General features: G+C 67.2%; 36 protein-coding genes. 28 read left to right on the top strand and 8 right to left on the bottom strand.

Annotated elements, in window-relative coordinates:
• The first annotated feature begins 212 nt into the window (after positions 1-212).
• Positions 213-1,094, top strand: coding sequence for a translation elongation factor Ts (gene tsf / locus ACOZHM_RS16235; RefSeq protein ID WP_421570346.1), 882 nt, complete (start codon positions 213-215; stop codon positions 1,092-1,094).
• A gap of 470 nt (positions 1,095-1,564) precedes the next feature.
• On the opposite strand, the gene ACOZHM_RS16230 is transcribed toward tsf, so the two are convergent.
• Positions 1,565-2,260 (bottom strand): AIM24 family protein, encoded by a 696-nt coding sequence (locus ACOZHM_RS16230; RefSeq protein ID WP_421570345.1) that lies wholly within the window; start codon positions 2,258-2,260, stop codon positions 1,565-1,567.
• Positions 2,261-2,534: 274 nt separating this feature from the next.
• On the opposite strand from ACOZHM_RS16230, the gene ACOZHM_RS16225 reads away from it, so the two are divergent.
• The 15 genes from ACOZHM_RS16225 (at position 2,535) to ACOZHM_RS16155 (ending at position 22,118) form a co-directional block, all read left to right on the top strand.
• On the top strand, positions 2,535-4,034 hold the full coding sequence (locus tag ACOZHM_RS16225; protein ID WP_421570344.1) for an HDOD domain-containing protein: 1,500 nt from the start codon (positions 2,535-2,537) through the stop codon (positions 4,032-4,034).
• Between the two features lie 124 nt (positions 4,035-4,158).
• Positions 4,159-4,887 (top strand): UMP kinase, encoded by a 729-nt coding sequence (gene pyrH, locus ACOZHM_RS16220; protein WP_421570343.1) that lies wholly within the window; start codon positions 4,159-4,161, stop codon positions 4,885-4,887.
• Between the two features lie 47 nt (positions 4,888-4,934).
• Positions 4,935-5,492, top strand: a complete 558-nt coding sequence (gene frr, locus ACOZHM_RS16215; RefSeq protein WP_421570342.1) for a ribosome recycling factor — start codon at positions 4,935-4,937, stop codon at positions 5,490-5,492.
• Between the two features lie 5 nt (positions 5,493-5,497).
• Positions 5,498-6,268 (top strand): polyprenyl diphosphate synthase, encoded by a 771-nt coding sequence (uppS, locus tag ACOZHM_RS16210; protein WP_421570341.1) that lies wholly within the window; start codon positions 5,498-5,500, stop codon positions 6,266-6,268.
• Positions 6,265-7,089 carry a phosphatidate cytidylyltransferase gene (locus ACOZHM_RS16205; RefSeq protein ID WP_421570340.1) on the top strand — a complete coding sequence of 275 codons (825 nt, stop codon included), beginning with the start codon at positions 6,265-6,267 and terminating at the stop codon, positions 7,087-7,089. Before uppS ends, ACOZHM_RS16205 begins: the two co-directional genes overlap by 4 nt.
• Positions 7,090-7,091: 2 nt before the next feature.
• Positions 7,092-8,282 (top strand): 1-deoxy-D-xylulose-5-phosphate reductoisomerase, encoded by a 1,191-nt coding sequence (gene dxr / locus ACOZHM_RS16200; protein WP_421570339.1) that lies wholly within the window; start codon positions 7,092-7,094, stop codon positions 8,280-8,282.
• A 34-nt stretch (positions 8,283-8,316) separates the two neighbouring features.
• A complete protein-coding gene (rseP, locus tag ACOZHM_RS16195; RefSeq protein WP_421570338.1) occupies positions 8,317-9,675 on the top strand; it encodes an RIP metalloprotease RseP in 1,359 nt (452 codons plus the stop codon).
• Positions 9,676-9,748: 73 nt separating this feature from the next.
• Positions 9,749-12,115 (top strand): outer membrane protein assembly factor BamA, encoded by a 2,367-nt coding sequence (gene bamA, locus ACOZHM_RS16190; protein WP_421570337.1) that lies wholly within the window; start codon positions 9,749-9,751, stop codon positions 12,113-12,115.
• 683 nt (positions 12,116-12,798) lie between these two features.
• Positions 12,799-13,821 (top strand): UDP-3-O-(3-hydroxymyristoyl)glucosamine N-acyltransferase, encoded by a 1,023-nt coding sequence (lpxD, locus tag ACOZHM_RS16185; RefSeq protein WP_421570336.1) that lies wholly within the window; start codon positions 12,799-12,801, stop codon positions 13,819-13,821.
• Positions 13,818-14,273: a 3-hydroxyacyl-ACP dehydratase FabZ gene (gene fabZ, locus ACOZHM_RS16180; RefSeq protein WP_421570335.1), complete on the top strand. Its 456-nt coding sequence runs from the start codon at positions 13,818-13,820 to the stop codon at positions 14,271-14,273. Before lpxD ends, fabZ begins: the two co-directional genes overlap by 4 nt.
• The gene (lpxA, locus tag ACOZHM_RS16175) at positions 14,270-15,055 is read left to right on the top strand and encodes an acyl-ACP--UDP-N-acetylglucosamine O-acyltransferase (protein WP_421570334.1); all 786 of its coding nucleotides are present in this window, start codon (positions 14,270-14,272) and stop codon (positions 15,053-15,055) included. The genes fabZ and lpxA overlap by 4 nt, the downstream gene beginning before the upstream one ends.
• Entirely contained in the window at positions 15,052-16,344 is a 1,293-nt protein-coding gene (gene lpxB / locus ACOZHM_RS16170) for a lipid-A-disaccharide synthase (protein ID WP_421570333.1), read from the top strand. The genes lpxA and lpxB overlap by 4 nt, the downstream gene beginning before the upstream one ends.
• Complete coding sequence (locus ACOZHM_RS16165; protein ID WP_421570332.1) at positions 16,341-17,000, top strand: ribonuclease HII; 660 nt, start codon at positions 16,341-16,343, stop codon at positions 16,998-17,000. The genes lpxB and ACOZHM_RS16165 overlap by 4 nt, the downstream gene beginning before the upstream one ends.
• Positions 17,001-17,497: 497 nt before the next feature.
• Complete coding sequence (gene dnaE, locus ACOZHM_RS16160; RefSeq protein ID WP_421570331.1) at positions 17,498-21,079, top strand: DNA polymerase III subunit alpha; 3,582 nt, start codon at positions 17,498-17,500, stop codon at positions 21,077-21,079.
• Positions 21,080-21,158: 79 nt separating this feature from the next.
• Positions 21,159-22,118 carry an acetyl-CoA carboxylase carboxyltransferase subunit alpha gene (locus tag ACOZHM_RS16155; RefSeq protein WP_421570330.1) on the top strand — a complete coding sequence of 320 codons (960 nt, stop codon included), beginning with the start codon at positions 21,159-21,161 and terminating at the stop codon, positions 22,116-22,118.
• A gap of 151 nt (positions 22,119-22,269) precedes the next feature.
• Here the strand turns inward: ACOZHM_RS16155 and ACOZHM_RS16150 are convergent, their stop codons facing one another.
• Complete coding sequence (locus ACOZHM_RS16150) at positions 22,270-22,725, bottom strand: CopD family protein (protein WP_421570329.1); 456 nt, start codon at positions 22,723-22,725, stop codon at positions 22,270-22,272.
• Between the two features lie 161 nt (positions 22,726-22,886).
• On the opposite strand from ACOZHM_RS16150, the gene ACOZHM_RS16145 reads away from it, so the two are divergent.
• Positions 22,887-23,480, top strand: coding sequence for a class I SAM-dependent DNA methyltransferase (locus ACOZHM_RS16145; RefSeq protein WP_421570328.1), 594 nt, complete (start codon positions 22,887-22,889; stop codon positions 23,478-23,480).
• Positions 23,481-23,642: 162 nt separating this feature from the next.
• Complete coding sequence (locus ACOZHM_RS16140) at positions 23,643-24,956, top strand: polyhydroxyalkanoate depolymerase (protein WP_421570327.1); 1,314 nt, start codon at positions 23,643-23,645, stop codon at positions 24,954-24,956.
• An 81-nt stretch (positions 24,957-25,037) separates the two neighbouring features.
• On the opposite strand, the gene ACOZHM_RS16135 is transcribed toward ACOZHM_RS16140, so the two are convergent.
• Positions 25,038-26,060 (bottom strand): sensor domain-containing protein, encoded by a 1,023-nt coding sequence (locus ACOZHM_RS16135; RefSeq protein ID WP_421570326.1) that lies wholly within the window; start codon positions 26,058-26,060, stop codon positions 25,038-25,040.
• Positions 26,057-26,422, bottom strand: a complete 366-nt coding sequence (locus ACOZHM_RS16130) for a PadR family transcriptional regulator (protein ID WP_421570325.1) — start codon at positions 26,420-26,422, stop codon at positions 26,057-26,059. The genes ACOZHM_RS16135 and ACOZHM_RS16130 overlap by 4 nt, the downstream gene beginning before the upstream one ends.
• Positions 26,423-26,580: 158 nt before the next feature.
• Between ACOZHM_RS16130 and ACOZHM_RS16125 the strand changes: the two genes are divergently transcribed.
• Positions 26,581-27,480, top strand: a complete 900-nt coding sequence (locus tag ACOZHM_RS16125) for a peptidylprolyl isomerase (RefSeq protein ID WP_421570324.1) — start codon at positions 26,581-26,583, stop codon at positions 27,478-27,480.
• A gap of 7 nt (positions 27,481-27,487) precedes the next feature.
• On the opposite strand, the gene ACOZHM_RS16120 is transcribed toward ACOZHM_RS16125, so the two are convergent.
• Positions 27,488-28,369, bottom strand: a complete 882-nt coding sequence (locus ACOZHM_RS16120) for a DMT family transporter (RefSeq protein ID WP_421570323.1) — start codon at positions 28,367-28,369, stop codon at positions 27,488-27,490.
• A 161-nt stretch (positions 28,370-28,530) separates the two neighbouring features.
• Here ACOZHM_RS16120 and ACOZHM_RS16115 point away from each other — a divergent pair, with 161 nt between their 5' ends.
• Positions 28,531-29,490 carry a LysR substrate-binding domain-containing protein gene (locus tag ACOZHM_RS16115; protein ID WP_421570322.1) on the top strand — a complete coding sequence of 320 codons (960 nt, stop codon included), beginning with the start codon at positions 28,531-28,533 and terminating at the stop codon, positions 29,488-29,490.
• A gap of 103 nt (positions 29,491-29,593) precedes the next feature.
• Complete coding sequence (locus ACOZHM_RS16110; RefSeq protein ID WP_421570321.1) at positions 29,594-29,887, top strand: hypothetical protein; 294 nt, start codon at positions 29,594-29,596, stop codon at positions 29,885-29,887.
• A 181-nt stretch (positions 29,888-30,068) separates the two neighbouring features.
• Here ACOZHM_RS16110 and ACOZHM_RS16105 read toward each other — a convergent pair whose 3' ends face one another.
• Together ACOZHM_RS16105 and ACOZHM_RS16100 are read right to left on the bottom strand one after the other, a co-directional pair.
• Complete coding sequence (locus ACOZHM_RS16105; RefSeq protein WP_421570320.1) at positions 30,069-33,068, bottom strand: TonB-dependent receptor; 3,000 nt, start codon at positions 33,066-33,068, stop codon at positions 30,069-30,071.
• Between the two features lie 42 nt (positions 33,069-33,110).
• Positions 33,111-34,613: a transglutaminase-like domain-containing protein gene (locus tag ACOZHM_RS16100; protein ID WP_421570319.1), complete on the bottom strand. Its 1,503-nt coding sequence runs from the start codon at positions 34,611-34,613 to the stop codon at positions 33,111-33,113.
• A gap of 132 nt (positions 34,614-34,745) precedes the next feature.
• Between ACOZHM_RS16100 and ACOZHM_RS16095 the strand changes: the two genes are divergently transcribed.
• From ACOZHM_RS16095 to ACOZHM_RS16070, 6 genes are all read left to right on the top strand, one after another.
• The gene (locus ACOZHM_RS16095) at positions 34,746-36,188 is read left to right on the top strand and encodes an SH3 domain-containing protein (RefSeq protein WP_421570318.1); all 1,443 of its coding nucleotides are present in this window, start codon (positions 34,746-34,748) and stop codon (positions 36,186-36,188) included.
• Positions 36,188-37,294 carry a dipeptide epimerase gene (locus ACOZHM_RS16090; RefSeq protein WP_421570317.1) on the top strand — a complete coding sequence of 369 codons (1,107 nt, stop codon included), beginning with the start codon at positions 36,188-36,190 and terminating at the stop codon, positions 37,292-37,294. The genes ACOZHM_RS16095 and ACOZHM_RS16090 overlap by 1 nt, the downstream gene beginning before the upstream one ends.
• Before the next feature lie 8 nt (positions 37,295-37,302).
• Complete coding sequence (locus ACOZHM_RS16085; protein WP_421570316.1) at positions 37,303-38,151, top strand: MurR/RpiR family transcriptional regulator; 849 nt, start codon at positions 37,303-37,305, stop codon at positions 38,149-38,151.
• A 17-nt stretch (positions 38,152-38,168) separates the two neighbouring features.
• A complete protein-coding gene (locus ACOZHM_RS16080) occupies positions 38,169-38,963 on the top strand; it encodes a L,D-transpeptidase family protein (RefSeq protein WP_421570315.1) in 795 nt (264 codons plus the stop codon).
• Complete coding sequence (locus ACOZHM_RS16075; protein WP_421570314.1) at positions 38,960-40,252, top strand: APC family permease; 1,293 nt, start codon at positions 38,960-38,962, stop codon at positions 40,250-40,252. Before ACOZHM_RS16080 ends, ACOZHM_RS16075 begins: the two co-directional genes overlap by 4 nt.
• Positions 40,253-40,344: 92 nt before the next feature.
• Positions 40,345-40,707 carry a hypothetical protein gene (locus ACOZHM_RS16070; RefSeq protein WP_421570313.1) on the top strand — a complete coding sequence of 121 codons (363 nt, stop codon included), beginning with the start codon at positions 40,345-40,347 and terminating at the stop codon, positions 40,705-40,707.
• 23 nt (positions 40,708-40,730) lie between these two features.
• Here ACOZHM_RS16070 and yiaA read toward each other — a convergent pair whose 3' ends face one another.
• On the bottom strand, positions 40,731-41,180 hold the full coding sequence (gene yiaA, locus ACOZHM_RS16065; protein WP_421570312.1) for an inner membrane protein YiaA: 450 nt from the start codon (positions 41,178-41,180) through the stop codon (positions 40,731-40,733).
• 175 nt (positions 41,181-41,355) lie between these two features.
• On the opposite strand from yiaA, the gene ACOZHM_RS16060 reads away from it, so the two are divergent.
• Positions 41,356-42,513, top strand: a complete 1,158-nt coding sequence (locus ACOZHM_RS16060) for a PQQ-dependent sugar dehydrogenase (protein ID WP_421570311.1) — start codon at positions 41,356-41,358, stop codon at positions 42,511-42,513.
• Positions 42,514-42,761: the final 248 nt, after the last annotated feature.

Genomic DNA, 42,761 nt, shown 5'->3' with positions numbered 1-42,761 from the left:
GCGCACAGCGCGGCCTGGTTCGACGCGGCAGGCGCAGGCGAACTGCTGCTGGCGTTCGACACGGTGGCGCTGCCGCGGGGGGGCCCCCCCCCCGGGGGGGGGGGGGGCCCCCCCCCCGCTCCTGTCCGCTGCCGATGGCGCGACGACAGGATCACTGTCACACGGGCCGGCCACCATGCCGGCCCAACCCCTTTCTTTCGTGAGGAATTCCCGTGGAAATCACTGCTTCCCTGGTCAAGGAACTGCGCGAGCGCACTGGCGCCGGCATGATGGAGTGCAAGAAGGCACTTACCGAAGCCAACGGCGACATCAACGCCGCTGCCGAAGCGCTGCGCAAGTCCGGCGCCGCCAAGGCCGACAAGAAGGCTGACCGCGTTGCCGCCGAAGGCCGTCTGGGCCTGGCCCAGGCCGACGGCAAGGCCGTGCTGGTCGAAGTCAACTCGGAAACCGACTTCGTCGCCAACGACGTGAACTTCAAGACCTTCGTCAACGACGTCGCTGCTGCCGCCCTGGCATCGGGTGCCGCCGACGTGGAAGCGCTGAAGAGCGCCCCGCTGGCCAACGGCCAGACCGTCGAAGAATCCCGCGCCACCGCGATCCAGACCCTGGGTGAGAACATCCAGATCCGTCGCATGATCAAGCTGGACACCACCGGCAACATCGGCGCTTACGTGCACACCAACGGCAAGGTTGGCGTCCTGGTCGACCTGCACGGCGGCGACGTCGAGCTGGCCCGTGGCCTGGCGATGCACGTTGCCGCGCTGAAGCCGCCGCACAACAAGGCAGGCGACGTGCCGGCCGACTTCGTGGCGAAGGAAAAGGAAATCGAACTGGCCAAGATGTCCGAAAAGGACAAGTCCAAGCCGGCCGATATCCTGGAAAAGATCATCAGCGGCAAGATCAACAAGATCGTCAGCGAAGTGACCCTGTACGGCCAGCCGTACGTGCTGGACAGCGACAAGACTGTCGAGCAGGTCGTCGCCGCCGCCAAGGCGGACGTGGCTGGCTTCCAGCTGCTGATCGTCGGCGAAGGCATCGAGAAGGTCGTCGAAGACTACGCCGCCGAAGTGATGAAGCAGGCCGGTCTGGCCTGATTTATCGCCTCCAAAGCGATGAAACGAAGAAAGCCCGGCTTACGCCGGGCTTTTTTTGGCTTTTCGTTTCTACGTGCTGGGGCTGGGGCCGGCAGACCCCACCGGGACACGCCGTAAACCCATCCATGGGGGCTCGTTCACGCCATCCATGGCGCTCTACGGTCCCGGTGGGGTCTACCGGCCCCAACCCCCGAATTGTCATGACGACGGAAACGCGATCAAGAGCGCCGTAGGTGCCGACCGTTGGTCGGCACGCTCTTGCCCTCCTCACACCGCCAGCCCTCTATCAATGGGTCGGCGGGGGTGGATTTGCGGGACCCTGAGCCGCATGGATGCGGCGACGGAGCTTACAGGGACGTACTTGCAGCGTGTCCCGCAAAGCCGCACCCGCCGGCCCAAATGCAGGAAGACGTGACAGTCACGCCGTTGCCGTTGCCGTTGCCGTTGACGTAAGACGTAAGACGTTGCCGTCAGCCCTTGGCCTGGAAAGTAACTTCCTCATAAGGCTGCACCACCACCCACCCTTCGCCGGCGAAACGCAGCTGCAGGGATTCACCGGAGCCGCGGCCGACCAGCGTGCTCAGCGAGATGTCCGTGACGATCTCCGGCGTCAGCGAGCCCGACCAGGCTACCGTCGCGTTCGGGTCGGTAAACACCGGGCCGCCCTGCGCCGTCACCGCCAGCGTCATCGGCTCGTAGTGTGACGTGATCGCCACGATTCCGTGGCCGCTCAAGCGCATATTGAACAGGCCGCCCGACAGCATGCCCGCCACCTTGCGCATCATCGTGATCTTCGACTCGATCCCGGTTTCGAACGCCAGCACATCGTTGCCGTTGACGAAGATCGACTCGCCCGCCAGCCGCAGCAGCGTCACCTGCTTGCCCGCGTCGGCAAGGTAGGCGCGCCCCTGCCCTTCGATCTTCATCAGCTGCAGGCCCTCACCGCTGACCATCTTCTTCAGCAGCGTGCCCAGGCCCTGCTCCAGAATCCCCTGGCGCGTGAACTTCACCGCCCCCTTGCGCGCGACCATCGAGCCGGCCTTGGCCCAGACCATGCCGTCCACCCGGACTTCCAGCATGTGCAGGCTTTCCAGCTCGAAGGCATCTGCACTGACATCCTTCTCGTGCGTGCTGGAAAGAAATTCCTGAAGCGACTTCACCGCCATGTGACTGCATCCTTGTTTATGAAGCGCGCATGGTACCCGCCCCACCCCGCGCCGCGCAGCATCTTGCGTCCGTATGCCACTCCCCCATCCGGTAGCGAATGTGGTACCAAAGACGCCATTGCCCCGTGCCACCCGATTCGCCCGTTGGATTTGCCCTGCAAGGCGCGTCGAAACCTGCGCCCAGGGGTTACTTCAATCCAGTAACGCAAGCCCCGGCACTCAAATCTGTGACGTACTCCATGTATTCTTGCCACATCACCACAGTAGTCCCGCCATGCCTCCCGAGCTGACAGCCGCCCTGGCGCTCTGCCGCAACCTGCCCTCGCCACCCGGTATTGCCCTGCGCATTATCGAACTGGCGCAGGACCCGGAAACCGACATCACCACCGCCGCCGACATCATCGCCATCGACATGGCGTTGAGCGCACGCATGCTGCGCATCGCCAATTCCCCGCTGTACGCCAGCAGGCGCCGGATCGAGAACCTCGGCCAGGCCCTGACCATGCTCGGCCTCAACGCCACCGTGAGCCTCGCACTGGGCTTCACCGTCACCCAGGAGCTGACCGCGCCAGGCCAGGGCCAGGACGTGCGCGAGCGGGCCTGGCGGCGCAGCATCCTCAGCGCCCTGGCCGCCAGCCTGCTGGGCCAGGCCCGGGGCCTGCGCAAGGCCGAAGAACTCATGCTGGCCGGCCTGCTGCAGGACCTGGGCGTGCTGGTGCTGGCCCAGAGCGAGCCGGACCGGTACCTGCCGCTGCTGCGCCAGGCGGCCGACAACGACGCCCTGGTGGCACTGGAACGCGAGCACCTGGAGTGCACCCACGCCGACGTCGGCGCCTGGGTGGCCGAACAATGGGACCTGCCACGCTACCTGGTCGACGCCATCGCCCACAGCGAATCGGCGACGGCCGCCGAAGACACCTTCCAGGCCTGCGTCGCATTGTCCGGCGCCGTGGCCGACATCTGGCTCAGCACCGACGCCGATGCGGCCCGCGAACATGCCCTGCAGCGCGTCAACGAGACCCTGCAGCTGGACAGCGCCCAGTTTGACCAGGTCCTGGCCCGCATCAGCGAAGCCCTGCCCGAAATCAGCGCCCTGTTCGAGACCAGCGTCATTTCGCCCGCACGCGTGCAGCAGCTGATCGATCACGCCCAGGAACTGGCGACGCTGCGCAACCTGCGCGAAATGCAGGACGCCGCCCTGGCCCGCCAGCGCGCCGACGAATTCGAGGCGCGCGCCAACCGCCTGGCCGAACAGGCCCACCGCGACGCCCTCACCGGCGTGCTCAACCGCCGCCAGCTCGAAGCGGTGCTGGAGCAGGAGTTCCTGCGTGCCACCCGGCATGGCTGGCCGCTGTCGGTGGCATTCATCGACCTGGACGACTTCAAGAAGATCAACGACGCCCACGGCCACCTCATGGGCGACCAGGTGCTGCGGGTATTCGCCACCAAACTGCAGGAACAGCTGCGCAACAGCGACACCGTGGCCCGCTTCGGCGGCGAGGAGTTCATCGCCCTGCTGCCCAACACCACCGAAACCGTGGCACTGGAAGTCGTGCGCCGGGTCCTGGCCAGCATCGTCAACACGCCCATGGCCGAGGTCGCTGGCGGCCCGCTGTTCGTGACCTTCTCGGCCGGCGTCGCCACCCAGGGCGGCTACGAGCGTTTCGCCGATGTTCAGGACCTGTTGAAGGCCGCCGACGATGTGCTTTACCGTTCCAAGAACCTCGGACGCAACCGCGTGATTGCGCGTTCGCCCGCCACCGCGCCGGCCTGAACGGAGTCAGCAACGCGCTACAGGAAGCCACGACGGGGCCGCGCCGCAGTGCAGCAGATTTTCCGCACCTGGTGACGCCGCTTCCAGTAGAATTCCCGCGTTTTCCACGCATCCAGAGGCCACCATGTCCAATCTCATCTATCGCCGCATCCTGCTGAAAGTTTCCGGGGAGGCGCTGATGGGAGACGAGGACTATGGCATCGACCCCAAGGTCATCAACCGCCTGGCCCGTGAAGTGATCGAGGCCCAGCAGGCCGGTGCCGAAGTGGCGCTGGTCATCGGCGGCGGCAACATCTTCCGCGGCGCCGGCCTGGCGGCCGGCGGCATGGACCGGGTCACCGGCGACCAGATGGGCATGCTGGCCACCGTGATCAATGCGCTGGCCATGCAGGACGCGCTGGAGAAGCTGGGCGCCAAGGCGCGCGTCATGAGCGCCATCAAGATCAATGACGTGTGCGAGGACTACATCCGCCGCCGCGCCATCCGCCACCTCGAAAAGGGCCGCCTGGTGATCTTCGCCGCCGGCGTCGGCAGCCCGTTCTTCACCACCGATTCGGGCGCCGCGCTGCGTGCCATCGAGATCGGCGCGGATCTGCTGTTGAAGGCCACCAAGGTCGACGGCGTGTACGACAAGGACCCGAACAAGTACAGCGACGCGGTCCGCTTCGACAGCCTCACCTACGACGAAGTGATCCGCCGCGGCCTGGAAGTGATGGACACCGCCGCCTTCGCCCTGGCCCGCGACAGCGACCTGCCGCTGCGCGTGTTCGACATGGGCCAGCCGGGTGAACTGCTGAAGATCCTGCACGGCGACAACATCGGCACCCTGGTCCGGGGCCGCGACAACGCCTAATCGGGGATATAATCGCCCGATTCCCAGTGATACCCAGGATTCGGGCGATGCTCAACGATATCAAGCAGGACGCGCAGACGCGCATGGCAAAGAGCATCGATGCTCTGAAGCACACCCTTACCTCCATTCGTACGGGCCGTGCGTCGCCTGCGCTGCTGGACCGCATCACCGTCAAGGCCTACGGCACCGACACCCCGCTGAACCAGGTCGCCTCGATCAGCGTGTCCGAAGGCCATTCGCTGGTGATCACCCTGTTCGACAAGGGCATGATCAAGGACGTCGAGAAGGCCATCTATGCCTCCGACCTGGGCCTGACCCCGAACGTCGCCGGCACCGTGATCCGCCTGAACCTGCCGCCGCCGACCGAAGAGCGCCGCAAGGAGCTGGGCAAGCAGGTGCAGAAGGAAGGCGAAGGCGCCAAGATCGCCATCCGCAACATCCGCCAGGATGCCAACAAGGCCATTGCCGCGCTGATCAAGGACAAGGCCATCAGCGAAGACGACAAGAAGCGTGGCGAGGACGACATCCAGAAGCTGACCGACAAGTCCATCAAGGACGTCGACAGTGTCGTGGCCGAGAAAGAAAAGGAACTGATGTCGGTCTGAGCCCCATGACCCAGGCCCCGACCAGCAGCTCCACCGCCGCCGTGCCGCGCCACGTTGCCATCATCATGGATGGCAACGGCCGCTGGGCACAGAAGCGCCGTCGCCCACGCGTCATCGGCCATCGTGCCGGCGCGCGGGCGGTGAACCGCACCATCGACTTCTGCCTGGAGCGCGGCGTGTCCGCGCTCACGCTGTTCGCGTTTTCCAGTGAAAACTGGGGGCGCCCGAGCGACGAAGTCGACGCGCTGATGAAGCTCTTCCTCAATGCCCTCGACCGCGAAGTGGACGAGCTGCACCGGCGTGGCGTGCGCGTGCGCTTCATTGGCGAACGCGAACGCTTCGGCGCCGGGTTGGTCAGCCGCATGCAGCTGGCCGAACAGCGCACCGCCGACAACCAGGTGATGACGCTGAGCATTGCCGCCAGTTATGGCGGGCGCCAGGACATCGCCCGCGCCGCGCGCGAACTGGCCGCCGACGTCGCAGCCGGCCGCCTGCTTCCCGAACAGATCGACGAAGCAATGCTGGGCAGCCGCGTCGCCCTGGCCGACCTGCCGCCGCCGGACCTGTTCATCCGCACCGGCGGCGACACCCGCATCAGCAATTTCCTGCTGTGGCAGCTGGCCTATACCGAACTGTGGTTCACCGATGTGCTGTGGCCCGAATTCGACGCCGCCATCCTGCAGCAGGCGCTCGACGCCTACGCCGCGCGTGAACGCCGCTTCGGCCTGACCAGCGCCCAGATCGCCGCCCTGGCCACCGAGACGTCCAACCCATGACCAAAACCCGAGTCATCGCCGCGCTGATCATGGCGCCGGTCGCCATCGCGGCCATCCTGCTGCTGCCGACCCAATGGCTGGCCGCCGCGGCCGCCGCCGTGTTCCTGATCGGCCTGTGGGAATGGCTGAAGCTGGCCGACGTGGACGATACGCTCGCCCGCACCGTGCTGCTGGTGTTGAACCTGATCCTGATGGTGCTGATCGTGTGGGCCGACGCCGGCACGCTGGTGCTGTACCAGATCGCCGCGCTGGTGGGCATCGGCTGGTGGCTGCTGGCGCTGCTGTGGCTGCGCTTCTTCACCTTCGGCGCGGAGCCGGGCAGCCCGGCGCGCGCGCTCAAGCTGCTGGCCGGCACCCTGGCCATCGTGCCGGCATGGGCCTCGCTGGTGCTCATCCACGCCAGCGGCGACAAAGGCCACCTGTGGCTGCTCACCGCACTGGCCATCGTGTGGGCGGCCGACTCCGGCGCCTACTTCGCCGGGCGCACCCTGGGCCGCACCAAGCTGGCCCCGCGCATCAGCCCCAACAAGACCTGGGAAGGGCTGGGCGGCGGCATGCTGGCCGGCCTGCTGGTGGCGCTGGTGTTCGGCTGGGTCGCGGGTATCGATCCGGACCACGTGGTGGGCCTGATCATCACCTCGGTGGTGAGCGTGTTCGCCTCCGTGCTGGGCGACCTGTACGAAAGCCTGATCAAGCGCCATGCCGGCGCCAAGGACTCCGGGCACATCATCCCGGGCCATGGCGGCGTGCTGGACCGCATCGACGGCGTGCTGGCCGCGCTGCCGGTGTTCGCGCTGGGCAAGGAAATCTTCGGGTTCTGAGCATGGACATCGCCTCTGCCCCCCGTCAGGTCGCCGTCTTCGGCGCCACCGGCTCAATCGGCGCATCCGCGCTGGACGTGATCGCGCGCCACCCCGACCGCTACCGCGCCACCGTGCTGGCCGCCGGCACCCAGGTGCAGGCGCTGGTCGCGCTGTGCGTCGCGCATCGCCCGCTGCACGCCGTGATCGCCGACGAGGGCCGCTTTGCCGAACTGCGCGACGGACTGCGCGCGGCCGGCCTGGACACCCAGCCGCATGCCGGCGCGGTCGCGCTGGACCAGCTGGCGGCCAGCGATGTCTGCGACACCCTGGTCGCGGCCGTCGTTGGCGCGGCCGGTCTGTCCTCCACCCTGGCCGCCGCCAGCGCCGGCAAGCGCATCCTGCTGGCCAACAAGGAATCGCTGGTCCTGGCCGGCGAACTGCTGATGCAGCGCGCCACCGCCGCCGGGGCCGAAATCATCCCGATCGACAGCGAGCACAGCGCGATCTTCCAGTGCCTGCGCTCGCGCGACGCCAGCCTCGACCAGGCCGGTGTGCGCCGCATCCTGCTCACCGCCTCCGGCGGCCCGTTCCGCGGCCGCACCCGCGCCGAGCTGGCCGAGGTCACCCCCGCCCAGGCCGTTGCCCACCCGAAATGGTCGATGGGCCCGAAGATCTCGGTCGATTCGGCGACGTTGATGAACAAAGGGCTGGAGGTCATCGAGGCCCACCACCTGTTCAACGTGCCCGGCGAGCGCATCGAGGTGCTGGTCCACCCGCAGAGCCTGGTGCATTCGCTGGTGGAATTCGTCGACGGCTCGACCCTGGCCCAGCTTGGCCTGCCGGACATGCGCACCACCCTCGCGGTGGGCCTGGGCTGGCCGCAGCGGATCGAATCCGGGGTGGGCGGGCTGGACCTGCTCGCCCAGGGCCGGCTGGATTTCGAGGCCCCCGACAGCGACGCCTTCCCGTGCCTGGCGCTGGCCTGGCAGGCCATGGCAGCCGGTGGCACCGCCCCGGCCATCCTCAATGCCGCCAATGAAATCGCTGTTTCAGCCTTTCTTCAGGGGCGGATCGCTTTCCTAGCCATTCCAGCGCTGGTCGATAACGCTCTCTCAACACTGTCCATCGCGTCCGCCGATACACTGGAGGGCCTGCTGGCTGCCGACCAGCACGCCCGCCAGCTCACTCAAGCCGCCATCGACCACGCCTGAATGCCCCTTTCGTTCCCTTCCCGCGATGTCCACCATGGGTGAGTTCCTCGGCTCTGTCTGGTGGATGATCGTCAGCCTTGGCCTGCTGGTGACCTTCCATGAGTTCGGTCACTATTGGGTAGCGCGCCGTTGCGGGGTGAAGGTGCTGCGCTTCTCGGTCGGCTTCGGCCGTCCGCTGTGGATGCGCCGCAACCGCGCCGGCACGGAGTTCGCGATCGCCGCCATCCCGCTGGGTGGTTACGTGAAGATGCTGGACGAACGCGAGGTCGAGGTGCATCCGGCCGAACGCGGCCTGGCCTTCAATCACAAGACCGTCTGGCAGCGCATCGCGATCGTGGCCGCCGGCCCGCTCGCCAACCTGATTCTCTGCGTGGCCCTGCTGTGGGCCATGTTCGTGATCGGCAAGCAGGACTATTCGGCCACCATCGGCCGCACCACCGGCATGGCCCAGGCCGCCGGGCTGCAGGCCGGCGACCGCGTACTGAGCGTGGATTCGCGCAGCGTGGTCACCGCCGGCCAGGCCGCGATGGCCCTCACCACGGCCGCCATGGATCGCCAGGATGCCAAGGTCGAGGTGCTGGATGCGCAGGACCAGACGCGCACCCGCACCCTGCCGCTGTCGCAGCTGCCGGCCGGTTTCGATGAACGCTGGGTGCCTTCGCTGGTGGGCCTCACCTGGCAGTTCCACCTGCAGCCGGCCCTGGTTGAACAGGTGCTGCCGGACTCGGCCGCCCAGGGCGTGCTGCTGCCGGGCGACCTGGTGCTGGCGGTCGATGGCCAGCGCATCGATTCGGCCGACCAGGTCTCCCCTGCCGTGCTCGCGCTCGGCAAGCGCGGCGGCCCGGGCATGATCGAGGTCCTGCGCGGCGGAGACCGGCTGGCGCTGGAACTCACCCCGCGCCAGGGCAAGGACGGCCGCGGCCAGCCCACCTGGCAGATCGGCGTCGGTTTCCCGCAGTCCAGCGCCCCGGCCTACGACACCACCCTGAAGTACGGTCCCTTGGCGGCCATCCCGGCGGCCCTGCGCGAAACCGGCCGCGCCGCCAGCGATTCGCTGGGCATGATGCGCCGCATCGTGACCGGCAACGCCTCGCTGCAGAACGTTTCCGGCCCCGTCACCATTGCCCGCGTGGCCAACCAGAGCGCCCAGCGCGGGCTGGACTGGTTCCTGTGGTTCCTGGCCGTGCTGTCGCTGAGCCTGTGCATCATCAACCTGTTGCCCATCCCCATCTTGGACGGCGGGCACCTGCTGTATTACCTTATTGAGTTGGTCAAGGGCAGCCCGCTTAGCGAGCGCGCCATGGCAGCCGGCCAGTACATCGGCTTGGCAATGCTGGCCGGACTCATGGGATTGGCGTTCTACAACGACATCCTTGGTGTGGTCCAGCGATGAACTTTTTCCCTTTTGTCGTCGTCTTATGCGCCGGCATCCCGCAACATTGCATTCGACTCCAACCGGACGTGACATGACGCGACTCCCCAATCGCCGCCTGCTTGCCCTCGCACTCGCCGCCGGTTTCGGCGCGCCCGCCCTGGCCCAGGCAGCCGAGCCCTTCACCGTCAGCGACATCCGTGTCGATGGTCTGCAGCGCATCACCTCCGGTACCGTCTTCACCTACCTGCCGGTGGAACGTGGCGAAACCCTGACCGACAACAAGGTCGGCGAGTCCATCCGCGCCCTGTACAAGACCGGCTTCTTCGAGGACGTCCAGCTGGAGCGCCAGGGCGACATCCTGGTGGTCACGGTCAAGGAGCGCCCGGCGATCAACAAGCTGACGGTGACCGGCAACAAGGACATCAAGAGCGACCAGCTGCTCAAGGGCCTGGGCGACATCGGCCTGACCGAGGGTGGCACCTTCGACCGCCTGAGCCTGGACCGCGTGACCCAGGAGCTTCGCCGCCAGTACAACGACCGTGGCAAATACAACGTCGAGATCACCCCGACGGTGAGCCCGCTGGACCGCAATCGCGTGGACATCACCATCGCGATCAAGGAAGGCAAGGCCGCCAAGATCCAGCACGTGAACCTGGTGGGTACCGAGAAGTACGCGTCCAAGGACATCCTGGAAACCTGGGAATCCAAGGAGCACAACTGGGCCTCGTGGTACCGCCGCGATGACCAGTATTCCAAGGAAAAGCTGTCCGGCGACCTGGAAAAGCTCAACTCCTGGTACCTGGACCGCGGCTACGTGGACTTCAGCATCGACTCCACCCAGGTCTCGATCAGTCCCGACAAGCGCGACATGTTCATCACCGCCGGCGTGACCGAGGGTGAGCAGTACAAGATTTCCGAGATCAAGGTCACCGGCGAAACCATTCTTCCGCAGGAAGATGTGGAGCGCATGGTGTTCCAGAAGCAGGGCGACATCTTCTCGCGCGCCCTGCTGGAATTCAGTTCGGACAGCATCACCAACTCGCTGTCCAACATCGGCTACGCGTTCGCCAAGGTGAATCCGATTCCGACCAGCAACCGCGCCGACCGTACCGTGGCGATCAACATGCAGGTCGTGCCGGGTCCGCGCGTGGGCGTGCGCCGCATCATCTTCAAGGGCAACACCCGCACCTCCGACGAAGTGCTGCGTCGTGAAATGCGCCAGTTCGAGAACACCTGGTACTCGCAGGCCGCGATCGACCGTTCCAAGATCCGCCTGCAGCGCCTGGGTTACTTCGAATCGGTCGACGTCGAGACCCCGCCGGTCACCGGCAGCAACGACCAGGTCGATGTCGTCTACAACGTCAAGGAAACCACCTCGGGCAGCTTCGTGTTCGGCCTGGGCTATTCCCAGTCCTACGGCATGACCACCTCGGTGCAGCTGTCGCAGAACAACTTCCTGGGCGGCGGCAACCGCGTGTCGGTCGAGGCCTCGCGCAGCAGCTACCTGCAGCGTTACGGCTTCTCCTACACCAACCCGTACTTCACCGACGACGGCGTCTCGCTGGGTTACAACCTGTCGTGGCGCGAGCTGGACTACTCCGACTTCAACACCGCGCAGTACAACAGCACCAACGGTGCGGCGCAGGTGGTGTTCGGCGTGCCGATCACCGAGAACGACACCGTCTCGCTGATGGTGGGCATCGACAGCAACCAGATCACCACCTACCAGGGCGCGACCCCGCAGTCGATCATCGATTACATCGATGCCATCGGCAGCAGGACCTTCCATTCCTGGCGCACCGAGCTGGGCTGGGCGCGCGACACCCGCAACGACTACTTCATGCCCACCCGCGGCATGTACCAGCGCGTGGGTCTGGAAACCACCCTGCCGGGCTCCACCGTCGAGTACTACAAGCTCAATTACCAGGTGTCCAAGTACTGGCCGATCATCCCGTCGCTGGTCATCAACACCCGCGCCGAACTCGGCTACGGCGACTCCTACGGCAACGACGTCTCGCGCGTGATCACCAATCCGGACGGCACCACCCGCGTCGTCACCGCCTCGGGCCTGCCGTTCTTCGAGAACTTCTACGCCGGTGGCACCAACTCCGTGCGTGGCTTCGAGGACAACACCCTCGGTCCGCGTTCGGAACCCACCGCCTCGTACAACCGCGGCCAGCCGCTGGGTGGTTCGCTGAAGACCGTCGGTTCGGTCGAAGCCTACTTCCCGCGCCTGTTCGACAGCCCGTCGGCGCGCGTCTCGGCGTTCTTCGACGTCGGCAACGTGTACAACGGCACCGACAACTTCAAGGCCAACGAACTGCGCGCCTCGGCCGGTGTCGCCCTGCTGTGGCGCGCCCCGGTCGGCCCGATCTCGATCAGCTACGCCTTCCCGCTCAAGAAGCAGGACGGCGACGAAATCGAGCGCTTGCAGTTCACCTTCGGCGGGCAGTTCTAAGCCCACTGACTGCACACGGAAACGCCGGGCTTAGCCCGGCGTTTTTGTTTGTGGCGTGGCGCAAACGTAACAGCCAACAGCCAACAGCAGCGTTTCAGCTGTTACGTGCCGGGGCGGCCGACGGGCAGCCCCGCTCCGGGACACGCCGCAAGTACGTCCTTGTAGGCTGCTCCAAAACATCCATGTTTTGGAGCGTCCCTCCGGGGGCTACCCGCCGGCCGCCCCCGATAGATGGTCGCGTGCGGATGGGAAGAGCAGACACGCATGGCGTGTCTCTACGCCGCAACCGCCCGATGTGCATGGAGATGATCGAAACCGCTCTTGATCGCCCTTGGCCACCGACCATCTGTCGAAAGGCGGGTCGGGGCGGGTTTGCGGGGGCATGAGCCGCATGGGTCGGGCGTATACGCCCGACGGGTTGGGCAGGAGCCTAACCCCGGTCTTGCCGTGTGCGCAGGACAGCGCACACGTGCAAGCGGCGACTGAGCCTCCAGGGACGGATTCACGGCGTCCCCCGCTAACCCGCACCGTCCCGCCAAAACCAGGGAACCGTTGGCCAAGGGCTGTTCGCCTGAAACCATCAGCCGCCGGGCAGAGCCCGGCGCTACGGAATCTGTACCCCGCAGCCCCCTCACCGACGCCCCGAACATGACCGAAGTCACGGCACACGGTAAACTCGCCGCGTGAACACTCCTACCTATACCGCCCAGCAACTCGCCGAGCAGTTTGGCCTGCAGGTCCATGGTGATGGCAGCGCCGCCATCCGTGGCGTGGCCACGCTTGCCCATGCCGGCTCCGGCCAGCTGACCTTCCTGGCCAACCCGCGCTACCGCGCCCAGCTGGCCGACAGCCAGGCCGGCATCGTCGTGCTGCGCGCCGAGGATGCCGACGCGGCGCCCGGTACCGCGCTGATCGCCAAGGATCCGTATACCACCTTCGCCAAGATCGCCGCGCTGTTCGACATCGCGCCGACCCGCCCGCCGGGCATTCATCCCAGCGCCGTCATCGATCCGGCCGCCCAGGTCGCCGCCAGCGCCCATATCGGCCCGTTCGTCACCATCGGCGCGGGCAGCGTCGTCGGCGAGAACTGCATCGTCGGCGCCGGCAGCATCATCGGCGAAGACTGCAGCCTGGATACCGGCTGCGAACTCATCGCCCGCGTCACCCTGGTCACCCGCGTCAGGATCGGCAAGCGCGTGCGCATCCATCCCGGCGCCGTGCTCGGCGCCGATGGCTTCGGCCTGGCCATGGATGCCGGTCACTGGATCAAAGTGCCGCAGCTCGGCGGTGTGCGCATCGGCGACGACTGCGAGATCGGCGCCAATACCTGCGTCGACCGTGGCGCCCTCGAAGATACCGTGCTCGACAACGACGTGCGCCTGGACAACCTGGTCCAGATCGCCCACAACGTCCAGATCGGCGCCCACTCGGCCATCGCCGGCTGCACCGGCATCGCCGGCAGCGCCAAGATCGGCCGTTACTGCCTGCTCGGCGGCGCCGTTGGCGTCGTCGGCCACCTCGAGATCTGCGACAAGGTGGTCATCACCGGCAAATCCGTGGTGCGCAACTCCATTACCGAACCGGGCGAATACTCGTCCGGGACCCCGTTGACCGACAACCGCACGTGGCGCAAGAACGCCGCGCGCTTCAAGCAGCTTGATGCCCTGGCCCGTCGCATCCTGTCTGTAAGCAAGGAGAAGGAATGAGCCACGAACAGAAGCTGCCGGACATCACCCAGATCCAGGCGTTGATCCCGCACCGCTACCCGTTCCTGCTGGTCGACAAGGTCATCTCGATCGATTACGAGAAGCGCACCATCGTCGCCACCAAGAACGTCAGCATCAACGAACCGTTCTTCCAGGGCCACTTCCCCACCCAGCCGATCATGCCGGGTGTACTGATCATCGAAGCCATGGCCCAGGCCGGTGGCGTGCTGACCCAGCTCACCCTGGGCCGCGATGCGCAGTCAAAGCTGTTCTACATGGTGAAGGTCGACAAGGCCCGTTTCACCAAGCAGGTCGTGCCCGGTGACGTGCTGGAGATGCACGTGGAGATCAAGCGCGTGATCCGCAACATGGCGGTGTACGACTGTGTGGCCAAGGTCGACGGCGAGATCGTGGCCTGCGCCGAAGTGCTCTGCGCCGGCACCCGCGAATGAACGCGCCGCTCATCCACCCCACCGCGGTCATCGATCCGTCGGCGAAACTGGCGGCGGATGTACGTGTCGGCGCGTTCTGCCTGATCGGTGCCGAGGTCGAGATCGGCGAAGGCACCGAAGTCGGCCCGCACTGCTCGATCCACGGCCCGACCCGGATCGGCCGCAACAACCGCTTCATCGGCCATGTCGCCGTGGGCGGCGAACCGCAGGACAAGAAGTACGCCGGCGAGCGCACCGAACTGGTGATCGGCGACGACAACGTGTTCCGCGAATTCGTCACCCTCAACCGCGGTACCGGCGGCGGCGGTGGTGTCACCACCATCGGCAACGGCAACTGGATGCTGGCCTACACGCACATCGCGCACGACTGCCACGTCGGCAACCACTGCGTGTTCTCCAACAACACCACCCTGGCCGGCCACGTGACCGTGGGCGACTACGTGATCATCAGCGGCTTCGCCGGTGCGCATCAGTTCTGCCGGATCGGTGCGCATGCCTTCCTGGGCATGGGCGCGCTGACCAACGGCGATGTTCCGCCGTTCACCATGGTCGGCAGCGACTCGCTGGGCCGCCCGCGCGGCATCAACAGCGAAGGGCTCAAGCGCCGCGGCTTCGACGCCGAGCGCATCGCCAGCATCAAGCGCGCCTACCGCACCCTCTACGTGGCCGGCCTGCCGCTGGCCGAGGCAAAGGTGCAGCTGGCCGAACAGGCCACCCACAGCGCCGACGTCAAAGACATGCTGGACTTCATCGAGCACGCCGAGAGGCCACTGCTGCGATGACCGGCCCGGTCGAACAGCGCCCCTCTGGCACTACCGCCGAGATCATCCCGCTCACGGCGGCGCTCGGGGCGCGGGACACCGCGACGGCGGCCTTCCCGACCGTTGCCACGGGCGCGACGCGCCCCCTGCGGATCGCGCTGGTCGCCGGCGAAGCCTCCGGCGACCTGCTCGGTGCCGGGCTGGTGCGGGAGCTGCAGCAGCGCTTCCCGAACGCCGAATTCGCCGGCATCGGCGGCGATGCCATGCGCAACGCCGGCTGCCAGACCTGGTTCGATTCGAGCGAGCTGGCGGTGATGGGACTCACCGAGATCCTGCGCCACCTGCCGCGCCTGCTCAAGCTGCGCGGCGAGTTCCGCACGCGTGCGCTGGAATGGCAGCCGGATGTGTTCATCGGCATCGACGCGCCGGACTTCAACCTCGGCGTGGAGCGCTGGCTGAAGGAACGTGGCATCACCACGGTGCACTACGTCAGCCCCTCGGTCTGGGCGTGGCGCGAGAAGCGCGCGGAGAAGATCGGCGCCAGCGCCGACCTGGTGCTGTGCCTGTTCCCGATGGAGCCGCCGATCTACGCACGCCACGGCATCGACGCACGCTTCGTCGGCCATCCGATGGCGGACGACATTCCGCTGCACAACGATCGTGAGGCCGCACGCGCGGCGCTGGGGCTGCCCGCGAATGCGAAGGTGCTGGCGGTACTCCCGGGCAGCCGCCTGGGCGAGATCGGCAAGCTGGGCGAGGCCTTCTTCGAGGCGGCCTGGCAGGTCTCCGAGCGCATTCCCGGCCTGCACGTGGTGGTACCGGCGGCCAACCCGGCCTGCCGTCGCCTGATCCAGGAGCAGCTGTCGCGCTCGGCATTGCCGGTCGCCCACTCGCACCTGCTGGACGGCGAGGCGCGCACGGCGATGATCGCGGCCGATGTGGTGGTGCTGGCCTCCGGCACGGCGACGCTGGAAACGATGCTGGTGAAGCGGCCCATGGTGGTCGGCTACCGGGTCGCCGAGCTGACCTACCGCATCGTGAAGGCGCTGGGCCTGATCAAGGTCGACCGTTTCGCGCTGCCGAACATCCTGGCCGGCAAGGACCTGGCGCCGGAGCTGATCCAGCACGACTGCGTGCCGGACAAGCTGGCGGCGGCGATCCTGCAGTGGTTCGACCACCCGCAGCGCGGCCTGGACCTGCAGGACACGTACGAGCGCCTGCACCTGCAGTTGCGCCAGGACGCGTCGGCACGTGCGGCCGATGCGGTGGCCGAACTGCTGGCGCGCAAGCACGCTGGCGCGACGGGATGAGCCGCCGCCACGCCGCCGCCGCATCGCTGGCGCTGTTCGACGGCGCGGCGCTGGCCACGGTCGCGCCGCGCTATGTAGCCGGCGTGGACGAAGCCGGGCGCGGCCCGCTCGCCGGCCCGGTGGCGGTGGCGGCGGTGGTGTTCTGCCCGGACCGTCCCCGCCTGAACGGCCTGGACGATTCGAAGCAGCTGACGGCGCTCCGCCGCGACGCGCTGTTCGACAAGATCCAGCAACGGGCGCTCGCTTTCCACGTGGTGATGGTGGACGTGGCGGATATCGATACGCTCAATATCTACCAGGCCACGATGCTAGGCATGCGCCGCGCGGTGGAAGGCGTGGCGCACGTGGCGCAGTTCGCGCGCATCGACGGCAACGTGGTCCCCAAGGGCCTGCCCTGCCCCGCGCAGGCCCTGGTCGGCGGCGACGCCCTCGACCGTGCCATCATGGCCGCCTCGATCCTGGCCAAGGTCAGCCGCGACCGCTACATGCTCCAGCTGCACGAGCAGCACCCCGAATACGGCTTCGACCAGCACAAGGGCTACGGCACCCCGGCCCACCTGGCCGCCCTGCGCACCCACGGCCCCTGCCCCCAGCACCGCCGCAGCTTCGCGCCCGTGCGCGATTGCCTGGACAGTGCGTTGGTTGCTACCGTCTGACCCAACAGCAACAGCAAAAGCAAAAGCAACACCAAAAGCGGCCCGTCGGGGTTCGTCTGGCTTGGGCGGCGCCGGTGGGTCTGCGGGGGACGCCGTGAATCCATCCCTGGAGGCTCAGTCGCCGCATCCATGCGGCTCATGCCCCCGCAAACCCACCGCCACCGCCCTTTGAAAGTTGGCAGGTGCCCAACGGAGGTCAAAGGCGAAGCCCTTGCTCCTGCTCTCCCGTGCGAGCCGACCTTCCGTTGGGGGCGGCGGCGGGGGTAGGGGTACGGGACCTTTCCTTGCAACATGGACGTTGCAAGAGAGCCTCCAGGGATGGATTTACGACGCGTCCCGTACCCCTGCCCCCGCCGGCGCCCCAGCCGATAGACCTGCCGCCCAAGCGCTCTGGCTCTGGCCGTTGCTCCAGCCTTCCGCCTTAACCCAACCCCCTGTCAAGCCTTGTTCGTGGTTCCCCGCGCGGATACCCTGACCGGGCATTACATTGGTCCGGCATGTCCACTTCCCGATTCGTACATCTGCACGTCCACACCGAGTTTTCGCTGGCGGATTCGACCATCCGTGTCCCGGCGAAACCGGATCAGGCTGACCCGAAAAAGGCCAAGCAGGCCAACCTGCTCAGCCGCGCCGTCGAACTGAAGCTGCCCGCGCTGGCAGTTACCGACCTGAACAACCTGTTCGCGCTGGTCAAGTTCTACAAGGCCGCTGAAACCGTCGGCATCAAGCCGATTGCCGGTGCCGACATCATGATCGCCGAAGAGGGCATGACCCCCTGGCGCATGACCCTGCTGTGCCGCGACCGCGAAGGCTATCTCAGCCTCTCGCGTCTGCTTACCCGCGCCTGGATGGAAGGCCACCGTCCCGAGGGCGGCGTGGCCGTGCACCCCGACTGGCTCAAAGCGGGCTGCCACAACCTGTTTGCGTTGGCGGGCCGCGACAGCCTGGCCGGCCGCCTGGCCGGCGAAGGCCGGCATGACCTGGCCGAGCAGCAGCTCGCCGACTGGCAGCGCGTGTTTGGCGATGGCCTGCACCTGGAATTGACCCGTACCGGTCGTGAGGGCGAAGAGGCCTTCAATCAGTTTGCGCTCGTGGCTGCCGGGCAGCGTGGCCTGCCGGTGGTGGCCAGCAACGACGTGCGTTTCCTGCGCCCGGACGATTTCAGCGCGCACGAAGCGCGCGTGTGCATTTCCTCCGGCCGCGTGCTCGATGATCCCAAGCGCCCGCGCGACTACAGCGACCAGCAGTACCTGAAGTCGCCGGAGGAAATGTGCGCGCTGTTCGCCGATATTCCCGACGCCATCGACAACACGCTGGCGCTCGCCGAGCGCTGCAACATCGAAATGCGGCTGGGCACCTACTTCCTGCCCAACTATCCGGTGCCGGAAAACGAAACGCTGGACAGCTGGATCTGCAGCGAATCGCGCAAGGGCCTGGAAGCGCGCCTGGAAAAGAATCCGCTGGCCGAAGGCAAGACCCGCGCCGATTACTTCGAGCGCCTGGAATTCGAGCTGGCCACCATCATCAAGATGGGCTTCCCCGGCTACTTCCTGATCGTGGCCGACTTCATCCAGTGGGGCAAGAACCAGGGCATTCCGATCGGCCCCGGCCGTGGTTCCGGTGCCGGCTCGCTGGTGGCGTGGGCACTGCAGATCACCGATCTGGATCCCATTCCGTACAACCTGCTGTTCGAGCGGTTCCTCAACCCCGAACGCGTGTCGATGCCCGACTTCGACATCGACTTCTGCATGGACCGCCGCGACGAAGTCATCGACTACGTCGCGCGCAAGTACGGCCGCGAACGCGTCAGCCAGATCATCACCTACGGCACCATGGCCGCCAAGGCCGTGGTGCGCGACTCCGGGCGCGTGCTCGGTTTCCCGTATGGCCTGGTCGATGGCGTGTCCAAGCTGATCCCCAACATCCTGGGCATCTCGCTCAAGGACGCGATGGGCGAAGGCAAGGATTCGGAAATGGCATCGCCGGAGCTGATCCAGCGCTACCAGAACGAAGACGACGTCCGCGACCTGATCGACCTGGCGCGCCAGCTCGAGGATCTCACCCGCAACGCCGGCAAGCACGCCGGTGGCGTGGTGATCGCGCCCGAGCCGCTGGCCGAATTCTGCCCGCTGTTCGCCGAACACGATGAAGGCGGCCGCGGCCGCAACCCGGTGACCCAGTTCGACAAGAACGACGTCGAAGAAATCGGCCTGGTGAAGTTTGACTTCCTCGGCCTGCGCACGCTGACGATCATCGACTGGGCGGTCAAGGCGATCAACAAGCGCCATGCGCGCGCCGGCATTCCGCCGGTGGACATCACCGCCCTGCCGCTCGACGACGCCCCGACCTACAAGGACATCTTCGCCAACGGCAACACCGGCGCGGTGTTCCAGTTCGAATCCTCGGGCATGCGCCGCCTGCTGAAGGACGCGCGCCCCGACCGCTTCGAAGATCTCATCGCGCTGGTGTCGCTGTACCGCCCCGGCCCGATGGACCTGATTCCCTCCTTCAACGCGCGTAAGCACGGCCAGGAAGAAATCATCTATCCCGATCCGCGTACCGAAGCGATCCTGAAAGACACCTACGGCATCATGGTGTACCAGGAGCAGGTGATGCAGATGGCGCAGATCGTGGGCGGTTACTCGCTCGGCGGCGCCGACCTGCTGCGCCGCGCGATGGGCAAGAAGGTGCCGGCCGAAATGGCCAAGCACCGCGAAATCTTCCGCGAAGGCGCGGCCAAGGGCGGCGTGGACGGCCCCAAGGCCGACGAAATCTTCGACCTGATGGAGAAGTTCGCCGGCTACGGCTTCAACAAGTCGCACGCCGCCGCCTACGCGCTGGTCAGCTACCAGACCGCCTGGCTCAAGCGCCACTATCCGGCCGAGTTCATGGCGGCCACGCTGTCGTCGGACATGGACAACACCGACAAGGTGGTCGGCTTCCTGGCCGAGGTGCGCAACCTCGGCCTGACCGTGCTGCCGCCGCGCGTGAACGAATCGGCGTACATGTTCGAGGCCTCCAGCGCCGACACCATCCAGTACGGCCTGGGCGCCATCAAGGGCGTCGGCCAGGGTGCGTGCGAGGCAGTGGTCGACGAGCGCCTGGCCAACGGCCGCTACAACTCGCTGCTGGATTTCTGCATGCGCATCGAGTCGGGCAAGCTCAACCGGCGCACGCTCGAAGCCATGATCAACTGCGGCGCGCTCGATGGGCTGGGCAAGAACCGCGCCTCGCTCATGCTGCAGCTGCCCGAGGTGCTCAAGGCCACCGACCAGATGTCGCGCGAGAAGGCCTCCGGCCAGAACTCGCTGTTCGGCGCGCCCGACCCGGTCAGCACTGCGCTGCAGCTGGACCTGCCCGAGGCCAAGGAATGGGCGCTGGGCCAGTTGCTGGACGGCGAGCGCGAGACGCTGGGCTTCTATCTCAGCGGCCACCCCTTCGACCCGCATGCCGACGACGTCAAGGAACTGGTCGGCACCGACCTGGGCATGCTGGAAAAACTCATTCCCCCCGCCCGTCCCAGCAAGGACGGCGAGAAGCGCGCCTGGCGCCAGGAGACCCCGGTGATCCTGGCCGGCCTGGTGGTGGGCGTGCGCCGCAAGGGCGAGAGCCAGGTCTTCATGCAGCTTGAGGACGGCAAGGGGCGGGTCGAATGCAGCGCGTTCACCGACGGCCTGGCCGAATTCGGCCATCTGATGACCAAGGACCGCATCCTGGTGGTCAAGGGCGGACTGCGCGAGGACGAGTTCAATGGCGGGTATGCCCTGCGCATCCGCCAGGTCTGGGACTTCGAGGAAATCTGCGCCAATTACGCCACCCGTCTGTCGCTGCGTCTCGACCTGCGCCAGGGCGACCCAGTGTGGGCGCGGGTCAATGCCCTGCTCGACCGTCACCGCCCGGGCCGCACACCGCTGCGCCTGGACCTGCTGCTGGGCACCGGGCAAGGGCCCGTGGCCGGCATGCTGGACGTGGCCGGCGACGTGGCCGTGCGGGTGGACAGCCAGCTGGTGGACGCGCTGCGGGCGGACCCGGCGGTGCGGACCCTGAAAGTCCGGTACAGCCCGCCATGGGCGAATTAGGCCCCTACCAGACGACGGCGTACGGGGCATTTCGACGCATTCGGCTACACTTTCCCTCTTTTCTTCACGACGGCTTCCGATGAATCCGAACTACCTCGACTTCGAGCAACCCATCGCTGATCTGGAGGCAAAGATCCAGGAGCTGCGCAGCGCAAGCGCCGGCCCGGCGGTCAATGTCGAGGCCGAAGTGCGCACCCTGCAGGACAAGCTGCGGATGCGCACCGCGCAGATCTTCCGCAACCTGACCTCGTGGCAGGTGCTGCAGCTGGCCCGGCATCCTTCCCGCCCGTACACCGCCGACTACATCCGCATCTTCTGCGATGAGTTCCAGGAACTGGCCGGCGACCGCGCCTTCGCCGACGACAAGGCCATCATGGGCGGTCTGGCCCGCATCGGCGGCCGCTCGGTGATGCTGATCGGCCATCAGAAGGGCCGCGACACCAAGGAAAAGATCAAGCGCAACTTCGGCATGCCCAAGCCGGAGGGCTACCGCAAGGCGCTGCGCCTGATGAAGATGGCCGAACGCTTCGGCCTGCCGGTGCTGACCCTGATCGACACCGCCGGCGCGTGGCCGGGCATCGACGCCGAATCGCGCGGCCAGTCCGAGGCGATCGCGCGCAACCTGCTGGAAATGGCCGAACTGAAGGTGCCGGTGATCTGCACGGTGATCGGCGAAGGCGGCTCCGGTGGCGCGCTCGCGCTGGGCGTCGGCGACCGTACCGTGATGCTGGAATACAGCGTGTATTCCACCATTACCCCGGAAGGCTGCGCCTCGATCCTGTGGAAGGACGCGGGCAAGGCCAAGGACGCCGCCGAGCAGCTGGGCATGACCGCCCCGCGCCTGAAGAGCCTGGGCCTGATCGACAAGATGGTGCGCGAGCCCACCGGCGGCGCCCACCGCAACCCGAGCCAGATGGCCAAGCGCCTGAAGGCCGTGCTGCTGAACGAGCTGGACGCGCTGGAGAAGCTCTCCACCGAAGAGCTGCTGCAGAAGCGCTATGAGCGGCTGCGCAGCTACGGCGCGTACGAAGCGGCCTGATTGGCTGCCGCGTACTTCGCAACGAAAAAACCGGGCGCATGCCCGGTTTTTTTTGGTCTTCGGCATCGCGCTGGACACGCACGGCGTGTCCCTACGCCGGTATGCGAACCGGTAGTGACACGCCATGCGTGTCAACGCGAACCCAAACTCCTCAGAAAGGCTTGGCCAACACCAACCAGACCACCCCGATGAACACCACCAGCGGCAGCTCGTTGAACCAGCGCAGCGCGCGCGAGGACGGCAGCACCTTGCCCTTCACCGCCCCCTTCAGCAGCCGCCCGGTCCACGAGTAGTACACCAGCAGCAGCACCACCAGGCCCAGCTTGGCGTGCAGCCAGCCGGCCGCGCCCGGCGCCACCATGGTCGGGAAATCCGGAATGACCCGGTAGCCCAGCCACAGCACCAAGCCCAGGATCAGCGCGAAGCCGAACATCATGTGGCCGAACTTGTACAACCGCAGACCCATCAGCTGCAGGCGCTCGGTCACCGGCAGCTGGCCAGCGGTCTCGCTCAGGTTGACCAGGATCCGCGGCAGGTAGAACACCGCCGCCATCCACGCCACCACGAACAGCAGGTGGAAGGTCTTGACCCAGTAGTAGGACTGCATGCGCTTGCTCCGGCGGCTGGCGTGGATTGGCCGCCATTCTCGCATGACCCGTAGAGCCACCCCATGGGTGGCTGACGCGACCCTTCGCCACACCTCAACGACGCATCCGCGCGCGCGACGCCGTACGATAAGCGCCGCTTTCACCCAAATGCACATCCCTCATGCAGAAAACCTACGACCAGGCCTACTTCCAGCGCTGGTACCAGCCCGACCAGACCGGCGGCGCCGCGCGCCTGGCGCGCAAGGTCGCCCTGGCCGTGGCCAGTGCCGAGTACTACCTGGAACGCCCGATCCGCAGCGTGCTGGACATCGGCGCCGGGGAAGGCGCCTGGCGTGCGCCGCTGCTCAAGCTGCGCCCGCGCGTGCAGTACATGGGCTTCGACAGCAGCGACTACGCCGTGCAGCGCTACGGCCGCAGCCGCAACCTGCATCCGGCACGGGTGGGTGACTTCGCCTGGCTGCGCCCGTGCGCGCCGGTCGACCTACTGGTCTGTTCGGACGTGATGCACTACGTGCCCACCCGCGAGCTGCGCCCGGCCCTGGCCGGTTTCGCCGAGCTCACCGGGGGCGTCGCGTTCCTGGAGGCGTTCACCGCCGAGGACGAGTTCGAGGGCGACCACGAGGGCTTCCAGGCCCGCCCGGCGGCCTGGTACCGCCGCCAGCTCAAGGCCGAGGGTTTCACGGCGCTGGGGTCGCACTGCTGGCTGTCGCCGGCGCTGGCCGGCCAGGCCGCCGCGCTGGAACGCGCGAGGTAGAGCCACGCCTTGCGTGGCTTCGCGGTGCCCGATTGGAAGGTAGCCACGCGCGGCGTGGCTCTACCATCTCAGGCCTCGCTGCGACAATCTGCCTATTAAGGCGCGTCTGCCCCGGTTGCTATATGCTGCGCGGCAACATAAGACCATACATATTCGGACGTCATGCTCTATCAACTGCATGAGTTGACCCGCAACATGCTCGCCCCGTGGGTGCACCAGGCCCAGGCCAACGCAAAGTTCTTCGCCAACCAGGGTCACTGGTGGTCGCAGATGCCCGGCGCCGAGCGCCTGGCGGCGGTCAACGAGCTGTTCCATCGCATCGGCAAGGATTACGAGAAGCCCGAGTGGGGCATCAACGAAATCGAGGTCGATGGCGAGCGCGTGCCGATCGTGGTGCACGAAGAGGTGAGCAAGCCGTTCTGCAAGCTGCTGCGCTTCAAGCGCCACAGCAACGAAGCCGACCAGCTCAACACCATGCTCAACCAGCCGTTCGTGCTGGTGGTGGCGCCGCTGTCCGGGCACCACGCCACCCTGCTGCGCGATACCGTGCGCACCCTGCTGCGCGACCACCGCGTGTACGTCACCGACTGGGTCGACGCGCGCATGGTGCCGGGCAGTGACGGCGACTTCGGGCTGGACGACTACATCGCCTACGTGCAGGAATTCATCCGCCACCTCGGCGCGGAGAAGCTGCACGTGGTGAGCGTGTGCCAGCCGACCGTGCCGGTGCTGGCCGCCGTCTCGCTGATGGCCAGCCGCGGTGAAACCACGCCGCGTTCGCTGGTGATGATGGGCGGCCCGATCGATGCGCGCTGCAGCCCGACCGCGGTGAACAACCTGGCCACGCAGAACCCGCTCTCGTGGTTCGAGAACAACGTGATCCACACCGTGCCGCCGGGCTATCCGGGCGCGGGCCGGCGCGTGTATCCGGGCTTCCTGCAGCACGCCGGGTTCCTGTCGATGAATCCCAGCCGTCACTTCAGTTCGCACTGGGACTTCTACGCCGACCTGGTGAAGGGCGACATGGAAGACGCCGACGCGCACCGCCGTTTCTACGACGAATACAACGCCGTGCTGGACATGCCCGCGCGTTACTACCTGGACACCATCCAGGTGGTGTTCCAGGACTTCCTGCTGCCGCGCGGTGAGTGGTATGTGCAGGGCGAGCGCGTGGACCCGGGGGCGATCACCGGCACCGCGCTGCTGAGTATCGAAGGCGAGCTGGACGACATCGCCGGCCTGGGCCAGACCGAGGCCGCGCAGGAACTGTGCACCGGTATTCCGGCCGAACGCCGCGAGCATTTCATCGTCGAAGGCGCCGGCCATTACGGCATCTTCAGCGGCCGCCGCTGGCGCGAAACCGTGTACCCGAAGGTGCGCGATTTCTTCGCCGCCAACGCACAGGCGGCGGTGAAGCCGAAGAAGGCGGCCAAGGCCGCGAGCAATGTCACGCCGATCCGAAAGAAAGCAGGTTAAGGTCGTTTTACGACCCTAACCTGCGGTAGAGCCACGCCATGCGTGGCTGCTCTCCTTCCGCGCACCGCTATGCCGGATGCCTTACAACCGCACCAGCAGGTGTTTCGCCATCTGCCCGTGCAGGTGGCCGATGACGCGCGCCAGGTGCATGGTGCAGAACAGCAGCACCACACCCAGTACCGCCAGCGCCGGGGTGGCCCACAGCGGCAACACCACCAGTTCGCTCTCGAAGTACAGGCTCGGCGCGCCCAGCGCGAACATCGAGGCCACCGGCGCCCAGATGAAGACCAGCGACACCGTGAGCAGCGTCACCGCGATGGTGAAGTAGATGATGCCCAGCGGCAGCATCAGCATGAAATACAGCATCGTCAGCCAGGTGCGCCCGTCGGTGAACATGTCCCCGATCCGCTGCAGCCAACTGCGGCTGCGGTCGGCATAACGCGGCCGGCGCGGCATGCGCTCGCCCAGCAGCACTTCCACCAGCCGCCCTTCCAGCAACGCCAGGCCGCGTACCGAGCCGAAGAACAGCACCGTGAGCGGTATGCCGATGATCAGGATCAGCAGCCCCAGCGACAGCGACAACCCGGTGATTACCCAGGTAAAGAAGAAAATGCCGGTCGCCAGCGACAGCAACATGTAGAACAGCGCGCCGTAGGTGCGCGGCTCCAAGGCGACGCCGAAGAAGCGCCCCAGTGCCGAACGCGGCGGAGGCGGCGCCCGCTCGGCAGGCGGTGCTTCCCCGCCGGTCGCGGCGCTCGCGGCCGCGGCCGCTGCCCCCGGCGCCACCTGCGCCGGCACCACCCGTGCAATCGGTCGCACGCTGGCACTGGGCGTGCGCAGCGCGCGGTTCACGGTGATCTCGGTCTCGCGGTAGATCTCGGCCACTTCCTCCGGCGCGCCGTAGCTGCCGGCAACGTCGGCAATCACCTCGGCCTCGCTGCGGCCCGGCTGCGCCGCCAGTTCCGAGCGCAGGTATTCCTCGGCGTCGTACAGCGCGTCCTGCACCATGGCCGGATCGGCATCGTGCAGCGCGGCGCGCAGTTGCGCCAGGTACTGCCCGATGGTGGTCGGCAGGCTCGCGCCTGACATGCTCTGGTCGTTCATTGCAGTATCCCCTCCAACACGGAATCGACGGAATCGCGGGTGGCGCGCCAGGCCTGGGTCCATTGCTCCAGTACCTCCCGACCACGGTCGTTGATGCGGTAGTAGCGTCGCGGCGGCCCGGCCACCGACGGCTCGATATGGCTTTCCAGCAACCCGGCCCCTTCCAGGTTGCGCAGCACCGGGTACAGCGCGCTCTGCTTGCCGCTCAGCACGCCCTCCCCGACCCGCTCCAGCTCCTTGGCGATCAGGTAGCCGTACAGCGGCTCCCCGGCCTTGGCCAGCACCGCCAGCAGCGCCAGCGACACCGTGCCGGCGCTGAGCTCCTTCTGGAACTTCTTCAGGTGGGCCTCGTGATCGCTCATGACCTTCTCCAGCTAGCGTGGAGTCAACACTAGTGTGAAGTCAGCTATAGCGAACGTGCCGTTAGTCACCCTGCCGGCGGACAGGGGCCTGAACCGGCTGCTGGCGGGCGGAGGCGGGCATCGCGCAGAATCGGAGGTCTACCAACAAGGGGTCCACCATGTCGCCACGCCGTCCTGCCCTGCTCGCGCTTGCCCTCGCCTGCCTGCTTCCGGGCCTTGCCACGGCGGCCACGCCTTACCGCAGCGCGCAGCAGATCCTGGAGGCCTCGCCCGCCAGCGACTGGCGCACGCCCGACCCGGCCAATCTGCTGCTGATGAACCTGGACGCCGGCCAGGTGGTGATCGAGCTGGCGCCGGCCTTCGCGCCGCAGCACGTGGCCAACATCCAGACGCTCGCCCATGAGCACTTCTGGGACGGCGAAAGCATCTACCGCGCGCAGGACAACTTCGTGGTGCAGTTCGGCGACGCCGATGCCGACGATGCGGCCAAGGCCAAGCCGCTGGGCTCGGCCAAGCGCAAACTGCCGGCCGAGTTCCAGCGCGACAGCAAGGGGCTGGCGGTCACCCTGCTGCCCGACCGTGACGGCTGGGCCGAGCGCACCGGCTTCGTCGATGGCTTCGCAGTGGGCCAGGACAGCAAGGACGGCAAGACCTGGCTGGCGCATTGCTACGGCGCCCTGGGCGCAGGCCGCAACAACGAGGAAGACAGCAGCATCGGTGCAGAACTTTACGTTGTGACCGGCCAGTCACCGCGGCAGCTGGACCGCAACATCACCGTGGTGGGCCGCGTACTCAAGGGCATGGAACTGCTCAGCGCGCTGCCGCGCGGGCCGGCGCCGATGGGCTTCTATGCCGACCCGGGCCAGCGCACGGCCATCCGCTCCATCCAGCGCGTCAGCGACCTGCCGGAAGCGCAGCGGCCGACCCTGCAGGTGCTGCGTACCGAGTCGAAGACGTTCACCGACACGGTCGAGGCACGGCGCAACCGCGTGGATGATTTCTACAAGCGCGCCGCCGGCCACATCGACCTGTGCAACATTCCGGTGCCGGTGCGCTAACCGGCGCTCAGCGCTTCTGGCTGGCGGCGACGCTGCCCAGGATCAAGGCGCCGGCGATCACCATCGCCAGCGTCACCGGCTCGTCAAGGAACAGCCAGGCGAACAGCGCGCCGAACATCGGCACCAGGTAGGTCACCGTGGAGGCGCGCGCCGGGCCGATGCGTGCGATGAGGCGGTAGAACATCAGGAACGCGAAGCCGGTACAGACCACGCCCAGTGCGATGGCGCAGGCCCAGGACAGCGTCGGAATCGGCGCACTGGGCCAGTGGGTCAGCGCCAACGGCAGCATCAGCAGCGCGGCGCTGCCCAGCGTGGCACCTGCGGAGGCGGCCGGCGGCAGCCCGGTCATGTGCCGCTTCACCAGGTTCACGCCCAGGCCGTACAGCAGCGCGGCCAGCGAACCGGCGATCACCGCCGCGCCGATGCTCAACCCGGACACCTTGGCCGTGGCCAGCACCACCACCCCGGCAAAACCGACCAGCAGCGCGATGGCGCGGCGCATGCCGATCTTTTCGCCGAAGAACAGGAACGCGATCAACGCCGCGAACAGCACCGTCATGGCATTGCAGATCGCGCCGATGGCGGCCGGTGCACGCTGCGCGGCCCAGGCGAACAACACGAAGGGGATGGCCGAGTTGATCAGGCCGATCGGTACCAGCCACCGCCAGCGGCGGGCCGGGAACTGCGCGCGCGCCTGCCAGAGGAACGGCAGCAGCACCAACGCGCCCAGCAGCAAGCGCACCTCGACCAGCGCGTAGGGGCCGAACGACGGCACCGCCACCCGCATGAACAGGAACGAGCAGCCCCAGATGGCACCCAGCAGGGTCAGCTCCAACGGTGTGCGCCAGTCGCGTTCAACCGCCCCGGCGGCCACGGGTGCGCCGCTCACGGGCGGCCCCCGGCAGCGCGTTGGCAGGCTCGCGGGGAAGGCAACGGCAACAGCGGCATGGGCAGGGCTCCGGGAATCAGGGAGACAGCATCCGCCTGCCGCGCACGCCCCACAAGCGCGTAGTATCCATGCCAGCCACAAATATGATTTGGGTCTTGCCGATGATCCTGCGCCCTGCCCTGCTGCCCGCGCTGGGGGTGTTCGCGGTTGCCGCGCGCCACCAGAACTTCGCCCATGCCGCCCAGGAGCTGCACCTGACCGCGAGCGCGGTGAGCCACCATGTACGGCGGCTGGAGGAACTGCTTGGCACCGTGCTGTTCCAGCGCCAGGCGCGCGGGGTGCGGCTGACCGCCGAAGGCCGGCAGTTGGCCGACGCAGCGGCGGCGGCGCTGAGCGATCTCAACGCGGTGGCGGGCAACCTGCACCCGCAGGCGGACATCGTGCCGCTGCGGGTCACCACCCTGCGCTCGCTCTCGTACTGCTGGCTGGTGCCGCGGCTGCCGCGCTTCAGCCGCCTGCACCCGCGCATGCGCATCGAACTGCAGACCAGCAGCGAACTGGTGCGCTTCGACGAGAACGGTCCTGAGCTGGGCATCCGTTATGGCCTGGGGCAGTGGCCGGGGCTCGCCGCGCACCATTTGATGGATGACGAACTGTGCCCGGTCGCCTCGCCCGCCCTGCCCGGGCTGTCGGCACTGCGCGAGCCCGCCCAGATCGCCACGCTGCCGCTGATCAGCGACATGTCGCCGCAGGGCTGGCGCGACTGGTTCCGTGCCGCCGGCGTGCGCGGGCTGGACCTGCCGGCACAGCACATCTTCAGCGACAGCACCGACGCCATGCGTGCGGCGGTGTATGGCATCGGCGCGGTGCTGGCGCGCAAGCACATCGCCCAGCCCTACCTGCAGCGCTACGAGCTGGTGCGGCTGCCGGGCCCTGCGCTGAAGGCGCGCTACGCCTACTACGTGGTGCATCCCGAGCACCGCCCGCTCAGCCCCACCGCGCTGGCGTTCATGGACTGGCTCAAACGCGAGGCGCAGGACGAACGCACGCCCATACCGGCGTTGCCGGATGAGTTGCTTGGCCGGCCTCGCGACGAGACGCCTTACGACCAACGGTCGTGAGCTACCGGCGGGGGTCGTGAGCTGCCGGCGCCGGGGGACATTCACCCGGTTTTGTCCGCCAGATCGTTAGGGTGGAATTCCCCTTCCCCCGCGAGACCCATCCATGGCCATGTTGCGACTCAGGATCACCGGCAGCGAGGACAACGCGCGTGCCATCAGCGACCTGCTCCAGAGCATCGAGGGGATCGAGCACGTCGAGGAAACCGACGACCTGATGCCGCATATGGACGACGATGATTCCAGCTCCGCCGGCTTGTCCGACGATATCGGGCCGGGCATCCATGAACTGGAAGTCGAGGTCGGCAACGAAAACACCGCGCAGAAGGTGCGCGATGCGGTGCAGGAACTTGCACTGGAACTGGATGTGTTCGTCGAATACGAAACCGACGAAGGCTGAGCCTTTCGGAGGCGCATCCGGGGCGGGCGGCCCCCCCGGGGGGGGGGCCCCCGGGGGGGGGGCCGGGGGGGGGGGGGCCCCCCCGCGGCGCTGGCCCGGGGGCGGGGGGGCCGCCCGGGGGGACAACCCCCCCCCCGCGCCCCCCGCACACCAGGCCCATCGTCTCGGGGCGCTCATGCCCTCAATAGTTCCACGTCACCGTGAGCTGCGCATAGCGCGGCGACTGGAAGCCGGTGCCGTAGCCGTACAGCGGGTTCGGCGTGCCGATGCTGTCCTGCGGCTCGTAGTCCTGGTCCACCGCCACGATACGCTGCTGGTTGAGCACGTTGTACACCGCCAGCTTCACGCTCAGGTCCAGCGGCACCGGCACCTTGTAGGCGATGCTCATGTCCAGGTCGTAGGTCCACGGCGTGCGGCCGTCGCCGGCACGCGGCGAGTGCACGAACACGCGTTCGGAAGGAACGCTGGACTGGCAGTTGGACACGCACACGTAGTAGCTGTGGAAGTCGGTGGCGTCGAACGGATTCCCGGCACCGAAGCGGGTGATCGGGCTGCCCGACTGGATGCCCAGGGTGGCGGCCACCGTCAGGTTTTCGGTAACGGCATAGCTGCCACGGAACTTGAACTGGTGGCGGCGGTCATTGGCGAGGTAGCCGTAGCCGCGGTAGTTCACCCACGGGTTGTCGAAGTTCTCGGTGCGGCCCGAGTCGGCGAAGTCGGTATCGGAATTGACCGGACCTTCGGCGTTGCCCTTGCCGTAGGCCAGGGTATACGACGCGTTGAAGCCCCACTTGCCGTCCCACGCGCGGTCGACCTGCAGTTCCAGCGCCTTGTAGTCGCGCTTGGGCTTGACCCAGCCGCGCTGGCCGACGTAGTTGCCATCGTCGTCGTACAGCGCCCAGCCCTCGCGCGAGGTGTCGATGTTGATCCAGCCGTCATTGCTGCCGTCGCAATCGGTGTCGCCCCATACGGTGTTGGTGCGGCCGGGGTTGCCCATGATCCACACGCCGTCGATGGCGCCGCACTGGCCGGTGGCGGTGATGTTCATGTCGTCGATGGCGTTGTTCAGGCGCCGATAGGTGACGCTGGCGCCGACCGACCACGACTCGCTCAGCATGTGCTGGAAGCCGAGGATCGCTTCGTCCTGGTACACCGGGTCCATGTCGCGGTTCACTTCGGCGCGCAGGTCCGGCACGCTGCCATCGCCCTGCGAGTTGTCCACCGGGCCGATCTGGTTGCCCAGCACCGGGATGTTGTTGCTGCCGCCGGAGTAGCCCAGGAATTCGTACCAGGTACGCTCGTCCAGGAAGCCGCCGGCCTGCTTGATGTTGATGACGTTGGCCACCGGCAGGAAGTAACGGCCCAGGTTGCCGAAGACCTTGGTGGTGCCGTCGCCCTTGACGTCCCAGGAGAAGCCCAGGCGCGGGGCGAACATGTTGTCGATCTTGATGTAGCTGTCGCCGTCGCCGCCCTTGTTGTCGAACCCTTCCACGCGCGCGCCGATGTTGAGCAGCAGGTTGGGCGTGACCTGCCAGTTGTCTTCCAGGTAGTACGCGGAGTTGATGGTTTCAAACGAACCGGCCACTTCATAGCGGCGGGTACGTGCGACCAGGCCGCTGGCCGGCACGGTGCCGCCGTTGAGCGAGCTGCCGGGGGTGCGGTAGTAGATGTCGTAGCGCAGCCCGCCCGGACCCGGGTAGGTGCGCTCGTAATCGGAGGTGTTCTCTTCGCGGTCCAGGCCGAAGCGCAGAAGGTGGTCGCCGAGGGCCCACTCGAAGTCCGCACGGGCGGCCTTGCGCGTATCCAGCGCGGTTTCCACCTGCGAGCTGCTGGTGCAGCTGCGGTCGCCCTGCAACGCGGTGGGCACGCCCTGGCTGGCGGTGCGGTTGTCGAACACGCGGTTGCAGTTCTGGTCCATCAGGCTGCTCTGCGTACGGTTGCGCTTGTTCTCGCCGTACATGAGCTTCATGGTCAGGTCGTTGCTGACCTGCCAGCTGTAGGTACCGGACCAGTTGTTGCCGCCCACGGTGTTGTAGATCTGGTTGGTGCGATCACCCACGGTGGCACCGGTGGCGTAGTCGTACTTGTAGACGTCGGTGGTGGTGTCGCTCTTGTCGGAGAAGCCGAACAGCGACAGCATCTGGTTGTCGGTGATCTGCCAGTCGATCTTGCCGCCCCAGAACGGATCGTCCGCGCTGCCGCGGTTGAATACGGTGCCGGCGTCGTTGGTGGAGCTGGGGCGGTAGTCGCGCGCTTCGTACATGCCGAAGAAGAACAGCTTGTCCTGCACCAGCGCACCGGAAGCGAACACGTTCAGTGCGCTGCGCGAGTAGTCGTCCCGGCTGGCGGTGATGTAGCGGCTGCCGTCACTGTCGTAGCGGTCGCGCGCCTGCGACTGCCATGCACGCGGTTCGACCACCAGCTGCGCGCCGGTCTGGAATTCGTTGGTGCCCGAGCGGGTGACGGCGTTGATGACGCCGCCGGTGCTGCGCCCGAATTCCACCGAGTAGCCGCCGGTCTTGACCTGGAATTCCTGGTAGAAGCCGAACGGTACCGACGAGAAACCGACCCGGTTGTAGAAGTCGGTGACGTTCAGGCCGTTGACGTAGACGGTGTTCTCGGCCACCGACGAGCCGCCGAAGGAAATGCCCTGCCCGCCCAGCGAGCCCTTGCCCTTCACCGCGCCAGGCGCCAGCAGCGCCACGGCGGTGATGTCGCGGTCCACCGGCAGCCGCGACAGTTCTTCGCGGGTGATGTTGGTGGCCGATTCGGTGGAGCGCACATCCACCATGTTCACCACCTGCGGCGCGCGTACCTGCACGGCGCCGAGCGTGCTCACGCCGCTGACCGGCACGTTCACCGTGGTGGCGTTGCCCAGAGTGACGTTGACCTGGCCCACGCGGGCGGGCGCGCCGCCGGCCACGGCCACTTCCAGGTCATAGGTGCCCACCGGCAGCAGGGGAATGCGGTAGCTGCCATTGGCATCGGCGCGCACCGAGCGCACGAAGCCGGTCGCGGGGTTGCGCACGGTGACCGTGGCGCCGTCCAGCTTCTGGCCTGGCTCACTTACCAGCCTGCCCGCCACCGAGCCGTCCTGCGCCATTGCCGCTGGCGCCACGACGCCCAGGCACGCACCCAATGCGACGCATAGCGCCGCCCGCTTCAAACTGTTCGCTTTCATTCCCTGCTCTCTCCTTCAAGGGTGAAATGGTGATACCGCCAATTACCGCGTCGACTCCACAGGCACAACGTGCGACTGGAAGTCGTAATTCCATTGATCGAAGTACAGGTTGCCGCCGGACCATTCGACTTCGCCGCGCTGCGAATCGACGTTGTCCGCGCGTGCGAAGGACACCGCCGGCACCAGCGGCCGCTGGAAGTCGTCGTTGAAGGCGATGCGGTAGGCATCGAGCCCACCGAAGTAGAAGTCGCGCAGCGCCGGCTCCGGGCTGTCCAGCCGGCCGGTGGTGACATCCATCGGCACCCAGCCGTACGGCGCCAGGTACAACGCGCCCCAGTCGTGCAGGTTGTTGTAGCCCACCGCGTCGTCCGAATAGACCATGCCCGACTGCCAGCGCGCGGGAACGCCGTTGAGGCGCAGCAGCGCGATCAGCAGCAGGGTCTGCTGGCCGCAGTCGGCGTGGCCGGCATGCAGGGCGTAATCGCTGATGTTGGAAATGGTGGAGTATTCCCGGGCGCCGGCCCACGGAATCTGGTCGACGGCGTCGAACAGCTTCTGCGCGATGCGGTACGGGTTGGTCTCGTCGCCCACGACGCGCTGCGAGAACGCGCGCAGCGCCGGGGTGAACACCACGTGCGGCGCGCGCTCGGCCAGGTAGGGCTGCAACGCGGGATCGTTCGGGGTGGGCAGCACCCGGGCCGGATCGATGTCGAAATGACGGGCGTACACCGTCACGGCGTAGCGGATCTCGAAGCGGGTGGGCTTACCTGCGACGGCGTGCTGCCGCATCATGAGCGTGCGCTGGGGCGCTGTTTCAGGCGCGATGACGCTGCCGTCGATGCCATCGATCCAGTTGGTGGCGCTGAGGAAGGTGATGTCTTCCTGCTGGCCGGGAATCGCGCGCGGGTAGGGAATCCAGGCGCGCAGCAGCTCACCATCGGGCACCGCGTCGGCCTTCACCGTGAGCGACTGGGTGACCTCCACCCGGCGCGGTGCCACGCTGGTGGCGCCGCTGGCCTTGGCGGCAGCGATCACTTCGCGATGGTGCGGGGCGAGGTTTTCGTACGGGCCATCCACCGGCAGCGGGACACCGGGCGCGCGACGCGCCCTGGCCTCTGCGCTGAGCCGGAACAGGTTCGACGGCGCACGCTTGAAGTAGCGGCGCTGGCCGTCGATGTCGAGGTGTTCCAGAAGGCCGGCGGCATCCCAGCGCGCGAATTCATCGTCGCGCAAGTCCGGGATCTGTTTGCGCAGCAGGGCCTTGGCCCCAGCCTCATCCAGGCTGAAATCCAGCCGCATGCGGCGCATGCGCTCGCGCTGGTAGGCGTAGTCACCCCGGAGGTACGGCCCCACGGACGGGTCCACTATCGCCTTGGCGATGTCGGCATCCGACGTGGCGAAGTGGCCCTGGTCGATGGCGACGATGACATCGGGCAGCGTCGCGACCGGCTGCGCCCACACCGACGGCGCCGCCAGCAGCAGGCAAGCCGCAGTGCGCCGAACGATGTGATGGAGCGAACGCGGTTTGCGTACAACAGGATCCACGGCGACACTTCCCAAGGTGCAGGTGGTAATCGCTGTGTAACACGGGCCTGACAGGTGGTCAATAATTTATTCTTGCTTTCGCTGGAAAAAGGAATAAATATTCCTGACGCTTTCGAGGAGGATGACCGCTCCATGATCCAGGCTTCCCCCCGCCGCCCCGTGCGGCTTGCGTGGCCAGCGCGTGCCTTGCTGGCCGCCGTGCTCGCCCTGCCCGGCGGTGCCGTCTGGGCCGAGTCGCCTGTTGCCGCTCCGGCCGATTTCGCCGGCGTGGTCGGGCTGCGCGAGGCCTACCTGGACCCCACCTTCTGGGCTGCCCGGCTGCCAGATGCCGACCGGGTGATCCTGGATCGCGCCGGCATTGCGGCGCAGAACAGCCGGATGCGCGCCGAAGACACCTCCATTCACGACCTGCGCGCCCTGCCAGCCCAGCTGCCGCGCGCGACCGTACTGGCCGACATCCAGGCGCTGTCGCGCTGGCCGCAGAAGGCGCTGTTCGGTGAAGACGGCACGCCGATTGCGGCCGGCGCACGCACAGCGATCGAGGCGAACCTTGGCTTGGATGCCATCGCCGCCCAGCGCCCGCTGCGGTACGGCCTGGTCACCCACCGCGCCGCACTGCGCGCGTTTCCGACCACACTGCGGGTGTTCACCTCGCAGGACGATACCGATATAGACCGCTTCCAGGAGTCGGCGCTGTTCCCCGGCGACGCGGTGGCGGTGCTGCATGAAAGCGCCGACGGGCAGTGGCTGTTCATTACCAGCGAACGCTATTCGGCATGGATCGAAAAGCGCTTCGTGGGCGTGGGCGACGCCGCCACGGTGCTCGGCTATGGCCAGCACGGCCCGTACCGGGTGGTAACCGGCGCCACCGCCTATACCGCGTTCACCCCGGAAGAACCGCGCGTGTCGCGGCTGCAGCTGGACATGGGCGTGCGCCTGCCGGTGCTAACCGACTGGCCGATGGCGCAGGCCGTGAACGGACAGCAGGCGCATGCCGCGCACGTGGTGCAGCTGCCGGTGCGCAATGAAGACGGCACGCTGGCGCTGGTGCCGGCCCTGCTGCCGCGCTCGCAGGACACCGCCAGCGATTACCTGCCGCTCACCCCACGCAACCTGCTCACCCAGAGCTTCAAGTTCCTGGGCGAGCGCTACGGCTGGGGCCACGCTTACGACACCCGCGATTGCAGCGGCTTCGTGTCCGAGATCTACCGCAGCTTCGGCGTGCTGATGCCGCGCAATACCAGCGCGCAGGCGATCAGTCCCGCGCTGGACCGCGTCGCCTTCACTGCGAAGGACAGCAAGGCCAAGCGCAACGCGGCCGTGCAGCAGTTGCAGGTAGGCGACCTGGTCTACATCCCCGGCCACGTGATGGTCAGCATCGGCCAGCTCGACGGGCAGACGTGGATGATCCATGACACCGCCGGCGGCAGCTGGTTCGGCCCCGACGGCAAGCGTGTGCAGGCCCACCTCAACGGCGTTTCGGTGACTCCGCTGGAGCCGATGATGGCCAGCGACACCGTGAGCTACATCGACCGCATCACCAACATCCAGCGCATCCGGCCCCAGACTCCTTGATGAAAATCACCGACATTGAACTTGGCATGCTGCGCGTGCCGCTGAAGACCCCGTTCAAAACCGCACTGCGCACCGTGGACACGGTGGAAGACGTGGTGGTGCTGGTGCGCACCGACACCGGCCACACCGGTTACGGTGAGGCGCCGGCCACGGCGGTGATCACCGGCGATACCCACGGCTCGATCATCGAAGCGATCAACACCTTCATCAAGCCGCGCCTCGTTGGTCAGGACGTGGCCGAGCTCAACCGCAACTGCGCGCTGATCCAGTCCTCGATGGAGCGCAACACCAGTGCCAAGGCCGCGGTGGAGATCGCGGTGTACGACCTGTGGGCGCAGCTGCACAAGGCGCCGCTGTACCAGATGCTGGGCGGTGGCGATCCGGTGATCACCACCGACATCACCATCAGCGTGGACTACATCGACAAGATGGTGGCCGATTCGCTGTCGGCGATCGACCGCGGTTTCGAGTCGCTGAAGATCAAAGTCGGCAAGGACATCGGGCTGGATATCGAGCGGGTGAAGGCGATCCACGCCGCCGTGCAGGGCCGCGCCCTGCTGCGGCTGGACGCCAACCAGGGCTGGACGGCCAAGCAGGCTGTATACGCCATGCGCGCGCTGGAAGAGGCCGGGGTGGTGCTGGAGCTGCTGGAGCAACCGGTGAAGGCGGCCGACATCAGCGGGCTGAAGTACGTCACCGACCGGGTCAACACGCCGGTGATGGCCGACGAGAGCGTGTTCAACCCGGGCCAGGTATTCGACCTGATCCAGCAGCGCGCCGCCGACATCATCAACATCAAGCTGATGAAGACCGGCGGGCTGTCCAACGCCATCCGCATTGCCGACATCGCCGCCATCTACGGGGTGCCGTGCATGATCGGCTGCATGATCGAATCGAGCATCAGCGTGGCCGCGGCGGTGCACCTGGCGGTGGCCAAGAGCGGGATCATCACCAAGGTGGACCTGGACGGCCCTTCGCTGGGGCAGTTCAATCCGGTCACGGGAGGGGTGCATTTCAACGAGTCGGAGATCACCATCAGCGACGCGCCCGGTTTGGGCATCACCGAGGTGCGGGGTTTGGAAATGTTGACGCCGCCGCGCTGGTGACCCTACCTATGCCGCCCCTGGTAAAAATCCGGTCCGAGCGTGACCACATGTCGGCGATCGAACGCCGCATCGCCGACTTCATTCTCGACAACGCCCATCTGCTGCGCGACTACTCCTCGCAGCAGCTGGCCAGCGCGCTGGGCATCAGCCAGTCCAGCGTGGTGAAGTTCAGCCAGAAGCTCGGCTTCAAGGGCTACCCGGACCTGAAGTATTCGATCGGCCAGGCGGTGGCGCGCGCCGGCAGCGACGCCGGCGCCGGCCCTCCTGCCGCCGAGCCCGGCGACGACTACGCGCAGATTGCCGAACGCCTGCGCCTGAGCCGCAGCGCGGCCGACGAGGAGACCCGGCTGGCCAACGCACAGGCCGACGTGGAGGCCATCGTGCGGCTGATCGACGGGGCGCCGAAGGTCTTCGTGTACGGGCTGGGCGACGACGGCCTGTATGCGCGCGAATTCGCGATGCGGCTGTCGCTGCTGGGCATGCTCACCGTGCACCACGCCGACCCGGTGCTGATGATGGCCAATCTGTCGGCCGCGCGTCCCGGCGATGTGATGCTGGTGTTTTCCGAGTTCGGCAAGATGCCACAGCTGTTCCAGCTCTCGCGCCAGTTCCAGGACGTGGGCGGCAAGGTGGTGTCGATCACCCGGCACAGCGCCAACCCGCTGCGCGCGCATGCCGACGGCGCACTGGTGGTGTGCGCGCACGACCCGGCGCCGCACGTGGCGCAACTGTTGTACCGTTCTGCCTTGCAGTCGCTGCTGGACTTCATGTTCGTGCTGCTCTGCCACGCCAACCCGGACCGCCACCGCCAGCTCGGGGTGAACCTGGAACGGATCGAACACCTGATCGACACCTGATTCCCGGAGTGCACCCGATGCTGTCGCTGCTGCGTACCGCCTTTGCCACCGTGCTGGTTGCCAGCGCCCTGCCCGCTTCGGCACTCACCCCGGTGGCCACGCCGCTGCAGGACAACGGCCAGATGATCGTGGTCACCACGGACGGTTGGGACGCCACCCACGGCCGGTTGCAGGCGTACGCACGCACCGCGCAGGGCTGGCAGCCACACGGCGCCGCGTTTGACGTGGCGGTGGGCCGCAACGGCAGTGCCTGGGGTGTGGGCGTGCTGCCAGCGCCGTTCGGCGGCGGGCCGCAGCAGCCGGGCGACCCGGTGAAGCAGGAAGGCGACGGGCGCAGCCCCGCCGGCGTCTTCACCATTGGCCCGGCGTTCGGCTATGCGCCAAAGATCGCCAGCGCGCTGCGTTACCAGCCGATGCTGGAGAGCAGCTACTGCATGGACGTACCGGACTCGAAGTACTACAACCGCATCGTCGATGCCGAGGTGGTCGGCGCCGAGGCGGTGGAAGGCTCCACCGAGCCGATGCGGCTGGACCTGCACAACAAGGGCGACATGCGCTACCGAGAGGGGTTCGTGATCGAACACAATCCGGGCGCCACGCCAGGCCGTGGCAGCTGCATCTTCGCGCACCTGTGGCGCACGCCCGGTGAGGCTACCGCCGGCTGCACGGCGATGCAGCCCGAACACATGCACGACCTGCTGGCCTGGCTGGACCCGGCGCAGCGGCCGCTGTTCGTACTGCTGCCGCGCGCGCAGTACCAGCGGCTGCAGAAGGCGTGGACGCTCCCGGCGCTCGCCGAGGCGGCGCGATGAGTGCCGCGCCCGAACCGCAACTGGAACGCGCGGTCAGCCGCTGGCAGATCGTGGGGCTGTCGATCAACGATGTGATCGGCAGCGGCATCTACCTGCTGCCGGCGGCCACCGTGTTGCTGCTCGGCCCCTTCAGCCTGTGGGGTGTGGTGGCGGCGGGCATCGTGGTGGCGCTGCTGGTGTTCTGCTATGCGCAGGCCGCCAGTTACTTCGATGAGCCCGGCGGCAGCTACCTGTATGCGCGCGAGGCGTTCGGTCGCTTCGCCGGCTTCGAGATCGGCTGGATGATCTGGCTGACCCGGATCAGTTCGGCGGCGGCACTGAGCAACGCGCTGGCCGATGCGGTGGCGCGGTTCTGGCCGTGGGCAGGGCACGACGTGGGCCGGGTGCTGGTGATCGTGGCGTCGCTCGGCTTCCTGACGGCGGTGAATGTGGCCGGCGTACGGTCGGCGGCGCGCACCGGCATCGTGCTGGTGATCGGCAAGATGCTGCCGCTGCTGCTGTTCGTGGCGATCGGCGCGTTCTACGTGGACACCGACCTGGCCTTCTCCGGCACCCGCCCGGACCCGCACGACCTGCAGCGCATGGGTGAAGCCGCGTTGCTGCTGCTCTACGCCTATGCCGGCTTCGAGAACATTCCGGCCGCGGCCGGCGAGTACCGCAACCCGCGCCGCGACATTCCGTTCGCGCTGATCACGATGATCATCACCGTCACCGTCATCTACGGTGCGGTGCAGTTCGTGGCGCAGGGCACGCTGCCCGGGCTGGCCACGTCGGCCACGCCGCTGGCGGATGCGGCGGCCGGGTTCGGCGGCGAAGCGCTGGCGCTGATCCTGACGGTGGGCGCCACGATCTCCATCCTGGGCACCAACAGCAACACGATGATGATGGGCCCGCGCTTCCTGTTCGCGCTGGCCCGCGATGGTTACGGCCCGAAGCTGCTGGCGCAGGTGCATCCGCGCTTCCGCACGCCGGCCGCGGCGATCATCACCCAGGGCCTGATCGCGCTCGCGTTGGCGTTGTCGGGTTCGTTCGTACAGCTGGCGTTGTTGTCGATGACCACGCGACTGTTCGCCTATATCGGCACGGCGGCCGCGGTGATCGTGCTGGCCCGGCGCTTCCGCGACCGGCCCGGCGCGCTGAAGCTGCCGGGTGGGCCGTTGATTCCGATCCTTGCGCTGGTGCTGTGCCTGGCTCTGTTCGCCAGTGCGAGCTGGCAGAACATTGCGGCGGCGTTGATCGCGTTCGCGGTGGGCGCGGTGATCTACCTGCTGCCGCGCAAGGAGGCGTGAGGGCGCGGCGCTTGATGCGCCGTTCACCCCGCGCGCCCATGGCGTTAACCCGGTGCTGGGTACGGTGAAGCCTCACCCCACCGGAGCGAGACATGAGCACTGATTACCAGATTCCCGGCCGGGTGCCGGAAGACGGCGTGCCGCGCGAAGCGGTCTCCGATTACTGGCGCGAGCGCTTCAGCGCCGAGCCGTATTACGACAGCGAGCAGACGTTCGACGATTACGAACCGGCCTATTACCTGGGCCACAGCGCGCGCCTTGGCGGTACCCGTGCCGATGAGATGATACAGGCCTACGAGCAGGTGGAAGCCGAGCTGGAATCGCGCTGGGCGCGTGAACAGGCCACCAGCAAGCTGACCTGGGAACAGGCCCGCAACGCGGTGCGCCGTGGCTGGGATGAATCCACCGCCCTGCACCAGGCGCACCTGGACAAGGGCGTACCGCGCGGCACGTAACGTACCGCGCGACAGCGCTGGCGCTATTCGTTGCCCGGAATCGGCGGAATGGCGCGGCCGCGATCTTCAGCACCCTCACCTGCGGCCATCAGGTCGCGGGTGTTTTTCTGTACGGCCACGGCGCCAAACAGGCTCAGCGCGAACGCCATGCCGTAGAACCCCTTCTCGCTGAGCAGCAGGGTCGCGTTCCACAGGCCCACCAGCAGCAACAGCAGCGAGGCCAGCAGTGCGAACCAGCAAAGGGCGTAGTACAGGCCGCTGACCGGAATGTCTTCGACGCGGTCGCGCACGCTCTTCTGCAGCGACACGGCGGCGAACAGGCCAAACAGCAGCAACGTCAGGTAGTAGCCCTTTTCGTTCAGCGCCATCTCGGCGTTGAACAGGCCGACCAGATAGGCCGCGGCACCCAGCAGCAGGGCGGTCCACGAGGCGGCGATGAACGCCGGAGACGGTTTGGTGACCTGCGATTTCATTGTTCAAACTCCGTTTTGATGGCGGTGTGCCGCGCCAGCCGTCCCCCGGACAGCCGGCGCCTACGGTAGCCGATTCCCCCGCACCCGCCTACGGGTGACCTATGGTCCACGCCCCGTTGATGGCCATGGTGTACAACAACGGCTGGCCATTCGCGTCCCCTTCTGGAGATTTCCCATGACCCGCCGCCTGCTGCTCACCCTCGCCCTCGCCGCCACCCCGGCCCTGTTCACAACGGCCTGCGTCGCCGCCGATGCGCCCGGAAAGGCCGCCGCGCCGGCCATCGAGAAGGCGCAATGGCCGTTCACGGCCACCGAATTCGCGCGCTTCGACCAGCCCTGGGCCATGACCTTCCTGCCCGATGGCAGCCTGCTGGTCACCGAGAAGGAGGGCACGCTTAAGCACTTCAACGTGACCACCCGCAAGAGCGCGGAGATCAAGGGCGTGCCGAAGGTTGCCTACGGCGGCCAGGGCGGACTGGGCGATGTGCTGCCCCACCCGCAGTTCGCGAAGAATCAGTTCGTGTACCTGAGTTATGCCGAAGAGGGTGAGAACGACACCCGCGGCGCCGCCGTGGCACGCGCGCGGCTGGTCCTCGCCGCCGACGGCAGCGGCACGCTACAGGACCTGAAGGTGATCTGGCGCCAGACCCCGAAGGTGGAGGGCAAGGGCCACTACGGCCACCGCCTGGCCTTCGGCCCGGATGGCAAGCTGTGGATCACCTCCAGCGAACGCCAGAAGTTCGATCCGGCGCAGGACATGTCCGGCAACCTGGGCAAGATCATCCGCCTCAACGACGACGGCAGCGTGCCGGCCGACAACCCCTTCGCCTCGCAGGGCGGCGTGGCGGCGCAGGTGTGGTCGCTAGGCCACCGCAACGCGCTGGGCATCGCCTTCGACGCGCGCGGCAAGCTGTGGGTGCACGAGATGGGCCCGGCCGGTGGCGATGAGTTGAACCTGATCACGCGCGGCGCCAACTATGGCTACCCGATCGTGTCCAACGGCAACCATTACGACGGCCGCGACATTCCCGACCACAACACGCGCCCGGAGTTCGCCGCGCCGAAGGTGACCTGGACGCCGGTGATTTCGCCGGCCGGCTTCATCATCTACAGCGGCAAGCTGTTCCCGCAGTGGACCGGCAGTGGCTTCATCGGCGGGCTGTCGTCCACTTCGCTGGTGCGGGTGGCGTTCGACGGCGACAACGCACGTGAAGCGGAGCGGTTCCTGATGGGCGAGCGCATCCGTGAGGTGGAACAGGGCCCGGACGGCGCGATCTGGCTGCTGGAAGATGGCAGCAACGGGAAGCTGTTGAAGCTGACGCCGAAGGGGTGATGCGAGATGGGAGCGCCGGGCGATGCCCGGCCTTCCCCGCCGATGTTCATGCCGTCACCGAACGCGGGTAGCTCCACGGCAGTTGATTGGGATGCAACCCTACCGGCGTGCGTCACGCCGACAGGCGGGGGGGGGGGGGGGGGGGGGGGGGGGGGGGGGGGGGGGGGGGGGGGGGGGGGGGGGGGGGGGGGGGGGGGGGGGGGAGGGGGGGGGGGGGGGGGGGGACGAGGGAATTAAAGTAGAAGAAA

The sequence above is a fragment of the Stenotrophomonas sp. PD6 genome, from assembly GCF_049199305.1.
Taxonomy (GTDB): domain Bacteria; phylum Pseudomonadota; class Gammaproteobacteria; order Xanthomonadales; family Xanthomonadaceae; genus Stenotrophomonas.
The sequence above is the reverse complement of the archived record's forward strand: the minus strand, read 5'-3'. Positions and strand labels throughout refer to the sequence as shown.

What these genes read in the sequence shown, in the direction of transcription:
- ACOZHM_RS16230 (WP_421570345.1), bottom strand. Translation starts at nt 2,260, where the DNA reads ATGGCGGTGAAGTCGCTTCAGGAATTTCTTTCCAGCACGCACGAGAAG.
- ACOZHM_RS16225 (WP_421570344.1), top strand. Translation starts at nt 2,535, where the DNA reads ATGCCTCCCGAGCTGACAGCCGCCCTGGCGCTCTGCCGCAACCTGCCC.
- pyrH (WP_421570343.1), top strand. Translation starts at nt 4,159, where the DNA reads ATGTCCAATCTCATCTATCGCCGCATCCTGCTGAAAGTTTCCGGGGAG.
- frr (WP_421570342.1), top strand. Translation starts at nt 4,935, where the DNA reads ATGCTCAACGATATCAAGCAGGACGCGCAGACGCGCATGGCAAAGAGC.
- uppS (WP_421570341.1), top strand. Translation starts at nt 5,498, where the DNA reads ATGACCCAGGCCCCGACCAGCAGCTCCACCGCCGCCGTGCCGCGCCAC.
- ACOZHM_RS16205 (WP_421570340.1), top strand. Translation starts at nt 6,265, where the DNA reads ATGACCAAAACCCGAGTCATCGCCGCGCTGATCATGGCGCCGGTCGCC.
- dxr (WP_421570339.1), top strand. Translation starts at nt 7,092, where the DNA reads ATGGACATCGCCTCTGCCCCCCGTCAGGTCGCCGTCTTCGGCGCCACC.
- rseP (WP_421570338.1), top strand. Translation starts at nt 8,317, where the DNA reads ATGGGTGAGTTCCTCGGCTCTGTCTGGTGGATGATCGTCAGCCTTGGC.
- bamA (WP_421570337.1), top strand. Translation starts at nt 9,749, where the DNA reads ATGACGCGACTCCCCAATCGCCGCCTGCTTGCCCTCGCACTCGCCGCC.
- fabZ (WP_421570335.1), top strand. Translation starts at nt 13,818, where the DNA reads ATGAGCCACGAACAGAAGCTGCCGGACATCACCCAGATCCAGGCGTTG.
- lpxA (WP_421570334.1), top strand. Translation starts at nt 14,270, where the DNA reads ATGAACGCGCCGCTCATCCACCCCACCGCGGTCATCGATCCGTCGGCG.
- lpxB (WP_421570333.1), top strand. Translation starts at nt 15,052, where the DNA reads ATGACCGGCCCGGTCGAACAGCGCCCCTCTGGCACTACCGCCGAGATC.
- ACOZHM_RS16165 (WP_421570332.1), top strand. Translation starts at nt 16,341, where the DNA reads ATGAGCCGCCGCCACGCCGCCGCCGCATCGCTGGCGCTGTTCGACGGC.
- dnaE (WP_421570331.1), top strand. Translation starts at nt 17,498, where the DNA reads ATGTCCACTTCCCGATTCGTACATCTGCACGTCCACACCGAGTTTTCG.
- ACOZHM_RS16155 (WP_421570330.1), top strand. Translation starts at nt 21,159, where the DNA reads ATGAATCCGAACTACCTCGACTTCGAGCAACCCATCGCTGATCTGGAG.
- ACOZHM_RS16150 (WP_421570329.1), bottom strand. Translation starts at nt 22,725, where the DNA reads ATGCAGTCCTACTACTGGGTCAAGACCTTCCACCTGCTGTTCGTGGTG.
- ACOZHM_RS16145 (WP_421570328.1), top strand. Translation starts at nt 22,887, where the DNA reads ATGCAGAAAACCTACGACCAGGCCTACTTCCAGCGCTGGTACCAGCCC.
- ACOZHM_RS16140 (WP_421570327.1), top strand. Translation starts at nt 23,643, where the DNA reads ATGCTCTATCAACTGCATGAGTTGACCCGCAACATGCTCGCCCCGTGG.
- ACOZHM_RS16135 (WP_421570326.1), bottom strand. Translation starts at nt 26,060, where the DNA reads ATGAACGACCAGAGCATGTCAGGCGCGAGCCTGCCGACCACCATCGGG.
- ACOZHM_RS16130 (WP_421570325.1), bottom strand. Translation starts at nt 26,422, where the DNA reads ATGAGCGATCACGAGGCCCACCTGAAGAAGTTCCAGAAGGAGCTCAGC.
- ACOZHM_RS16125 (WP_421570324.1), top strand. Translation starts at nt 26,581, where the DNA reads ATGTCGCCACGCCGTCCTGCCCTGCTCGCGCTTGCCCTCGCCTGCCTG.
- ACOZHM_RS16115 (WP_421570322.1), top strand. Translation starts at nt 28,531, where the DNA reads ATGATCCTGCGCCCTGCCCTGCTGCCCGCGCTGGGGGTGTTCGCGGTT.
- ACOZHM_RS16110 (WP_421570321.1), top strand. Translation starts at nt 29,594, where the DNA reads ATGGCCATGTTGCGACTCAGGATCACCGGCAGCGAGGACAACGCGCGT.
- ACOZHM_RS16105 (WP_421570320.1), bottom strand. Translation starts at nt 33,068, where the DNA reads ATGAAAGCGAACAGTTTGAAGCGGGCGGCGCTATGCGTCGCATTGGGT.
- ACOZHM_RS16095 (WP_421570318.1), top strand. Translation starts at nt 34,746, where the DNA reads ATGATCCAGGCTTCCCCCCGCCGCCCCGTGCGGCTTGCGTGGCCAGCG.
- ACOZHM_RS16090 (WP_421570317.1), top strand. Translation starts at nt 36,188, where the DNA reads ATGAAAATCACCGACATTGAACTTGGCATGCTGCGCGTGCCGCTGAAG.
- ACOZHM_RS16085 (WP_421570316.1), top strand. Translation starts at nt 37,303, where the DNA reads ATGCCGCCCCTGGTAAAAATCCGGTCCGAGCGTGACCACATGTCGGCG.
- ACOZHM_RS16080 (WP_421570315.1), top strand. Translation starts at nt 38,169, where the DNA reads ATGCTGTCGCTGCTGCGTACCGCCTTTGCCACCGTGCTGGTTGCCAGC.
- ACOZHM_RS16075 (WP_421570314.1), top strand. Translation starts at nt 38,960, where the DNA reads ATGAGTGCCGCGCCCGAACCGCAACTGGAACGCGCGGTCAGCCGCTGG.
- ACOZHM_RS16070 (WP_421570313.1), top strand. Translation starts at nt 40,345, where the DNA reads ATGAGCACTGATTACCAGATTCCCGGCCGGGTGCCGGAAGACGGCGTG.
- yiaA (WP_421570312.1), bottom strand. Translation starts at nt 41,180, where the DNA reads ATGAAATCGCAGGTCACCAAACCGTCTCCGGCGTTCATCGCCGCCTCG.
- ACOZHM_RS16060 (WP_421570311.1), top strand. Translation starts at nt 41,356, where the DNA reads ATGACCCGCCGCCTGCTGCTCACCCTCGCCCTCGCCGCCACCCCGGCC.